This window comes from Nocardia sp. NPDC004278 (genome assembly GCF_053602975.1).
The window spans coordinates 94895-151267 of the sequence record NZ_JBSGEQ010000009.1 but is presented as its reverse complement, the minus strand read 5'-3'; the positions used below and the strand labels follow the sequence as shown (position 1 = coordinate 151267).

The window sequence follows — 56373 nt, the reverse complement described above, 5'->3', positions numbered from 1 at the left end:
TCCTGCGCGAGCAACTGCCCGGCCCGCCGCGCCAGGGCGGGATCCCAGGTGGCGGCCAGCGCCGTCGGGCTCGGCAGGGCGATCGAGGGATCCTCCGGACTCCAGTGCACGCCGCGCACACCGATCGGACCGTCGGACATCACCAGCGAGCCGAGTCCGATTTCGGGAATCGCGGGCAGGGTCCACATGTCCTGTCCGGCGAGCAGGCGGGAACGGGCATCGAGATCCAGTGCGGCCAATGCCTTTTCGACCGCTGCCTCGCGGTCGGCCTGATGATTCGCCATGGTTGCGACTCCCTTGTCGGTCGGACGCGCGGGCCTCCGCCTCGAAGTATGGTCGAAACACCTAGCAGCTAGTAGGTAATGTTATCGATACGTTATCAATCGGCGGCATCGGAGATCGGTCGGATCAATCGCAGAAACTCGCGCAACAGCGCGGGCATATCGACCTGATCCGGCGACAGCAACCACTGCTGCTGTAAACCGTCCAGGACCGCTATCAGCAGCGTCGCGGCATCCCGATGTGAGACGCCGCGCGGTGGCTCGCCGCCCAGGTCGCGTTCCAGCATGGCGGTCAGCATCGCCCGAATCTGCGTATACCGATCGACGAAGTAGTCGCGCGCGGGATGGCCCTGTGTGACGCTCTCGGCCGCCAATACCGTGAACGACTGCACGATGCCGGGCCGCTCGGCATTGCGCTCCACTAGATCGGCGAGGAAATCGAGGGTCGTGGCATTGCCCTGGGCGGTAGCGAGCAAGACGTCGAGGTCGTTCCGGTCGCGCAGTGCGAGCACATTCGCCAGCAGGGTCTGTTTATTGGGGAAATAGTGCAGCACGCCCTGCTGGCTGAGTCCGACCCGTTCCGCGACGATCGCGATGGTCGCACCCTGGTAGCCGCGTTCGGCGAAGACCTCGAGGGCCGCCTCCAGGATGGCCCGGCGCCGATCCTCGTGCCCGGCCCGGCCCGGCGGGCGTCCCTCGGGCCGCTTCATGCGGCGTGCTCTTCTGCTGCGTTCATTGTTCGGAGCGTAACGAACCGCCATTGACAGCGGTGGATTCGGCGAGTCTACTATCTATCAACGCTAGATCTAGCATCGATAGATATCAGAGCAGTGATAGAAATGAGTGCGTCATGTTCTTGGTGGTAGGCGGAACCGGCGTTGTCGGGCGGCAAGTGGTCGAGCGAGCGGTCGAGTCGGGCGCGCGAGTGCGAGTGCTGACACGCGAAGCGGGGCATGCGCCGCCGGGAGCCGAGGTCGCGGTGGGCGACCTGCACGATGCCGACTCGGTGGCGACGGCGCTGGCGGGGGTCACCCGCGTGGTGTGCACCGTGCACGGCGGAGAGGGCAAGGGGCGCAACGGTCCGCGCGGTATGGAGGGGTCGGCACTGCCGGGACTGATCGACGCCGCGGAGACGGCGGGTGTCACGAATTTCGTGTATGTGTCCGCGACGAGTGCCGAAGTCGACAGTCCGGTAGATCTTTTCCGGGGCAAGGCGCGGGTGGAGGCTCGGCTGAGTCGCGGTCGGATGCCGTACACGATTCTGCGGCCGACCCATCTGATGGAGACCTGGGTGCCGATGCTGGCCGATTCGCTGGTGAAATCGTCGCGCGCACTCATCTTCGGCTCCGGGGACAATCCGGTTCCCTTCGTCTCCGGTGTCGATATCGCCTCAGCCGCAGCGCAATTCGCGGCGCAGTCCGGGAGCGGGCGAACCGTGGAACTGGGCGGGCCCGACGACTGGACGCTGCGCGAGTTGAACGCGGCAATCGCGGGAGGGCTCGGCATCGCGATTGCCAAGGAAAACGTGCTGTCGGCTCGCATGCTGCGCATGTCCGCCGCCGCGGTACGGCCGTTCAATGAGGTGCAGGCTCGTCGAATGCGGTTGGGGGCATTACTGGATTCTCGACCGCAGACGGTCGACGCGGCGGGGGTATGGTCGGAGCTCGGCATCGCGCCCACCCCGCTGTCCGACTGGCTCGACCGCCACTTGCCCACCCGTCACAACGTGTCGCGATGACACCCCCTGGTGTGCCCATCGCAACGTCGTCGACAGTCTGCGCGCCATCGAACGGCAGCAGGAGATGATGTCGTCGCCAGTGTATTTTGGGGAGGGACGCACTTCTCCCGGCACCCTGGGGATTCCGTTAGTAATCACACAGAAACCGACAAAGTTCGGATGTGGGTTTCGTCCTTATGCGCGCCGGGCGATCACCGGATCGGCCGGAAGGCCGAGCGCGGCGCGATCGACGGTCTCGCCCGGTCGCTCGTCCGGGCGAGACCAGCCGCTGCCAAGCCCCGTCGCTGGGGTGTTGTCGTCCAACCAGGTCACGACATCGCGATAGGCGTCCAGCAGGTACGCCAGATCGTGCCGCAGAACCAGTTGGGATCGGCCGAACCGCTGGCAATCCCACTGTTGCCGATCGCCTGGGGCTCGACCGGGGCCTGAGCCGGCTCGAGCTGGAGCGAGGTTTGAGCCGGCTCGAGCCGGAGCGGGGCCTGAGCCTGTGCGGGAGCCACGGACATCAGCACCGCACCGGCCAGCAGGGCACCCGCAACGATGTGGCGATTGACTCGAATCATCTCAAACCCATTCTTCTTTAATAAAGTTTCGGTCACGGATATGACCTCGGTGACTGAATCGAGCGCCGGGCTCCGCCCGTTACAAACTCCAAAAGCCCTGCATCGCAATAGAAGCGGATCGTCCGGACCGGCACACCGGTCCGTCTGGATCGCCTCGAGCGTCGGTGACAGCAGCTTGCGGCCCTGCTCGCACGCCAGATGAGTCTTGGTGGTCCAGCCACCCCCGGCGCGTCGCATCTCATGGTTCGAGGTATACCCGTTCACACGGTAAACGGGGGTTGAGACTCCGCGAGAAAAGTCACGCTAAGCCGCCCGGGCGCTCTCGGCATTGCGCGAGCAGGGCTATCCGGTGTCCGACGACGACGCGATGCGGCTGCCGCCGTTCGTGCGCGCTCATATCGGCATTGACGGGCACTACAGCTTCCGTTTGCCCCACCTCGGCGGAGCTCATCGGCCGTTGCGCGATCCCGACGCACCCGAAGAGGAAGGCTGACCGAGGATTTCGGGTCGGCGGATTGTGTCGGTGGCGGCAGTTGCGTGCCTGCCCGCTTCCGAGGGGCCTTGCGAGGCCGCGGCTTCCGCGGCGGCGCGGGTGAGGGCCGCGACGGACGGCGATGTGCTGTGGGCGGGCCAGGCCAGTAGAAGGACACTCGGTGGGATGTCGGTGACCGCAATGGTGGTCAGGTCCTCACGCAGCGGCGTGGTCAGCGACCGGGGCAGCACGGCGACCGTGCGCCGCAGGGCGATCAGGTGCATCAGTTCGCTGATGCTGCCCGCCGCGTTGGCATCCGTGGGGTGCTTGTGCAGGTTTTCGCCCGCGAGGTCGGCCATCCGCAGGCACGCCCGGTGTGCGAGTGGGTGGGACACGGGCAGCACCGCGACCGGTGCATCGCTCAGCAACATCTCGGTGTCCAGTCCACGCACGTCATCGGGCGGCGCATACAACAACGCGGCGTCGGCCTTCCCCTCGCGCAGCATGCGGGCGCGGTCGCCGCCGAAGACCACCTCGATCGGCAACACGCCATCCTCGCGTTCGTAGGCCGCGAGGATATCCGGGAGCAGCCCCGCGTCGCCGCCGGGTTTCATGGCCAGGATCAAGCGCGGATCTCGGGTGCCGGCCCGCTGCGTCCGCGCGGTCGCGGCGGATACCGCCTGCAACACCGTGCGTGCGTCGCGGGCGAGCACCTGGCCGGCCTCGGTCAGCGCGACCGCGCGACTGGTCCGTTCGAACAGGATGACGCCCAGGCGGCGCTCCAGGCGCTGGATGGCCTTGGACAGCGCGGGCTGCGCAATGCCGAGGTGGGCGGCGGCACGCCCGAAGTGCAACTCGTCGGCCACCGCCACGAAGTACGCCAGTTCCCGCGTCTCCAACCGATCCATTCCCTCATGTTATCGATCACGGCCCGGACGGTCTTGGACGTGCCACACCGAGTGGTGATCGGATGGGCTCGTCCCCCGCTTGGGGATTGAGAACGAACACGAATGAACACGAATATAGGGAGGACCACCATGCCCACGATCGCTCTGGTCGCGGCCGGGACGCGCCTCGGTCTGTCGCTCGGTAGGGTTTTCGGCGGTCACGGCTTCGACGTCGCCTTGATCGCCCGCTCCGAGGAACGACTCGGCGGACTCGTCGACAGACTGGCGGCCGAGGGTGTCGAAGCAGCCGGGTTTCCCGCCGACGTCACAGATCACTCCACATTGGCCACCGCGCTGGACAATGTTGCGGCGCGGTTCGGCGGAATTGACGTGTTGCAGTACTCGGCACCATACGTGCAGGTCGCCGACGGTGACAGCTGGATGACCGGGGTGCTGGACGTGACCGTGGAAAATCTGCGGCCGCAGATCGAAGGCTCCTGCTACGGCGCGATCACCGCGACCCGCGCAGTGCTGCCCGCGATGGTGGCGGCCGGTGCCGGCACATTGCTGTACACCACAGGTGCCAGTGCGGTCACGCCGACGCCGTGGGCCGGCAGCGCGGGCGCTGCGGGCGCCGCCCTACGCAACTGGGCCGTCAACCTCAATAACGCCCTGGCCGACAAAGGCATTTACGTCGGCTATGTCGCACTCGGTGCGTGGATCGTGGGCACACCGGGCATTCCCGAAAACGTGTCACCGATGGAACCAGACGACATCGCTCAACTCCTTTGGGACATGCACACCACCCGCAGCCCCGCCGAACGTCTCATCACTCCCTGACAACGGCAAGCGCCGTCGCATATAGGGGGTTGTCCGGGGCCGATGCCCCGTCGTGGCTGAGACAACCCGTTTCGGCGCGTTCACGGTCATCACGTTGTTCCGCTGACGCGAAATGACTTGTGGCACTCTGCAATAGGGGGCGTGGCCCCCGCTATCGATGTCCGCGGGCGGCGGGAGCGGTCTGGGCGCACCATCGGGCCAGCGCCTCCGGTCGACGGGCGAGCGTACTTGGCCAGGCTGCGCACCGAGGTATGCCCGGACATCTTCATCAGCATCGGCGTGGACGCGCCGTCCTCGGCCGCATGGGTCAATGCGCTGTGCCACAGCTGATGCAGCGTGAACGGGCCGCCGTCGAGACCAGCGGTGTGGGCGTCGAACAATTCGGCCGCACGACGGTAGGACAGCCTGGCCCGTCCGGTGGTCGGGTCGACATGTTGAGAGAAATAGCAAGGAGTTTTAACAGTGAGCGCTGAAGTCGACCTGACGGGGGCGAAGTGGTTCAAGTCCCGCCACAGTTCGGGGGCACAGGCGAATGCGTGGAGGTCGCGCACCTCGACGGGGGCATAGTCAGGGCCCAGGACTCCAAGAACCCAACCGGCCCGGCGCTGGGCTTCACCCCCTCGGAGTGGGATGCGTTCACCGCTGGCGTGAACGATGGCAAGTTCGGTCGGCCCTAGACCGCAGACTGACCTGCGGGGCGCACTCGAGCTGCTACGCCCCGAGGAACAGGAAACCTCTCAGCCGACGAAGCTGAGGGGCGCGGTAACCGCGCCTGGCCTCGTTGCGTCACCGCAGCGCGGCCACCACCTGTCGTGCCATGTTCTGCTCACCGAAGGTGTTGGGGTGCAAGGGGACAAAAGACGGGGTCGACAGCGAGGGGACCAGCCCGTTGATCCACTGCTGGTCGGGTGCGGCGCACATATCGTGCCCAATGCTGGAGGTGGCGGTATCGACGAAGATCGCGCCGTGCGCGGCGGAGACGTCGCGCAGCAGTGCGTTGAGGTTGACCAGCACGCCCTGCAGGTAGTCGGCATCGCGCGGCCAGGCGGGCTGCTGCTCCGGGCATGCGCCAGCGCGCGAGGCGGTCGGGTATCCGACGATCACGATGGTGGCTTTCGGTGCGTGCGAGTGGATTTCGTCGATCGCGGTGCCGTACACCGGCGCCAGGGCTGAGGTACGTTCTGCGAAGATGTCGACGCCGCCCGCGGTGAAGGCATCCGCACATGACGTGCCATTCGGCTCCGGCAGCGGATTGCCGCACCGCAGCGCCTGCTTGGCGAGGCCGATGTCATTGCCGCCCATGGTCATGGTGACCAAGGTGGTGTCGGGGGTGAGCGCATCGAACTGCGGCGCCGCGGTTCCGGAGACAACGCCGCGTTGTGAACTCGTGAGGTCGTCCAGGGTGGCCCCGCCGCAGGTGACGTCCTTGAAGGTCTCGACACCGAGCTGCTTCGCGACCAGTGCCGGATAGTTGACCGCGGAGCGCGAACACGTGGTGAGTTCGGCCTGCGGAAACACCCCGGCGCCCGCGGCGAAGGAATCTCCCAATGCGACATAGTGGATGCCCGCCGTCGGTTCGGCAATGGCTTGCCCGGTGATTGCGGCGCTCGTCGAGAGCGCCATCGCCGATGCGATGACCGCTGGTCTCGCCTTTCTCATCAGGTGCTTCCAGCTGCCAAAAACTTGCATTGTGTCTCCTTGTGAACCCATGACCGGACGAATTCAGGCGCATAACTCGCTATGGTGCTCGAACCTGTCGATACATCCGACCTATGCGGGCAGAGTCTAGCCACTATCCGGTAATTGCGAATAACTTTCACGTTCGCATCGTCGGGTTTTCTCGTATCGCCGACCCGGTTGCGTCGCAGCCTCGAGGAATGTTGGGGGATAGGGCATTTCGGCACGCCGGAGGTGAACGTGCACAGTTCCGGATTCATGCGATCGGGTGGGGCACTGTTGCGTTCCTCACTAATTGTCCGCTACCTGCGGAAAGCTCGATGACGCCGATCGATCGGCTTGACAGCGCCCGCTCGAACTGGCTACCGTCGCCATTGTTCGCGCTGAGTCATCGCCCGCCTCGGCATTCATGGTTGGACGGCCGTCCATGTGGCCGCACCATATGTTCGACTGCGGGGAGGCTGTCGTTATTGCCGCACATTCGTCGCATTCGCGGAGAAACTCGGCGCGCCTTTGTTCGCGTCCCGTCAATAAACTCTCGCGCCTTTTTCCCGACCGCCAAGATTCCATCCGTTCATATCGACGTTAGGCGCCAGGTTGTCCGTCTCGATCTCACCCGCCAAGTCAGTGGACGATCTCCCCGGCCCCACCCGGTGGCCGTTGCTGGGAAATCTCCCGCAGATGCGACCCTCGCTGCTGCACCGTCAGTTCGACCAGTGGTGCGATGAGTTCGGCCCGCTCTACCAGCTCCAGATGCCGGGGCGGCGCATTGTCGTCGTCAGCGATCCCGACCTGAATCGCGAGATCTTCCGGGACCGCCCCGGTGGGTTCCGGCGGCAGTCGGCGATCGAATCGGTCATGGACGAGATGGGATCCAACGGACTGTTCTCCCTGGAGGGTGAGGCGTGGCGACTGCGCCGCAAGCTGGCGATGCCTGCCTTCAATGCCGCCCACCTACGCAGCTTCCATCCGACCCTGGAGACGATCACCGGACGCCTGCAGCGACGCTGGGAACGGTGCTCGCCCACGGACATTCGTGGCGACCTGACCCGGTACACGGTGGATGTCACCGCCAAACTGACCTTCGACTACGACATCAACACCATCGAACAGTCCGGCGATATCATCCAGCGGCATCTGGAGCTGATCTTCCCGCTCATCAATCGGCGGATCAACAGCCCCATCCCGTACTGGCGCTACCTCAAGCTCCCCGACGACCGGGCGCTGCAGCGTGCACTCGCCGCACTGCGCACCGACCTGACCGGCGTCATCAGCCGGGCGCGCGCGAATCTGCCGGATAAGCCGACGAATTTCATCGAGGCATTCCTGCTGGCGCAGGACGGCAGCACCGCCTTCACCGATGACCAGCTGTTCGCCGAGGCGCTCACCATCCTCATCGCCGGTCAGGACACCACCAGCAATGCGATGGCCTGGCTGCTCTACCACTTGGCGGGCAATCCCGCTGTGCAGGAACGCATTCGGGAGGAAGTTGCCGAGATCCCCGCCGCGCTGGACCGGCAGCCATATCTGGAAGCCGTTGTCGCCGAATCGATGCGGCTGCGCCCGACCACACCCATTGTCGGGTTGGAGGCCATCGCGGACACCATCATCGACGGCGTGCGCATTCCGGCGGGCACCTGGGTGATCGTCAATGTGCAGCATGCGAGTGTGCAGGAGCAGAACTTCGCGGAGCCGCTGCGCTTCGATCCGGACCGCTGGCTGAACACCGGCCACGGCACGCATCGGCCCGAGGTCTCCACGCCATTCGGCTCGGGTCCGCGCTTCTGCCCGGGGCGTGGGTTGGCGATGTTGGAGATCAAGAGCGTCACCGCCATGGTCTGCCGCAACTTCGATGTGCGCCTGCCCGCAGGTGCGCAGCCGCCGAAGGATCGCTTCCACTTCGCCGTCATCCCCATTGATCTCGATCTCGACCTGACCCGGCGCGCCGCCGCCGTGTCCTGACCGCTGAGGAACTAGATGTCGTTGCATCGACTGACCGCGACCGACGGTGTCTGGCTGTCGCTCGAATCACCCGATATGCCGATGCATATCGCCTTCCTGCTGGAGTTCAGCGCGCCCGAGGGCGGTGCGGCGCAATTCCTGCGGCAGTGGCGGGCCGGACTGGACGCACCGGCGAGCCTGCCGCAACCGTGGAACTTCGTACCGTTGAAGTTTCCGCCGCCCGGCGTCGCGGCGCTGGTGCGCGAGGTCGACGATATCGACCTCACCGAGCACATTCGGGAATGGACGCTGCCAGAACCGGGCAGCCAGGATCAGTTGACCGAGCTCGTTTCGACGATCCATCGCAAGCAGCTCGATATGAGCCGTCCGCCATGGGAATTGCACGTCATCGAGGGGCTGGCACAGGATCGCTTCGCACTGCTGCTCAAGGTGCATCACAGCCTGCTCGACGGCGCATCGGCCATGCGGCTGTTCACCGATACGTTCACCGAGGACGAGGCCGCACGCGATGTGCCGGACCTCTTCACCGTCCGCCCCGCCGCCGAGTCGGCGGAAACTGCTGTGCCCAAGGCGAATCCGTTCAGCGCGCTGCTCGATGCAGTGACCGGCCTGCTGGCCTTGGTGCGTGGCATCGGATCCGCCGCCCGTGACGCCCTCCGCCGGGCACGCGGCAATAAGACCATGGCGCAGAAGGCCTATCAGCAGCCCGACACCATTCTGAACGGCACCATCACCGGTGCGCGCGACCTGTCCAGACGGCGCTATGACCTCGCGCTGTTCAAGCGACTGGCGAAGGCGGGTGACTGCACGATCAACGACATCGTGCTCTACCTGGTGAGCACGGCGCTGCGTGACTACCTGTCCAACCACGCCACCCTGCCCGAAATCTCCTTGACCGCAGGCGTGCCCACCGATCTGCGCGAGGAGGACGATGTGCGCGTCGGCACCCGCGCGGGCATGATGTTCACCGCGCTCGGCACCGATATCGCCGATCCGCGCGATCGGCTCAGCGCCGTCAAGTACTACATCCGTGCCGCGAAACAGCATATGGGCGCAATGGCACCGAATGAGGTCATCGGCTACGGGCTCGCGGTCACCCTGCCGTGGATCCTCGGTCTCAGCTTCGGCTTCACCAATACCGCCGCCTCGCATCCGATGGGCATCTCCAATGTGCCGGGACCGCGAAACCCGCTGTACTGGAACGGCGCTCGGCTGGAGACGATCTACCCGATTTCGCTGCTGATGCACGGCAACCCGCTGAACTTCACCTGCATCGGCTATTCGGGTGGGTTGCATTTCGGCGTGCTCGGTGCCCAGGACAAGCTGCCGCCGATGGCATATCTCACCGCGGCCATGGATACCGCACTCGATGAACTCACCGATCTGCTCCTGCCGGACAGTGTCCGCGCCGTGGGGTGAGATCCATGCCGAACTACGATGTGGCGATTATCGGCTCGGGATTCAGCGGGCTGGGCGTCGCGGTGAACCTGCGCCGGCTCGGCAATGACAATTTCGTCATCCTCGAACGCGCCGCGGCCGTCGGCGGTACCTGGCGCGATAGCGTCTATCCGGGATGTGCGGTCGACGTGCCCTCGGTGCTGTACTCGTATTCCTATGCGCCGAATACGGATTGGACTCGTGTCTACGCGACCCAGCCCGAATTGCGTGCCTATACCGAGAATATTGTCGACACCTTCGATCTGCGGCGGCATGTGCAGCTGAACAGCGATGTCGCCGAGGCCGATTTCGACGAGGCTGCCGAACAGTGGGTGCTGCGGTTGACCGACGGCAGGCTGATCCGGGCCCGTGCCGTCGTCATGGGCTATTTCTCGCTACATGCCGAGGCGATTCCGGATATTCCGGGCCGGGCCGACTTCGCCGGGCCGCAGATGCATTCGAGTAAATGGGACCCGTCGTTCGAGCCGGAGGGCAAGCGGATCGCGGTGGTCGGCGCCGGAGCGAGTGCGGTGCAGATCGTGCCCGCGCTCGCCAAGAGTGCCGCCGAGCTCATATCGTTCCAGCGCACCCCGGCATGGGTGATTCCGCGCCTGGACCGGCCCATTCCGCCGACGGTACGCAAGGTATTGCGATACGTGCCGCCGATCCGACTGGCGGCGCGCGGATTCGTCTTCCTGTTCCTGGAGGCGATGCACTTCGCCGAATTCCATCCGCGGCTGGTGTCGGTCTATGAATGGCTGGTCCGACGAGTGCTGGTCCGGCAGGTGCCGGATCCCGAAGTGCGGCGCAAACTCACGCCCGACTACGCGTTCGGCTGTAAGCGGCCGATGGTCTCCGATGAGTACTACCGGTCGTTCGCACGCCCGAATGTGCGGCTGAGCACCGAGAAGATCACCGAGATCACCGCGAACGGCATCCGTACCGCCGATGGTGAACTGCACGAGGTCGACGCGATCGTATGGGCCACCGGATTCCACGTCCAGGATTCGATCGCGCACTTCCCGGATTTCCGGACCGCGCAGACCTCGACCCGCAAGAAGTTCCAGCGCGACGGATTCCGCGCCTATCGCGGCATCGCGTTCGCGGGTCTGCCGAATCTGTTCGCGGTCACCGGACCGAATACCGCGCTGCCGCACACCTCCCAGTTCCTCGCCATCGAACCGACCACGAAACTGGTCGCACGAACCATCGAATACATGCGGGCCAGGGGAATTCGCCGCTACAGCCCGTCCGAACAGGCCGAACGCGCATGGGTCACCCGCGCACGGAAGCGGCTCAGCACCCGGGTGTGGTCGACCGGCGGCTGCACCAGCTACTTCATCGATGAGCACCGCACCAACACGCTGACCTGGCCAGGTGGGACCTGGAGCATCCGGCTCGATCGCCGCCACATTCGCCCGCGGGACTATGACCTGACACGCGTGGCGGCCGCTATCCGTCCAGGACGACCAGGCATCGAATAGAGATCCGCGCCCAGGAGCGGAGTGCTGGCTGAGCAGTTCCGCACCATCGACCCGGACGCTCAGCAACTAAAACGGTGACGGCCCCAGTCGATTATGTATCGGACCGAGGCCGTTGATCGTGGCAAACCGTTACGCGGTGGGCCGAGTGAAGTCACCGTCTTGCATGCCTGCCGTGAAGGCATCCCACTCGCCAGGGGTGAACACCAGTGCTGGGCCGCTGGGGTTCTTCGAGTCTCGGACGCCGACGTGCCCGGCTTGCAGCCAGGCTACCTCGACGCATTCTTGCTGGCCGCCACTGTATTTCGATTTGAACCACTGTGCGCCGACTAGGCCGATGGTCACTGTTCGTATCTCCTTGCTATTTTCCTGATTCGATCCCGAGATGGCTGCTCTTCCAGCGATGCTTGTTGAAGAGTTTCATGGAGTGCGCGAAAGCGCTTCACATCTCCGGCGTCATCGAATGTCATTGTGCCAATGGCAGCTTCGGTATGAACTACAGAAGGTTCGTTGTCGGGAAAATCGAGCAAGATGTGCGGCGGCATCACGCTTCCCGTCGGGAGACCAGCTGTGAACGGAAGTACTCTGATCGTCACGTTGTCGCGAGTACTCAGATCGGCAATGTGCCGCAGCTGGGTACCCATGATCTGGCTGGATCCGACGAGTGTGTAGAGAACGTTCTCCTGCAACAAGAACTCCGCTCGAACCGACATGTGCGGCCGGGTGAGTATCCTTGTGCGCTGAATTCGCAGATCCACCCGGTTATTGATCTCATCCAGCGGGTCGTCCGGCCGGTGCAACCGTTCCAAAGTCCGGGCATAGTCCGCTGTTTGGAGCAGGCCGGGTATGACGATCGGCTGATAGAACCAGAACTCCGATGCGAACGATTCCAGCTCGAGATACGTGTTGAATCGTGGCAAGATCAGATGTCGGTAGTCCTGGTACCACACCTTGGTACTGGCCTCGCTCGCAAGCGCTTTCAAGTACTCGATCCGCGCTTCCGGTAGGCAGTAGTACCGGCTGAGGTAGTCGACTTCCATATCCCGGACCCTCGCGTACTGCCCCAACTCGATTCGACTCAGGGTAGCGCGGCTGATCCTGGTCGCTGCCGCTACCTGGTCGAGCGTCAAACCTCGCGCCTGGCGCGCGTCTCGTAGTGCTCGCCCCAGCTGACGACGCGGAAGTGTCGTGCCGCTGAGGTCTGCCTTGCTCGGCATTCTTTGGCCCCCTGCTTTCTCAACCGATACCCCTAAAGCTTCTCAGTCGGAGAGTCAGGCTAGATGAATCTCAAGAATCATGCTGGGCATTTGCGCCTCTTGTCCGAACACCTCCCACAGCGGCTCCACGCCGCGACCGAGGCGCGCGACCATATGGCCACGGCCGAGCAACGCGAAAGCCCCTGAACAGTCGAAACCCGGCTTCGGACAGGCGGCTTCGGACTGCGAGGTGCCACCCACGACCGAAGGCATCACAACCATGACGAACGAGCAAGTGACAGAGATAGTTACCGGACGCGTCGGCACTCGACCGAAGGCGGTCGGCTTGGTGCGCGGTGCGGTGTCGGGACTGAACGCACCCCGGCATGCTGACGCGATCCAACGCCATGCTCGCTCCCTCGGCTATCAGCACATCTATACCGTGCGTCCCCCGCAGGATGACCCCGATCCGGTCGCCTACGCGCTCGGCATCGCGGCAGGGCTGGATGCGCTGGCGATCGTGGTCTTCGATTTGGCTCAGGTCGACAATCAACCGGCGCGCGTTTGCGAGGACTTCGACCTCGAAACTGTGTGCCCCGCAACGACATGGGCGCGGACCGTACGTCCGGTCGTCGTCGAAGCAGGGGCGGCATGATGCGCGAGGAGGAGACGATCGTGACGCCGCCTGGGGTATGCCGGTACACCGACATCGAGTTGGCACACGAGCAGATGCGCGCCCACCGCGCCTGTCGCCTCGGACGGTGCGCATGGAAGGCGGCCGCGTATCACACGCTGGTCGAAGCGGGCCGACTCGCGCCGCAGACTCTGACTCCACGTGAGCGGGCCGCCGCGCGGGGAATCCGGTTCCCACCCTTGGGCAGCGAGCCACGCGCATACTGCGGGCCGACGTATCGAACCCTGCGCGAGGTGCTGGACCGGCTCTCGGACCTGGCGCTACCGGTCCCCGGTGCGGGCGCGAACGTCGGCGGCCACGGTTAGCGCCGGAGTCCGGATGAGCGAGCGTCGCACGGAGGTAGACGGCTGGCAGGCAACCTGGCGTCTCGATCGCCATCGCATTCGAATAATGCTGGTACGCAACGCATCGGATCCGCTACCGCTGATATCGGTCACCACTGCGGATATCGCACCTGACCTGGCGCAGGTGCGTGAGCAGTTCCCGAAACTGTCGCGGTTATGGGACGCGCTACGACACGAATACTGGGCGGAATGCCTGGCCCCCAAGACCATTCCCGGGGCCGCGCAACCTAATACCGCATCCACATAGGTCGCCGCCGCCCCCGGTGCGCACCTGTCGACACCTTCCCCTATCGAGCGGAGTCATAGGGCGGCTCCAAACCCGGACCCAGCCACCGTTCGACTCACCTCGACGGCCCCTGGCCGACGGCGGACGCGCGGCCGTCTCGGCCAGCCAGACGACCTGGGCGAAAGGAGCTCTGGTGATAACGGATCCGGTCTCGGCTCGGGTACGACTGCTCAGGAAGAGGGCCGCGCGAGCGGGCTACTGGCTGGTTCGCGATGCCGGGGCGCCCTATGCCTGGACCTTGCTGGACGGTGAGGACGGCGCATACGTCTACTCGGCGGCGACCCTCGACCTGATCGAGCGATGGCTTTCCGAGTAAGGAAGACCCGTCATCAGTTCATCGGAGGTTCCCGGAGTGTGGGCAGCTGAAGTCGGCGGTGCGTCCGTAGTGTGTGATCCTGGCCTGATCCATGGGAACTCGCGGCATCCATGGGGAACTCGCGGCGGCGATGACCGCACGTCCTGTCGGCCGTGGGCCGTCACCGACGCCGCTATCGCACGAATCTCTTCGTCCCGCTGTGTCAGCGATCGGAGATCGCCTTGTGCTATCGCCTCGACCGCCGGTCCACTTGCCGCGCAGTCGATTCGCGGAGAATGTCTGACAACTTATTCGCGGTCCAATGCCCTTGATTCGCTGTACAGAGCGTTATCGTGTGTCGTGGTTGCATACCAACCGTGATGCACGTTACTGTACCAACTCGTTGATGGGAACGAGGTAGTTCCTTATTGCCGGGAGGGTTTGGCAGGCATGATCCGACGTCGACGTCCGATTAGGGCAGTGGCCGCTGCGATAGCCACGATCACCGTGTTTGCCGGAGCCGTCGTCGCGGCCGCGCCGACCCAGGCGCTCGGGCTCGATGCCCAGTTCACCGCGACTCATGCCGGGCCGCAACAGTATCCGAACGTCTATATCGACTGGGACGTCCCGATCACCATGAGTGACGGCACGGTATTGAAGGCGAATGTCTACCACCCGGCGGACGCGTCCGGCCATCCGATCGCCGACCCGACGCCGACCATCGTCAACCTGACGCCCTACACCAAATTGGTGGCGAATATCGCCGACTCCGTCCTGGCCATCCCCGGCCTGGCCGAACCGCTGATGCAGGCGCTGCACGGCTTCGACCTCTCGGCCTATGGCCTGAGCGGAATCAGTGATCTGGCACAGGCTTTGGCGGGCGGCACGGCCCGAACCTTCGCCGTGGACCGCAAACTGGTGCAGAGCGGCTACACCCAGGTGGTCGTCGATGTCCGCGGCACCGGTTTCTCGCAGGGCACCTGGCAGGTATTCGGCGAGCGTGAGCAGCAGGACGGCGTCGAGGTGGTCGACTGGGCGGCGGCGCAGCCGTGGTCCAACGGCAAGATCGGCATGAGCGGCATCTCCTATTCGGCGATCAACCAGCTGCAGACCGCCGAGCGCAGACCCGCTGCGCTGCAGGCGATCTTCCCGATCGTGCCGGGCAGCGATCTGATCCGCGATGTGGCCGCGCCCGGTGGTGCACTCGGCATCGGATTCATTCCGGAGTGGCTGCTCGCCGTCGACGGATCGAAGCTGATTCCGGATGTGGTATCGATGCTGGCCGGGAAGTTCGACTGGACCTGGCTGGCCGACCGGGTCCGTGACCCGTTCACCTTCTTCAATATGATCATCATGGCCCTCGGCACGCAGAGCATGGATGATATTCCGGCCGAGATGTATTCGGTGCTCGACGACCGGAGCCCATTGCGCACGGCCTGGATCGGACATCCCGAGCGGATCGATGTGCCGACCTTCGTCTACGGCGGCTGGCAGGATATTTTCGCCTACTCCGCGCCGCGGGTCTACAACGCGATCAATATCGCGGACAGCCAGAAGAAGCTGGTGATGGACAACAACTATCACATCACCACCGGCTCGGGCATGGGTGACGCCGGCGGACCGGCGGCCCTCGATGTGTTGCAGCGCGCATGGTTCGACAAGTGGCTCAAAGGCATCGATAACGGCATCGATGACTACGACCAGGTGACCCTGTGGCAGCAGGGCGGCGGCTGGACGCACACCTCGAGCTTCCCGCGTCCCGATATGGATTACCGCCGTATGTATTTGAACGCCGCGACCTCGGGTACCGCGCCGGGCAGTGCCTACGACGGCAGCCTCACCACCGGGCCGGGTGGACCCGCGCGGGTGTCGATCGCACCCGGCCTGAGCACGCTCTGCTCGCGCGACGGTGCCCAGGGCACGGCGGGCATCCTGCCGCTGCCGGATATCTGCACCAAGGATTCGCGGATCGCCGAGACCAATGGCCTGACCTTCACCAGCGCGCCGGTGAATGTGGCGACACCCATCTCCGGCCCGATCGCGGTGCATCTGAATACGGTCTTGGACGCCACCGACGGCTACTGGACGGTGACGCTGAACGATGTTGCGCCGGACGGACGTTCGACACAGTGGACGCACGGCCAGCGCACCGCGTCGCTGCGCGCGGTCGACGAGAGCAAGGCCAGCCGCTCGGCGAACGGCGACTATACCGATCCCTTTCCGTATCTGACGCTGGATACCCGCGAGCCGATCGTGCCCGGCCAGCCGACGGTCATCGATATCGGCATTTTCGCCACCGACGGCGTACTGCAACCGGGACACCGGCTGCGTGTCGACGTCTTCGCCGGGAATTTCCCGAGCAGTCTTCCGTTGCGCCCCTTGCTGAATGAGAGCGGACTGCGCCCGCAGCACATCGAATTGGATCCGAATCAGCCTAGCTGGGTCAACATTCCGGTCGAGGGCGATCCGGGCTGGTGATTCAGACCGGGCCGGAGCCGAGCAATACCAGCGCGGCGCGCGTGAGTGTGGGCGCCAACGCAGGTAGCTCCTGCGGCCCGGATTCGATCAGGGTGGCCCGGACCCGGTCGTCGATGCCGCCCAGCAGCACATCGATCAGTCCTGGATCGGGTTCGGCGCGAACTTCGCCCGCGCGCACACCGATTCGCGCCGCCGCGACCATGCGGTAGCCGAACATGCGGTGCGTGCGGGCCCGGCGGGCGATGAGTCCCGGTCCGGCGGCGAGGGTTTCGATATGCAGCGCCCGCGCTGCCGCCGGTTCGGCGGCCAGGAACTCCAGATATGTCCGCAGCGTCGTGCGCACCAATTCGACAAAGGTATCCGCGCCCGATTCGGTGACCACGCGGTCCAGCTCCCGGGTGATCACGTCCACCGCGAAATCGAATGCGGCGGTGAAGCATTCCTCTTTGCTCTCGAACAGCCCGTAGAACGTCCGCCGCGCCACCCGCGCCCGGCCGACGATATCGGTAATCGTGGTCGGGCCGTAACCCAACTCTGCGACCGCCTCCAATGCGGCGATATAGAGCCGCTCACGCTGTGACGTCGTGACCTCGTCCCGGGTCAATCGATGCGGCCCCCGGGGCAGGCGTTCCGGAGAAGCGCTGGTCAAGACGGTCATAATATCGACGATTCTGCCACACCCAGCACTTTCGCCCAGAAATTCCGGCGCGGTGCTCAGCTCAGCGCAGGGCGCTGCCCTGGAGCCACTCATCCCACGACACGCCCCAGTCGCCGTTCTGCCAGACCTCCAGCGGTGCGCCGCCGGTATTGCGGACCTCGACGACATCGCCAGGAATCGCAAAGTTGAAGAACCACTGGGCATTCGTCAGGCTGAGGTTGAGGCAGCCATGTGAGAGGTTCTGGCTGCCCTGCGCCCAAACGGTGGAATCGAGCTGGTGCAAATAGATTCCGTCGGTGCTGATGCGGGTGGCCCAGCCGATGGCCTCCTTGTAGCCGAGCCGGGAATTGACCGGCAGGCCATAGGTGGAGGAGTCCATGATCACCGGATTGCCCTTGTCCATCACGGTATAGACGCCCGGCTGGGTCCAGAAGCTGAGCGTCTTGCCCGCGATCACCTCACTGCCGCCCCTACCCATCGAGGTGGGCATGGTGCGGATCAGATTCCCGTTCTCGAAGACCTGAACCTGTTTGGTGTTGTCGTCGGCGATGGAGACGTGCGACGGGCCGATGGTGAAGGTGGTCTTGCTGTCCTCCTGGCCGTACAGACCGCCGCCGAGGTCCGCGCCGTAAATATTGGCCGCGACGGTCACCTTGGTGCCCGGCGCGTAGTACTGCTGCGGCCGCCAGTGCGCGTTGCGCTTGTCGAGCCAGTACCAGGAACCCTCGACCGGCGGGTTGGTGGTTACCGAGAGCCGCTTCTCGGCGACGGCCTTATTGGGGACGTCCTCGTCGAAATGCGCGACGACGACCGTGCCGACACCGAAGGTGCCGCCGTCGGCCAGCGGCGTGCCGCCGGTGGTGGTCAGATACACCTTGGTCTGATTGTTCGGCGCGAGCGTGCTGAAGGTCGAGGTGGTCGGGCCGACACGGCCGGTGATGGTGAGGCTTTCGGCGGAGATCGTGTAGGTGTGTCCGTAGCCGAGCGTTTCGGTGGGCTTCCAGGCCGTCTTGTCCGGGGTGTAGATGCCCTCGACCGACCGGCCCGCCTCATTGGTCAGGGTCACCGAGGTGAGCATGCCGTCGTTCGCGGTCACCACGACCGGTGCGAGCGGATCGACACCGTTGCCCCCGCTCGGGGTGATGACGATCGGGGGCGGTGGCGGCCCGGCCTGGGTGGTCGGTGCTTCCGGTTCGGCCGAACATCCGGCCACCACCAGCGCCGTCACCAACGCAAAACCCGCAGTTGCTCTCCACCGGAAACGGCGACTCGACATGACTCTCCTGTGTTTCGCCGTGCGTTCCCTGCAACACACCTACGACGTACTGGCTCCTGCCGTAGTTTACCGGCCGTTTCGCCCTGATTTCTCCGCTGCAGATGTGACCTGCGCCGACCTGCGGATCAGTTGACGCAGGGCACAGAGCTGCCGATCGTGGTCGCGACCGGCTTACCGGAATCGGGTGCTGGCTGGGCGGAAGTGGTGGCGGTAGTGGTCGGCCTCGCGCTCGAGGTCGGCGTGAGTTCGGCGGGCATGGTGAAGTCGCTGCCGATGACGACGGTGATATGCCCCGCTTCGACATTCGGCGATGCCGTGGCGGTGAGGCCGAGGGTATCGGCCAGTTGCGCGGCGTCGGTCTCCGCGCCGAAACCATAGGTGATCGTGGTGGTCGCTCCGTCGGTCCGCGTCCCAGTGCCCACGGTGCCCTGCGGATAGCCGCGCTTGGTGAGCGCGCTGGAGAGCTGGGCGGCCCGACCGGGATAACCGCTCGCATTCTGGACATCGACGGTGCTGGTCGGGGTGTGGACCGATGTCGTCGGCGCGGCCTCGATGCCGAAGGCGGCGCGCACTTCCTTCTTGATGGCCGCCGGATCGACGATATTGACGTCCTGACCGTCGATATTGTCGTAGCGCAGCACCGGCAGGGTCCGGAATTCGACCGAGATCGAGCCCGCCGAGCCGAGGTCGCGCGCGAAATCCAGCAGATCCCAGCCGTCGGACAGCACGATATCGCGGTGTGCCACATCCCTCAGGCCGGAGAGCTTCCCGAAATTGGTCAGCGTGCCGGTTTCCTTCAACGATTTGGCGACCGAGGTCAGGAAGGCCTGCTGGCGGTGGGTTCGGTCGAGGTCGCCGTTCTCCAGCCCGTGCCGCTGGCGCACGAATGACAGCGCGTTCGCGGCGTCGAGATGCTGTGGGCCCGCGGGGAATACCGCTCCGGAGTAGTAGGTGTCGTCGACCGCGTGATTGAGGCAGACGTCGACGCCGCCGAGCTTGTCCGCCACATCGTAGAAGCCGACGAGTGAGATCTCGGCGAAGCGGTCGATGGGGACGCCGACCAGGTTGCGCACGGTCTGCACGATCGATGCGCGGCCCGCCTCGCGGCCCGCACGCTCGAGGGCGACCTTGTCCTTTTGGCCCGAGTTCTCCAATTTGGTCTCGGTCGCCGCCTTTTTCAGCCCGTAGGCCTCCTTGATCTTGGCGTGGTCATAGCCGGGGATGCCGGAGACCGCGACATAGTCGTCGCGCGGAATGGAGAAGGCGACGATCTTGTGCATATCGGCGGGAATATGCAGCAGAATAAGCGAATTCGCGTTGTATCCGCCGTTCTCGCCGTCGCCCGCGTGCAGCTGGTCCAGGATCTCCTTCGGCAGATCCTTGCCATCGAGGTCCTTACGGGTGTCCAAGCCGATCAGCAGGATATTGAGGTCGCCGCCGAGTGAGCGCGGAGCGTCCTTGCCGATCGCATTGGTGTGGGTGAAGCCATTGTCGAATTCGGTCATGGCCGACCAGGCGAATCCGGTACCGGAGAGCACGGCGAGGGCGGCAGTCGACACCAGGACGCGCATTGCGATCTTCGCCGCGCGGCGAACGCGGTGTCGGTTCGGGGTTGCGTGCCGGTGCCGGGCATGGCGCGCCCTCGGTTTGATCTTGGCCAGTTCGACGGTGTCGTCATCCATGGCGGCCGACTCGGTCCCGGATCATTTTCGCCGCCTCAACTCTCGTCTCGACTCATTCGACACAGCGCACGTCCGGGGGTATCCCGCTACCGACTAATCGTCACCCTCAATCTTCCCAGTGATACCGGCTGCATCCGGCGCAGGCAAGAATCGGACATTGTGACCTGCGCAGATTCATGTCTAGGGTCATAATCATGACTGGTCGCTTACTTCTTGTCCCAGGTGCCGGTCCCGGTGTCGGCCTATCCGTCGGCCGCCTTTGCGCGCGTGCCGGATAAACGGTCGCACTGGCCTGCCGCTCGGCCGAGGAGGCCGGGCCGTTGGCGCGGGATTTGGCTCCCGAGGGCCATCGCGCCGTCACGGTACAGATCAATGGCGTACTCGGCGCGGGTGCGTTCACTAGGGATCGGGTGGCCGCGGCGCTGCCCGCAGCCGCCATCCGCGCCCCCGACGACTGGACGCCGCACGTCGCCTACGACGGCTGATGTGACGCGCCGACCTGCGACTCACCCGCTCGGGATGCTGCTTCGAACCGAACGGTCTCTATTACGGTATCCCCGTTCGCACCGAGGATCATCGGCCGGGCGGGCCGTGGCGAGGGAGGACGACGTATGCGGCGGTTCGCGGTAACGGCGGGGTTGGTCAGTACGCTGGTGATCTCGGTGCTGCCGAGTCTCGCGGTGTCCTCCGCGCAACCGGTTGCCGCGCCCACCGCACTGCTACAGGCCGAGCTCGATGTGCTGATCCGCTCGTCCGCCGTTCCGGGTGCGCAGCTGGTCTTCACCGCCGATGGCGAGCAGAACCAGATCAACAGCGGCGTGGGCGATCTCGCGACGGGCGCGGCATTCCCGGATGCCGCGCAGGTGCGGATCGCCAGCAATACCAAGACATTCGTGGCGACAGTGGTGCTGCAATTGGTGGGGGAGGGGCGGGTCGAGCTCGACGCTCCGATCGAGCGGTACCTGCCAGGTGTCGTGCACGGTCCCGGCGGCGATGGGAACCTGATCACCGTTCGAAATCTGCTGCAGCACACCAGCGGCATTCCGGACTATCTGTCCCGCTTGGATCTGAACTCCCCCGAGGCGTTGCAGCAGTACCAGACCGCGGACCAGCTGATCCGGCTCGCCATGGACGCGCCCGCGCTGTTCCCTCCCGGCTCCGGCGTCAGCTACTCCAATACCGACTATCTGGTGGCCGGGAAGTTGATCGAGCAGGTCACCGGGCGGCCGGTGGGTGCCGAGGTGACCGGGCGCATTCTGGTGCCGCTGGAATTGCACGACACCTACTGGCCCGAGTTCCCACAGGAGACCGTGATCCGCGGCCCGCACCCGCGCAGCTATCAGGTCTTCAACGGCGCCCGGGTCGACATCACCGATATCGACCCGGGTTGGGGCCTGGCCGATGGCGCGATGGTCTCCACGGGCGCCGACCTGAACCGCTTCTTCGAGACACTGATCACCGGAGGACTGCTCGCCCCGGCGGAGCTTGCCGAGATGATGCACACGGTACCGAGCCGGAATCCGTTGTTCGGCGATGATGTCGGCCTGGGTCTGTTCCACCGCACCAATCGGTGTGGCGCCGATGTCTGGGGTCACGGCGGTGCCATGGACGGCTTCTTCGTCTTCGGCGGCTACACCCCTGCCCGCTCGATCACCGTCAGCCTCAACCAACTCCCACCATTTTTCGGTTTGGCGCACCAGCTGGTCATGGATCGGTTGGTAGACGACGCCATCTGCGGGTAGCCATCGCCGGTTGCCCGGATCGGTCGACGTATCCGCGCCGCGTATCCCGCCGAATCACCTTGTCGCGCAATACGGGTCGTTCCACGTTGCGTGCGGCGGGCCGGACGCTGGCCTTGCGTTCGGCCAGCGACCGGGTCCAGCCGAACCGACGTCGGTTTACCTCGGCTGTTCCGCAGTGGTCGGCGTGGGCCGAGTGGTCGGGGTCGGCGCGGGTTGGGTGGTCGTCGGCTTATCCGCGTATCTGCTGGTGCCGTCCGGGGCGAGCATCGTGTTGACGAAATCCACGCCAGCGGCCAGTAGCGTTGGTCCACCCACGACAATCGTTCCGATGATCCCGCCGATCGCCGCACCGGTGCTGAGTCCGCCGAGGCAGCCCGCGGCGATGGTGACGACGCAGCCGATGACCGCGCCGATGGCGGTGCCGACGAAGCTGCCGATCGCCGTGGCCAGACCGAACTGACTGGCGAATTCATTGCGGGCGCGCTGGTTCTCGACCATCGATGCCACCGGTTTGACGGCCAGCGGTTGGCTGATGTCGAGTCCAGCGGGCTGCCGCGGCGCCAGTTCGAGCACCGTGCCGTCCTTCTTCACCACCGGCTCGACCGGGATTTCGGTATCGGCGATCCGGAACTGCAGTGGCAGCGTCACCACGACGTGGCCGTTGGTATCCGCAAGATCGACCACATTGACAACGTCGGCGATATCGACGGCCTTACCGTCCCGATCGACCAGCGTGCCGTTCTTATCGGCCAGCCGACTTTCGCCGCCCGTCGCGAGTTCACTGCCTGTGGTCTTGGACAGGGTGAAGGTGCCGCCGCGCACACTGGCGACGACGGTCTTCTCGACCAGTTTGACCGAGTAGGTGATGTCCTGGCGCGCGGGCGCGGTGTCCGGCTCGGCGTACGAGACTCCGGCGCCCATGGTCACGGCACCGATGACAAGGATCGCCGCCGCAGTGCTATCGCAAAGCTTCATTCGGTATTCCATTCCGTCATCAGGGTTTTCGCCTCCGCACCGCCCGCACGCAGGCTCGACTCTCCCCGCTCGAGATATTCCGCGCGATGTACTCATATGCGCGGCAAGGAGGTCGAGGGGAGCCTAGCCGAGCCTGCGGCGTGCGGCGAGCAGATTGGAAACGAACCTGAGGTCGGGCTACGGCACCGCTACTTCCTCCGGCGTGTCGACCTGCGGCGCGGGGCGGGTGCGCAGCAGAGCCAGCCCCAGCAGCGCGGCGGCAATGCTGAAACCCGCACTGATCCACGCACCGGTCGACATGGCCGCGGTGAACGCCTCCTTGGCCGGTTCGGTGTAGCCGAGTTGGAAAGCGGCGCCGATGGATCCACGCGCGGCATCGGGTGCGTCCTCGGGCATATGCGAGGTGAACACACCGGCCAGCACACTGCCGAGAATCGCGATACTGATCGCCATGCCGACCTGCTGCAGCGTGTCGTTCATGGCCGAACCCACGCCCGCGTGCTCGAGCGGAATGGCGCTCATGATCGCGGCATAGGCGGCCGGACCCGCCAGGCCACCGCCGACCCCCATGACCAGCATGCTGGCCAGGACCGCGAGGTACCCGGAACCGAGGGCCAGGATGCCGAAGGCCACACCCATGACCAGCAGACCCCAGACGATGAGCGTCTTATTGCTGACCTTCTTGCCCAGTGTCGCGCCGAGGCCGTTGCACACCGCCGCCGCCACCGCGTACGGCAGCAGCGCCAGACCCGCCTTCATCGGCCCGTAGCCGAGCACGAACTGCAGGTACTGGGTGAGCATCAGCATGAGCGCGCCCATTCCGAACACCATCAGCAGCAGCGTGCAGCAGGTGCCGGTGAAATCGCGATTGCGGAAGACCGCCAGCGGCAGCATGGGATGTGCGGATCTGCTCTCCCAAACCACGAAGGCCAGTCCGGTGACGACGGCGAGGCCGATCATCGGAATATTCCACTCGCGCTCGATGATCACGTAGACCGTCGAGCACAGCGCGATGATGGACAGCAGCACGCCGACCAGGTCGACCGGCCGCTGCTCACCGGTGGTTTCCGGCATCAGCACCAGTGCGGCGACGATCGCGAGCACCGCGACCGGGATATTGAGCAGGAATACCGAGCCCCACCAATAGTGCTGCAGCAGAAACCCGCCCAGCGTCGGTCCGAGCACGATGCCGACCATCGAGACGGTGGACCAGCCCGCCATCGCCTTGCGCCGCTCGTCCTCGGCGAAGGTGGTCATCAGGATGGACAGTGTCGATGGCATCAGCAGCGAACCACCGACACCCATCAGGGCGCGGGCCGCGACCACCTGCCACGGCTCGGTGGCCAGCACGGCCGCCAGCGAGGCCGCGCCGAACAGGGCCAGACCGAGCACCAGCATGCGGCGCCGCCCGAACCGGTCCGACAGGCTGCCCGCGGTGAGCAGCAGTCCGGCGAAGACGAGCACATAGGCGTCGAGGATCCACTGGATATCCGATGGTGTCGCATCGAGTTCGCGGATCAGGGACGGGATGGCGATATTGAGCACGGTGCCGTCGATCATCAGCACCAGCAAGGACAGACAGAGGACCCCCAGAACCCACCAGCGGCGAGGATCTCGTACAACGTTCGATTCCACTCGAACACCGTACGATGAAATCGCACAATGTGCGAGAGAATTATGCTGAGCCCGTGACAAAGCAGGAGTTCTCCTCGGTATGGACCCGCGCTCCGCGCCAGCCGAAGGCGGCGGGACTGCGCCGCGACCAGATCGTCGCCGCCGCCATCGAACTCTTGGACGCTGAGGGTCTGGGCGCTCTCAGCATGCGCAAGCTCGGTGCCAGGCTCGACGCGGGCGCGACCAGTCTCTACTGGCATGTTGCGAACAAGGATGAACTACTCGAACTCGCCATGGACGAGATCTGGGGTATGGTGCGCCCCCCGGATCCTGAGCACACCTCATGGCGGGAGGTGGTGACCACCTTCGCCTACAGCCTCCGGCGGACCATGCTCGACCATCCGTGGGTGGCCACCTTGATCGGCTCCTTGCCGAGCGTCGGACCGAATGCCTTCGAACTCAGCGATCGGCTGCGCCGCACCTTTGTGGGGGCCGGTTTCACCGGCGTGGACATCTACCTCGCGAGCGGCACCGTGACCAGTTATGTACTCGGCCAGGTCGTTCCGGAGATCGCCTCCGCGAAGGCATTCGGCGAGGAGGGTTTCGACCCCGAAGCGGTGCTCGATCTCATAGATACGGTGGCCGCCGACTATCCGGAGATGCTCGCGGACTATCGCGCCACCATGCCCGCCGATCAGCAGACCGGGCGCGCGCTGGCCTTCGACTTCGGGCTGATCTGTGTCATGGATGGACTGGAATCGCGACTGCGCAAGCCGCACAAGTGATCTCGCTTTTTGATCGAGCCGAGCGTGCTGATCTGGTTCCGATGGGATCGGTAGTCGGCCATGCCTTGGTTCTGGGCGGCGCGTAGCTAGCCGGGGGTTGGAGCGCTGGCCTCCTGTGGAATGACGGTGTTCGTCAACAGGTCTGACAGGGTGTTCGGCAGGGGACTGTTGCCAGCGAGGTTGGGTTCCATGCGGCCGCGCCCGGTGGTGTGGTCGTAGAGTTCGAATTCCTGCACGATGATCACGAGGATGTTCGGCTGCGCGGCATCGACCCGTGCCCGGCCCAGTGCGCTCGTCTCTCGCGTCGCGGCACCGGCCGCCGCCGTGCCGTCGGTGCGGAACTGCCGTCGATTCACCGTGCCCACGCATCGCTCCCGCACGCTAATGAGCTGTCGCGGCTCGGCTCCTTCATGCCCGCTTCTTCGGCGCCGGTGCTGGCGGGAATAGATCGCAGACGGTCTCCGTTGCATTGGTTGCCACATCCACCAAATAGATGGCAGACTTGTCGGAACGGAGGCGTTATGCGGTTCGGAATCGTCGCGTTCGGTGCGCGATGTTGTTCGACCGGCGACGTCGACGGGGCGTGCGGGTCTACCGTTGAACGCAGCGTAGGCGTGGTATCGGCTCCCCGGTGCGCTGCATCGTCCGGTGTCGTGCACTGACCTGCGACGCGCCGATCAGCAAGAACCACAATCGAATAGCCATCTGAAATCCATGTAATTGAATTCTCAACTAGCTGAGGAGAGACTCCATGTCGACCACCACCGCCAAGGCACTGACAGCGGGCACCTGGGTTATCGATACCGCCCATTCCAACCTGGGCTTCACCGTGCGTCACCTGATGGTGAGCAAGGTCCGCGGCCGCTTCGCCGACTTCTCCGGCAAGCTCGTCATCAATGAGGACGGCACCGCCTCCGCGGAGGCCGAGATCCGGGTCGACTCGGTGACCACCGATAACGAGCAGCGCGACGCCCACCTGCGCACCGCCGACTTCTTCCACGCCGCCGACTTCCCGGTAGCCACCTTCAAGTCGACCGGATTCCGCGTCAACGGCAACGATTTCGTCGTCGACGGCGACTTCACCATCCGCGGCACCACCCGCCCGGTCTCCCTCGACGTCGAATTCCTCGGCGTGAACCCCGGCATGGGCCAGGGCCCCGTCGCCGGCTTCGAGGCCAAAACCGTCATCAACCGCCGCGACTTCGGCATCACCATCGATATGCCCCTCCCCGACGGCGGCGCCGTGATCGGCGACAAAATCACCCTCACCCTCGAAATCGAAGTCGCCCTCCAATCCTGACCCTCTCTCCTCCCCACTTGGTCGAGTGATCACCATGCGCTGGTGCAGGTAAACGTCGAGTGCCACCTGCACCAGCGCATTCTCGAGGGATCCGGATGCTCGGGGTGGGCTTACGCTGGGTGGGGTGTCCGCTTTGAATTTCTCTGCTGCATCGGTTGCGGTGGGTGTTGAGGGGCTTTATGGGCTGCTTGTGGGGCGGCGGGTGGCGGTGTTGACGGGGGCGGGGGTTTCGACTGACAGTGGGATTCCGGATTATCGGGGGCCTTCTTCGCCGGCGCGGACTCCGATGACTTATCAGCAGTTCGTGGGGGATGCGGGGTTTCGGCGGCGGTATTGGGCGCGTAACCATATCGGGTGGCGGGCTATGGATGGGGCGCGGCCGAATGCGGCGCATCGGGCGTTGGCGCGGCTGGAGCGATCGGGGGTTGTCAGCGGTTTGATTACGCAGAATGTTGATCTGCTGCATACGAAGGCGGGGCATCGTCGCGTCATCGATCTGCACGGAATTTATGCGCGGGTGCGGTGTCTCGGTTGTGCGGCACTGATATCGCGGATGTCGTTGGCCGAGCGGTTGGAGGCGGCGAATCCCGGTTTTGCGGCATCGGCGACGGCTACCGGGGTGGAGGTCGCGCCCGATGCGGACGCGGTGGTGGCCGATACCGAGAATTTCCGGATGGTGGATTGTGCGCGCTGCGGCGGCATGCTCAAGCCGGACATCGTGTACTTCGGGGAGAACGTGCCCAAGGAGCGCGTCGGCGCGTCCTTCGAAGTGGTCGACGCGGCGGACGCCCTCTTGGTGGCGGGCTCGTCCCTGACGGTGATGTCCGGTCTGCGCTTCGTGCGCCGCGCGGCAAAACAAGGCAAGCCCATCGCCATCGTCAACCGCGGCTCGACCCGAGGCGATGACCTCGCCACCCTCACTGTCGATGCCGGATGTGCAGATGCGCTGACGATGCTGGCCGACACCCTGGAGACAACGGCCCTGTCCCACGCCTGAGGGCAACCGTGCTCGACTCGAGGTGATGACCTCGCCACCGTCACCGATGCTGGATGTGTAGATGCGCTGACGATGCTGGCCGACGCCCTGGAGACAACGGCCCTGTCCCACGCCTGAGGGCAATCGCGTTCGACTCGAGGTGATGACCTCGCCACCGTCACTGTGGATGCTGGATGTGCAGATGCGCTGACGATGCTGGCCGACACCCTGGAAGCGACCGCCCTGTCCCACGTCTGAGGGCAACCGCGGAGGTCGAGGGGCTGCTACCGCGCTCGATACCGGCGGCGTTGGCCGAGCCTCGACCGAACCGCGGCGGTCCGGCGGTGGGCCGAGGTGCGGGCGGATTCCGGTCGGATCAGCCGAAGTGGCAGACGTAGTGCAGGGTCGAGAGAACTTCGATCTCGAATGAGCTGTTGCCGGGGACATTGAAGGATTCGCCGCCGCGGTAGGTGGTGGCTTCGGTTTCTCCGGCCAGGGTGACCTTGCACTCGCCGTCGATCAGTTCCATGATCTCCGGCGCGACGGTGTTGAACGTCAGGGTCGACGGCTGGATCACGCCGACCGACTTCGAGGTGCCATCGGCGAGCCCGATGCTGTAGCTCACGCATTTGCCGTCGAAGTACACATTGGCCTTCTTGGCCACGCTGACGTTCTCGAACTGCGCCATGATCTCTTTCCCGAGGTGGTGGAGGTGGAGCCGTCAGCGTACGTGACCCGGGTCGACCGCCCGGGCGGCCGGGGCACCGAGTGCGTTAGCGTCGCTGGCATGCGGCTTCACGTGGGATGTGCGATGTGGACGCACGCGGCATGGCAGGAACAGCAACCCGCGCCGGGGGATCGGTTGCGGCACTACGCCTCCTGGTGCACAGCGGTGGAGGGCAATACGACGTTCTACGCGACGCCCACGCGCAATACGGTGCAGTCATGGGCGAAGCAGACCGGCTCCGACTTCCGATTCGTCATCAAACTGCCCAAGCCGATCACGCATGAGCGCAGGCTGCACGGTGCGGATGCCGAACTGCGGACCTTTCTGGACGCGATGGAGCCGCTCGGCCCCCGCATACATGCGCTGTGGGTGCAGTTGCCCGGCTCATTCGGCCCGACCGACCTCGGGACGCTGGCCGGATTCCTGCGCACACTGCCCGATCCGTATCGCTCGGCCGTCGAGGTCCGGCATCCCGCATTCTTCGAAAATGAGAGCGCCGCAAAGCAATTGGAGCAGGTGCTGGCGCGCGTCGGCGCCGAATGGGTGCCCTTCGATACGACAACGCTTTTCGACGGGCCCGCCGAAAGTGCCGCGGAGGCCGAGGCGCGGGCGAAGAAGCCGCGGGTGCCGCGCCGCACCCGAGCGCTCACCGAATTCCCGATCGTGCGCTTTCACGGCCGCGATTCGACCGAGCGGACGGTCGCGGGCTGGCAGCCGTGGCTAGATATCGTCACGGCATGGCTGCGCGAGGGCCGCTCGCCAACGGTCTTCATCCACACCCCGGACAATGCTGCATCCCTGCATCTCGCCCGTCGCTTCCACGACGAGGTCGGCATGCGTCTGCCCGAACTCGAGCCGCTGCCCGAACCCATCCCGACCGAGCCGATGACATTGTTCTGAATATCTCGAATAAATAACAATGCCGAATGCTTGCTCGGTTAGAATGGGGGTGTGTTGCCGCACTAGTGCCGAGCACGCCGATGGAGGAACCGATGAGTCAGGCCACCGTGCAGACCACTCCGTTCACCCTGCGCGGCGCGGCTGGCCCGCTGGCCGCCTGGGAATCCATCCCGCCGCGGGATGTCGAAACGCGCGGCACGGTGCTATTGGTTCCCGGCTTCACCGGCTCCAAAGAAGATTTCGAGGCCATGCTGCCGATTCTGGCCGCGGCCGGATTCCGGTGCGTCGCTTACGATCAGCGCGGTCAATGGCAGTCGGACGGTCCCGATGAGGTATCCGGGTACACCATGGCCGACTTTGCCGGTGACCTGATCCTGGTCGTCGACCAGATCTCGGACGACACGCCGATCCACCTGGTAGGCCATTCATTCGGCGGCTATGTCGCCCGCGCCGCGCTGGTCGCCCGGCCGAACCGCTTCCGCAGCCTCACGCTGCTGGCATCCGGTCCCTACTTGACCTCCGACATCAACTTCACCCCGCCGCAACTGGTCGCTCAACTCATCGAAAGCGGTGGCCAGCAAGCACTTTGGGAGCAGATGAACCGGAGTCTTGCCAATCTGATCCCACCCGCCAAACTCGAATTCCTGCACAACCGGATGTTCGCGACCAAGAAGGCGAACATGATCGGCATCATGCGCGTCATGGATGGCCCGACCGACTACACCGCGGCCCTGCGCGCCGCCGACCTCCCGATCCTCATCGCCTACGGCAACTCCGGTGACGTGTGGCCGCCGAGCGTGCACGAGCGCTACGCGGAGGAATTGGACGCTCGCACAGCGGTTTACGAGGGCGTCGGCCACCTCCCCAACGAGGACCGTCCGGCCCGCGTCTGTGCCGATCTGGTCGCCTTCTGGAACGATTCCCGCTGACGTTCGAACACGACCACACCCGAATGGTCCGTTGGCCCGCGCCGCCATGGGCCTGATCCTGCCGGTGATCTGCAAAGCCCCGGCCAGCGGCAAGCGCATGCACGAGACCTACGAATACCGCGTCACCTAGCAGCTACCTGTCTGAGAAGGCGCCTGCTAGCGTGCAGGCATGCAGGATAGCGTGACGGTTCGGATGGCAGCACCCGCCGAGAAGATCTGGGAGCTGGTCAGCGATATCACCAACACCGGGAAGTTCTCACCGGAAACCTTCGAGACCGAATGGCTCGGCGGGGCAACGGCTCCCGCGGTCGGCGTCAAGTTCCGCGGGCACGTCAACCGCAATAACTGGGGCATGAAGTATTGGACCGTCTGCCGGATCGTCGCATGCGAGCCCGGCCGCGAATTCGCATTCACCGTGCTCGGGCCGGGTGGGACGTCGGTCAATACCTGGCGCTACCGTTTCGAGCCCGTCGAGGGCGGCACCGATGTGACCGAATCGTTCCAGCTCAACACTGAGAACCGCGCGCTGCGGGTCTACTGGCTGATCGCCGGACGCGCCCGCGGCAAAACCAACCGCAATGGCATGCGCGAAACCCTCGAGCGCATCAAGGCATACGTCGAGGGCTGACCGAGGTCAGGTGGCGGCCAGCTCCACCTGATCTCGAGCCCAGCGCTCTGTCCAAACAGATTGCTGCCCCACCCACCCCGACCCCACCAATAACCAAATCCCAGAACAGCTTCCGCACCACCCGCAACGACCGCACCGGACCCTGCTGAACCATGCAACACCTCGACTCCCGTCAGTTGTTGCATCGACCCCTTGAACCCAAGCGCCGGGGCGACCACCATTCGACTACGTTCGACAGACCCTGTGCCGAGGGGTAGATACGCGGCGGGGCGGGGTCAGTGGCCGCGGGCGATCCAGTCGGCGAGCGCGGGTTTTTCGGTGCCGATGGTGGTGCCGTCGCCGTGGCCGGTGTGGACCGTCGTGCCCTCGGGGAGGGTTAACAGGCGGTTCCGGATGGAGTCGATGATGGTGCCGAAGTCCGAGAACGAGCGGCCGGTCGCACCCGGGCCGCCGTTGAACAGGGTGTCACCCGTGAAGAGGGCGGTGGCCTCGGGCAGATGCAGTGACACCGAGCCGGGCGAGTGGCCCGGGGTGTGCAGGACTTCGATATCGGTGCCCGCCACGGTGATTCGCTGGGTGTCGGCCAAGGACCCGTAGTCGACGGCGGGGTGGGTCATGCGCCACAGCGGATCGTCGGCGGGGTGCAGCAGGATCGGTGCGTCGAGCCGTTCGGCAAGTTTTGGTGCGGCGGTGATGTGATCGTTGTGACCGTGGGTGCAGACGATCGCGCGCACATTGCGCCCGCCCACCGCATCGATGATCGCGTCGGCGTCGTGCGCCGCGTCCACGATGACCACCTCGGTGTCATCGCCGATCAGCCAGACATTGTTGTCCACCGCCCAGGTGCCGCCGTCGAGGGAGAAGGTGCCGGAGGTGACGACCCGGTCGATGCGCAGGCTCACCAGACCACCACCGAACGCAGCACCTCACCCGCATGCATTGCGGAGAAGGCCTTTTCGACCTGGTCAAGGGCGATGCGCTCGGTGACGAAGCGCTCCAATGGCAGGCGGCCCTGCAGGTACAGATCGACCAGCATCGGGAAGTCGCGCTCGGGCAGGCTGTCGCCGTACCAGGAGGATTTCAGCGCGCCGCCGCGGGAGAACAGGTCGATCAGCGGCATATCGATGGTCATATCCGGGGTCGGGACGCCGACCAGCACCACGGTGCCCGCCAGGTCGCGGCCGTAGAAGGCCTGCTTCCAGGTTTCCGGGCGGCCGACCGCGTCGATGACGACGTCCGCGCCGAAACCGTCGGTGAATTCCTGGATCTGCTCGACGACATCGGCACTGGTCGCATCGATGGTGTGGGTCGCGCCGAATTCGGTTGCCCACTCGAGCTTTTGCGGGTCGCGATCGATGGCGATAATGGTCCGCGCACCGGCCAGGCGGGCACCCGCGATGGCGGCATCGCCGACACCGCCGCAGCCGATGACCGCGACCGTATCGCCGCGCGAGACATTTCCGGTGTTCATCGCGGCGCCGATACCGGCCATCACGCCGCAGCCGAGCAGTCCGGCGACGGCCGGGTCGGCATTCGGATCGACCTTGGTGCACTGACCTTCATGCACCAGCGTCTTATCGGCGAACGCGCCGATGCCGAGGGCGGGGCTGAGTTCGGTACCGTCGGTGAGGGTCATCTTCTTGCTGGCATTGTGGGTGGCGAAGCAGTACCACGGGCGGCCGCGCCGACACGCGCGACATTCACCGCAGACCGCGCGCCAGTTCAGGACGACGAAATCACCCGCGACGACATGGGTTACCGCGGCACCGACCGTCTCCACGATGCCAGCGGCCTCGTGCCCGAGCAGGAAGGGAAAATCATCGTTGATCCCGCCCTCGCGGTAGTGCAGATCGGTGTGGCACACCCCGCAGGACTGGATGCGCACGACCACATCGTGCGGCCCGGGATCCGGAATCACGATATCGACGGTCTCGACCGGTGCGCCCTTGCTACGGGCGATCACGCCACGCACGGTTTCGGACACGAATCCTCCTAGGAGATAGAGATGGCGCTGGAGATATCGATGGCGTCGGGGGTGAGCCGCTCGATGTGCTTGCGGTATCGGGTGAACAGGCGTGGGTTATCGATGGCGAATACGGCCACCGGTGCACCGTCGCGCTCGTAGAGGACGGTGAACGACTCGGTGGACGCGTCGCCGTCCAGGAAGCGGACCGCGTCGGTCGCTTGGCTATGGCCCGCGAACTGCAGCATTCGTCCATATTGCCGCGACCAGAAATACGGCGTCGAGGTAGGTCGTTGTGCTGCGCCGACAATATCGGCCGCGGCGATGCGGGCCTGTACGGTCGCATTGGTCCAGTGTTCGCTGCGGTGGTGGCCGCCCAGTTCCGCGTTGTAGGCGCGGGCGCAATCGCCGATCGCGTAGATGCCGGGGATCGACGTGCGGCATCGGGAGTCGGTGACGAAGCCGTTGTCGATCTCGAGGCCGCAGTCGCGCGCCCACTCGGTATTGGGTACCGCGCCGATGCCGATGACCACGGCGTCGGCGGCGAGTTCGGTGCCATCGGTCAATTGAACCGCGCGGACGCGCTCGTCACCCAGGAATCGGTCGACCGCGACGCCGGTCAGCAGCCGTACACCATTGGCGGTGTGCATGGCGGCGCAAATCGGTGCGATCTGCGGTCCGAAGACGGCGGTGAGCGGTTCGGTGGACAGCTCGACAATGATCACCTCGATGCCGAAACTCACTGCGGTAGAGGCTATTTCGGAGCCGATTAGACCGGCGCCCACGATGACCACCGTGCGTGCAGTGCGCAGCGACGTGCGGATGGCTCTGGCGTCCTCCAGCGTCCGTAGCGTGTGGACACCGCGCAGCGTCGGTGCGCCCGGCAGGGTACGGGCCCGCGCGCCCGTCGCGAGGACCAGGGAGTTTGCGCTGACTTGTCCGCCGTCGTCCAGGATGACGCCGGGCCCGTGCGCTGTCGAGGTGATCCCGACCGCCCGCCGCCCGAGCATCCAGTTCGCCTCGGCCACCTCGCCGAGCGCGATATCGACATCGTCGTGCAAGAAATCCTTGGACAGCGGCGGTCGGTCGTAGGGCAGGTGCGGTTCGTCGCCGACGACCGTGATGTCGCCCTCGTGACCGTATTCGCGCAGCTCACGGACCAGCGAGAAGCCGGCGAGCGATGCACCGACGACCACCACCGAGTCGGTACGCGATACCGCATTCATGAGGGCACCACCAGGACGTCGCCATCGACGACCCGGACCGCGTGGGTGCGCACCGCGATCTTGGCCGGCGGTCCGGATACCGCGCCGGTGCGCAGGTCGAAGCAGGATTCGTGCAGCGGGCATTCGACCGTGCAGTTCTCGACCCAGCCATCGGCCAGCGACGCGTCCTGGTGTGTGCAGGTGTCGTCGATCGCGAACAGGCCGTCCTCGGTGTGGAAAACCGCGATCGGCGCGCCACCGTCCGGCTGCACCGTGGCGACCTCGCCCACCGGCAGGTCGGTCAGGTGCGCGACGAACAGTTCCGCTGTGACGGTTTCCGGTTGCTCGGCAAGGGAACTCATCAGCCCTCCATAGTTGCTCATTACGCAACACATCTCAGATAACGCAACAGTGTCCTCGGGTTTGCCGTCGCCGTCAACCCGGGAGGCGACTTGTGAACAATTGGTTTCCAGCTGTTGACAGGCCGCCGGATCGGGTTGACCATTTGTTGCGTAATGCGATTGCGTTGCGCAGCAAGCAACATCGGAGGCACGTCTTGGCTCACCCGAAAGTTGTCGTCATCGGAGCCGGAATCGTCGGAACCTCATTGGCCGATGAAATAACCTCACGCGGCTGGACCGATGTCACCGTTCTCGATCGAGGTCCACTGTTCGCCACGGGCGGATCGACTTCGCACGCACCGGGTTTGGTGTTCCAGACGAATTCGTCCAAAACAATGACGGAATTCGCCCGGTATACGACGGAGAAATTCCTGGCGCTCGACCATCCGGAGGGTTGGGCCTTCAATCCGGTCGGCGGATTGGAGGTGGCGACCACGCCGCAGCGCTGGCGAGATCTGCACCGTAAGGCCGGGTGGGCGCAGTCCTGGGGCATCGAGGGACGGCTACTCGAACCCGCCGAATGCGCGGCATTGCATCCGCTAGTCGATGTCGACCGCATTCTCGGCGGATTCCACACTCCGACGGATGGTTTGGCCAAGGCGCTGCGCGCGGCGGCCGCGCAGGCAAGACTCGCGACCGCGCGCGGCGCTCGTTTTCGCGCCCATCAGGAAGTGCTCGGCATTGTGCAGCGCGGCGGCCGAGTGGCGGGGGTGGAAACCGCCGACGGCATCATCGAGGCGGATATCGTCGTCTGCGCGGCGGGTTTCTGGGGCGCCGAATTGGCGAAACGGGTCGGGCTCGTGCTGCCGCTGGTGCCGATGGCGCATCAATACGCCAAGACGGGCCGAATCGCCGCCCTCGACGGACGCAATACCGCGTTGCATGAGGCCAGCCTGCCGATATTGCGGCATCAAGATCAAGATCTCTACTTTCGCGAACATCGCGACCGGATCGGTATCGGCTACTACGGGCACATTCCCATGCCGGTGGACCTGTCGACACTCGCCACCGCGAGTACGGAAATGCCGTCCATGCTGGCGTTCACCGAGGAGGATTTCGCGCCCGCCTGGCGTGCGTCCATGGAACTCCTACCGGCGCTGGGTGATTCGAAGGTAGAGGAGGGATTCAACGGGATTTTCTCGTTCACCCCCGACGGCTTTTCGATCATGGGCGAGCATCGAGATCTGGAGGGATTCTGGGTCGCCGAGGCGGTGTGGGTCACCCATTCGGCCGGTGTAGCCAAGGCGACCGCCGAGTGGATCATCGACGGCGCACCGCAAACGGACGTGCACGAATGCGATCTGTACCGCTTCGAGGATGTGGCCCGCAGCGACCGCTTCATTCTGGAGACGAGTTCGCAGGCATTCGTCGAGGTCTACGACATCATCCATCCGCACCAGTACCGAACGGCCCTGCGCGGACTGCGGACCAGCCCGTTCTACTCCCAGCAACAGCAGTTGGGCGCGTACTTCTTCGAGGGCGGTGGCTGGGAGCGGCCGGCCTGGTACGAGGCCAATGCCGAACTGGCGCAACGCCTTCGTGACCAGGGAGTGCCGTTTCCCGAGCGCGATGAGTGGTCGGGCAACTTCTGGTCACCGATCTCCATCGCAGAGGCGCGCTGGACCAGGGAGCGCGTCGCCATGTACGACATGACGCCGCTGACCCGGTATGAGATCGCCGGCTCCGGCGCATTGGAACTGCTGCAGCGGCTGACCACCAATAACCTGGACAAGAGCGTCGGCTCGGTCACCTACACGCTGATGCTGGATGAGAACGGCGGTGTCCGTAGCGATCTCACCGTCGCCAGGTTGGCGCCCGAGCGATTCCAGGTCGGCGCCAACGGGCCATTGGACTTCGACTGGTTCAGCAGGCACCTGCCCGACGACGGGTCGGTGACGTTGCGTGACATCACCGGCGGCACCTGCTGTATCGGCGTCTGGGGTCCGGCCGCGCGAGATCTGGTGCAGCCCTTGTGTTCCGATGATCTCTCGCATCAGGGTTTCAAGTACTTCCGGGCGCTGCAAACCTATCTCGGTGCGATTCCGGTAACGATGATGCGCGTCTCCTACGTCGGCGAACTCGGCTGGGAGATCTACACGACCGCCGAATACGGCAGTGCCCTCTGGGATCTGCTGTGGACGGTGGGGCACGAACACGAGGTCATCGCGGCGGGGCGCATCGCGTTCAACAGCCTGCGCATCGAAAAGGGTTACCGCGGTTGGGGAACCGATGTGACCGCCGAACATCTGCCCGCCGCGGCCGGTCTCGATTTCGCGGTCCGCATGGCCAAGGACGACTTCGTCGGCAAAAAGGCGCTGGAGCAGGCGCGGCCACCCGCGAAAATCCTGCGCAGCATCGTATTCGACAGTCCGACGGCGGTTGTCCTCGGCAAGGAGCCGGTGTACGTCGACGGTGCGTGCGCGGGCTATGTCACCAGCGCGGGCTATTCCGCCACCATCGGCCACAGCATCGCCTACGCCTGGTTGCCGGCGGCCACCGTCCCCGGTGACGCGGTCGAGGTCGAATACCTCGGCACCCGCTACACCGCCATCGTGCATACCGAACCGGTGGTGGACCCCGATATGTCCCGGATCAGGAGGTAGCGAAATGACCACGGCTACAGACGGTTACGACGTCATCGTGATCGGGCTCGGCGGGATGGGCAGCGCCGCCGCCTACCACCTGGCCGCCCGCGGGCAGAAGGTACTCGGACTGGAGAGGTTCACGCCCGCCCACAACAAGGGTTCCAGTCACGGCGGCTCGCGGATCATCCGACAGTCCTACTTCGAGGATCCGGCGTATGTGCCACTGCTGCTGCGCTCCTACGAGCTGTGGGAGCGGCTGGCGGCCGACAGCGGCCGAGAAGTCGTCCGGCTCACCGGCGGTCTGTTCCTCGGGCCGCCGGACTGCCTGACGGTCGCGGGCAGCCTGCGCGCGAGCCGCGAGTGGTCGCTGCCGCACGAGGTGCTCGACGCGGCCGAGATCCGCCGGCGGTACCCGAACTTCACACCCGATCCCGGCGATATCGCGGTGTACGAGGACAAGGCCGGATTCGCCCGCCCGGAGCTGACCGTCCAAGCGCATATCGATCTCGCGCTGCGCTCGGGGGCGACGCTGTCCTTCGGCGAAGAGGTGCTCGACTGGGCGGAGACCGGTGACGGCGTGACGGTCACGACGGCACGGGCCACCTATCGCGCCGACCAACTCGTCATCTGCCCCGGCGCATGGGCGCCACAGCTGCTGGCGGAGTTCGGCATCCCGATCACCATCGAGCGCCAGGTCCTGTACTGGCTCGATCCCATCGGCGGCACAACGGCTTTCGAGGACCAGCCGATCTACATCGCCGAAAACCGTTCCGGCATGCAGATCTACGGTTTCCCGGCGATCGACGGCCCGACCGGCGGAGTGAAGACCGCGTTCTTCCGCAAGGGCATCGAGTGCACCCCGGAGACCATCGACCGCGTCGTACATCCGCACGAGATCCAGGAGATGCGCGAGCGCGTCGCCGGACTGCTTCCGGCACTGGACGGTCCGCTGGTCCACTCGGCGACCTGCATGTATTCCAATACGCCCGATCAACACTTCGTCATCGCCCGCCACCCCGACTCCACCCGGGTGACCATCGCGTGCGGCTTCTCCGGCCACGGCTTCAAGTTCGTCCCGGTGGTCGGCGAAATTCTGGCCGATCTGGCCATCGACGCGAAGACCGCGCATCCCATCACACTCTTCGACCCGCAAAGGCTGGTGACCAGTGGAAACAGCATCGCATAGCGATTCCATGGGGGGTGGCGGCCGGGCGACGGGTGAGCCGACCGCGGACCTCCCGCCGGTGGCTACCCCGGCGCTGATCCCGACCCTCGGCGGCAAGTGGTATGTCGAGGAGGCCATCTTCGCCGCCGAACAGGAACGCATTTTCGAGCAGATGTGGTTCTGCGCGCTTCGCTCCGCCGACCTGGCCGATCCGGGGCAGTTCAGGAAGGTGCAGGTCGGTCGCGAGAGCGTGCTGGTGGTACGCGGTCGGGACGGGCAGCTGCGCGCCTTCCTGAATATCTGCCGCCATCGCGGCGCGATGCTGTGCACCGAGGACGAGGGCCAGGTGCGGCGCAACCTGCGTTGCCCGTATCACGCGTGGACCTACGGCCTGGACGGGAAGCTCGTCGCCGCACCCAATATGGCCGCCCTCAAGGACGAGACCGGCGCGGATATCGACCGGGTCGCCTACGGTCTGGTGCCGGTGGCGCTGCGGGAATGGCTCGGCTACGCCTGGGTCTGCCTCGCCGACGAGCCGCCGTCGTTCGAGGACGATGTCATGGGCGCGGTCACCGAACGGCTGGGCAGCTCGACCGCGATCGACTCCTACGGCATTGAGCAGCTGCAGATCGGCCGCCGCGTGGTCTACGACGTCGCGGCGAACTGGAAGCTCATCGTGGAGAACTTCATGGAGTGCTACCACTGTGCGACCATCCACCCCGAGCTCACCGAGGTACTGCCTGAGTTCGCGGACGGCCTGGCCGCCCAGGTGTTCGTCGGGCACGGCGCCGAATTCGGCCCGGAAATCGCCGGGTTCACCGTCGACGGTTCGGCGGGATTCGAGCGGCTGCCGGGCGTGCGCGCTGAACAGGATCGACGTTATTACGCGATCACGATCAAGCCGACGGTCTTCGTGAATTTGGTCCCGGACCACATCATTTTCCACCGGATGTATCCGATATCGGCGGATCGCACCATTGTCGAATGCGACTGGCTCTACACCGCCGATGTGGTTGCGGAAGGCCGCGACGTATCGCGTTCGGTCGAATTGTTCCACCGGGTGAACGAACAAGATTTCGCGGCATGTGAGCGAACCCAACCCACAATGTCCTCGCGCGCTTACCGTAGCGGCGGAGTACTTGTACCCGCCGAGCACCACATTTCCGAATTCCACACATGGGTGCACGGCTGTATCGGCGACGTGAGGTGACCTGAGATGAACGGCAACCCGGACCTGCTCATCGGCGGCGCATGGGCGCACGCCGCGGACGGCGGCCTGCGCGAGATCGTCAACCCGGCCGACGGCACGGTGGTGGCCACCGTGGACGAGGCCACACCGGACGATGCGCGCAGCGCGGTGGCCGCCGCCCGCGCGGCCTTCGACGACGGGGCCTGGGCTGCCACGCCGGTCGCCGAGCGCGCCGCACTCCTGGCGCGGATCGCGGACCTGCTGGCGCGGGACAAGGAGGAGTTGGCGCACCTCGAGACGGTCGATACCGGCAAGACGCTGGTGGAGAGCCGCATCGATATCGACGATGTGATCTCGGTGTTCCGCTACTACGCGAGTCTGGTCGTCGGGCAGGCCGATCGACTGATCGACGTGGGTGATCCAGCGGTGCTCAGCCGGGTGGTCCGGGAGCCGATCGGCGTCTGCGTGCTGATCGCGCCGTGGAACTATCCGCTGCTGCAGATGTCGTGGAAGGTCGCGCCCGCGCTCGCCGCGGGCTGCACGATGGTCGCCAAGCCCAGCGAGGTGACTCCGCTCAGCACCATTGCCTTCGTGCGCTTGGCGCAGGAGGCCGGTGTCCCCGCTGGCGTGCTGAATCTGGTGCAGGGCAGCGGTGCGATGCTCGGCGCGGCACTGACCGATACGCCGGATGTCGACTTCATCTCCTTCACCGGGGGCCTCGCGACCGGTAAGACGATCGCCCGGGTTGCCGCGGAGCATGTCACCAAGGTCGCGGTGGAACTCGGTGGCAAGAACCCGCACATCGTCTTCGCCGACGCCGACTGGGCGAGTTCGGTCGACCAGGTGCTGACCGGTGTATTTCTGCATTCGGGTCAAGTCTGTTCGGCGGGAACACGACTCATCGTCGAGGAGTCCATCGCCGATGACTTCGTCGCCGAATTGGCGCGCCGCGCCGAGCTGATCCGCGTCGGCCCCGGCCTCGACCCGGCCAGCGAGACCGGGCCGCTGGTCTCCGAGGCACACCGCGCGAAGGTGGAAGCGTATGTGGAGCTGGGCATTTCGGAGGGTGCGAAGCTGGTGACCGGCGGCGTCCGGCCGAGTGATCCGGCGCTGGCCGCTGGCAGCTTCTTCCTACCGACGATCTTCGACAACTGCGATCGGTCCATGCGGATCGTGCGGGAGGAGACCTTCGGCCCCATCCTCACAGTGGAGCGATTCAGCACCGAGGCCGAGGCGATTCGGCTCGGCAATGACACCGAATACGGTCTCGCCGCTGGTGTGCGCACCGCCGATCCGGCGCGCGGCGAGCGCATGGTGCGCGCACTGCGCCACGGCACGGTGTGGCTCAACGACTTCGGCTATTACGCCGCGGCCGCGGAATGGGGCGGGTTCAAGAAGTCCGGTAACGGACGTGAACTCGGCCCGACCGGACTGGCCGAATATCAAGAAATCAAACACATTTGGCACAACACGGCACCGAAGCCCGCGGAGTGGTTCAAGAGCGTCTGATCGAAATTTCAAATCTCGGCCGGACAGCCCGGACGGCCGCACCGCGAAAGGCACGGTAGCAATGGTAGTCAAGGAACACAATGTGTCCGATGACAACGGCATGGAGGATTTCGGCTATAGGGAATCCCTGGACCGAAGTATCGGCAAGTTCGCCAGCTTCGCGGCCGGTGTCAGCTATATCTCGATTCTCACCGGTACGTTCCAACTCTTCTATTTCGGCTTCGGGACCGCGGGTCCGGCCTATCTCTGGTCGTGGCCTTTGGTTTTCGTCGGTCAGCTGGCGGTCGCCCTGTGTTTCATGGAGCTCGCCGCGAAGTATCCGGTCGCCGGGTCGGTGTACAACTGGTCCAAGGCGCTCGGCAGCCGGATCGTCGGCTGGTCCTCGGGGTGGCTGATGTTGACCGCTTCGATCGTGACGCTGTCGGCGGTAGTGCTCGCACTACAACTGAATCTGCCACGACTGTGGAGCGGATTCCAGTTCATCGGTGACGGGACCGGTCAATACGACTACGCGACCAATGCGGTCGTGCTCGGCACCGTGATGATCGTATTCACCACGGCCGTCAACGCTTTCGGTGTGCGTCTGATGGCGATGATCAACAGTGCCGGCGTGTTCATCGAACTGATCGCCGCGGTACTGATCGCGATCATCCTGGCGGCCAACTGGACTCGCGGCCCGCAGGTGTTCTTCTCGACCCACGGCTACGGTGCGGCCGAATCCGGTGGTTACCTCAGCGCGTTCCTGGTGGCCACGCTCGCCTCCGGCTATGTGATGTACGGCTTCGATACGGCGAGTTCACTGGGTGAGGAGACGGTGGAGCCACGGCGCACCGCGCCCAAGGCGATCCTGCGTGCCGTGCTCGCGTCGTTCGTCATCGGCGGGGCCATCCTGGTTTTCGCGGTGATGGCGGCGCCCGATCTCGATGATCCGCAGATCGGAAGCTCCAGCGGTGGTCTGCAATACATTGTCGAACAGGTGATGTGGGGTCCGCTCGGCACGATCTTCCTGTGTTGCATCGTGATCGCGGTGACGGTCTGTTCGCTGGCGGTGCACACCGCCGCCATCCGGCTGGCCTTCGCCATGGCCCGCGATAACGCGCTGCCGTTCGGCGACAAGCTCGCCCGGGTGCATCCGAAGACCCAGACCCCGGTGGTTCCGGCGGTGCTGATCGGTGTGCTCGCGGCGCTCATCCTGGTGATCAATATCGGTCAGCCGAAGATCTTCACGGTGCTGACCTCGATTGCGATCATCATGATCTACCTGGCCTACCTCATGGTGACGGGTCCGATGCTGAAGAAGCGGTTCCAGGGGCAGTGGCCGCCGAAGGATCTGCAGGCCGGCGGCTACTTCTCGATGGGTCGGTGGGGGATCGTCGTGAATATCGTTGCCGTGGTGTGGGGTATCGCGATGGCGTTGAACCTGGCCTGGCCGCGCGAGGCCGTCTACGGCAATCCCTGGTACAACACCTGGGGCGCATTCGTCTACATCGGTGCGATCCTCGGGGCCGGGCTGCTGTGGTATCTGGTCAAGGGCCGCAAGAGTATCGGGACATTGGCCTCGCATGCGGCGCAGGTGCGTTCCGATGTCTGACACGGTCTTCGACTACGTGATCGCGGGCGGCGGGACTGCTGGCTGCGTACTCGCCGCGCGGCTCAGCGAAAACCCGGATGTGACTGTGTGTTTGGTGGAGGCCGGTCCCACCGACGTCGGCGATCGCAATATCCTCGAACTCGCGCAGTGGATGCACCTGCTCGATTCCGGTTACGACTGGGACTATCCGGTCGAGCCGCAGGAACGCGGCAACAGCTATCTGCGCCATGCCAGGGCGAAGGTGCTCGGAGGGTGTTCCTCGCACAATTCGTGCATCGCGTTCTGGCCGCCCGCCGAGGGGCTGGACGAGTGGGCGGCGATGGGCGCCAAAGGCTGGGGTGCGGCCGAGGTGCTGCCCTATGTCGCGCGGTTGGAGAACAATCACGCGCCGGGGGAGCAGCACGGTCGCAGCGGGCCGGTGCGGCTGCGGGATATCCCGCCGAATGATCCGTGTGGGGTCGCCGTCCTCGAAGCCGCGGCGCTGGCCGGACTGCCGACCGTCGAATTCAACCGTGGCACAACGGTGCGCAACGGGGCCGGATGGTTCCAGATCAATGCGAGCGAGGACGGGACACGGATGTCGTCGTCGCACGCCTATCTGCATCCGATTCTCGGTTCGCGGCCCAATCTTGTAGTGCGCACGGGATGTTGGGTCAGTGAGATCCTGTTCGACGAGGCACGCAACGCAACTGGTGTGCGCTATCAGCGGCCCGATCTCACCGGCTACGACACCGCCTCCGCACGGCGCGAGGTCATCGTGACCGCCGGAGCGATCGATACGCCGAAATTATTGCTGCTGTCCGGCATCGGGCCCGCCGACCACCTGCGGGAAATCGGGGTGCCGGTGCGGGTCGACGCGCCGGGTGTCGGCTCGAATCTGGACGACCACGTCGAAGGTCTGGTGTTCTGGGAAGCCGCGCAACCCATGATCGCCACCTCCACCCAGTGGTGGGAGATCGGGGTATTCGCCACCTCGGACGAATCGCTTCGCGTGCCCGACATCATGATGCATTACGGCAGCGTGCCGTTCGATATGAACACGCTGCGGCACGGCTACCCGACCACCGATAACGGCTTCTGTCTGACACCCAATGTCACCCAGGGGCGTTCGCGCGGCACGGTCCGATTGCGCACCCGCGACTTCCGCGATCGGCCGAAGGTCGACCCGCGGTACTTCACCGATCCGGACGGCCACGACGAACGCACCATGCTCGCCGGCGTCCGGCTGGCACGCGAGATCGCCGAGCAGGCGCCGTTGCGGAAGTGGATCGCGCGAGAACTCGCACCCGGCCCGGAGGCGGTCACCGACGACGAGCTGCTGGACTACATTCGCGCCACCCACAACACCGTCTACCACCCGGCGGCAACGGCGCGGATGGGTGCGCCCGACGATCCGATGGCGGTGCTCGATCCGGAGCTCCGGGTCAAGGGCGTCTCCCGACTGCGGGTAGTCGACGCTTCGGCGATGCCGAAATTGCCCGCCGTCAACCCCAACATTACTGTCATGGCCATGGCAGAGAAGTGCGCGGACCTGATCAGGGAAACCTGAGTCCGGGGTGCCGGAGGGCGAGCTAGCGGCGTTTCTGGGTGACCACGCGCCGTTCCAATCGATGACGCCGCCCGAGCTGGACAAGCTCGCGGCGGCTTCGTCGTTGCACGAGTTCGCCGTCGGCGAGGTGATCGCCGACTACTCGACGCAGGTGCCCGATGACGTCTGGATGCTGTGGACGGGTGCCGTCACGCTGCAGGGCACCGGCACCGACCCCACGAGTCGGCGGCGCTCGGGTTCCGTCGTTCAGGCGGGGGACGCTGGCGGGGGCGACGACGGTGGCGCGACGATCGACACCGTCGAGTCCGGCGGCATCTTCGGCTACGTGCCGCTGCTGACCGGTGGCAGTGCCGAATTCGTCGCGCGGGCAACCGAACCCAGTGTGCTGATCCGGCTGCCCGGCGTACTGGTCCGGGAGCAGTTCGCCCAACCGGACGGACTCGCCTTCCTCGCCTCGTCGGCGTGGAAGACGGTATCGGGCAATCGGACCCCGGTGGCATCCGTGCTGGGTAACCGCCCGGTCGGTGAACTGGTTTCCGGCACAGTGGTTTTCGTGACACCGGACACCGGTGTTCGGGAGGCCGTTGTCCGGATGACCGAGCAGCGCGTCTCCGCCGTGCTGATCCGGTTGCAGGACGGCGAACTCGGCATCTTCACCGATCGCGATCTGCGCACGAGGGTGGTGGCGGCCGGACTTCCGGTCGACGTGCCGATCTCCCGGGTGATGAGCGCACCGGCCCGTCGAGTCACCGCCGATCTGACCGCCGAGACCGTGCTCATGGAGATGCTCGAATGCGGGCTACGGCATATGCCGGTGCTCTCGCGACGGGGCGAGGTGCTCGGCGTGCTCGAGGACGCGGACCTGCTCGCGGCATCGGCGCGCCAGAGTTTCGTGTTGCGTCGCTCGATCGGGGCGGCCACGGATGCGGCCCAGTTGCAGCGGGCCGCGCGCGAGATCACGGCGACGGTGGTCGACCTGTTCCGCAATGGCACCAAGGCCTCGGCGACCAGCGGGATCCTCTCGGTCGTCATCGACTCGGTGGTCCGCAAGGCGCTCGAGCTGGCATTGGCGGAGTTCGCGGATGCACCGGGTGACGGATTCGCCTGGTTGATCCTCGGCAGCGTCGCGCGCCGGGAGGCCATGCCGTCATCGGATGTCGACAGCGCGCTCTCGTGGTCCGACGAATTATCCTCGGCCAGTGGGCAATTGCGCGCTGTCGCGGCGCGCGTGCACGCGATTCTCGATGCCTGCGGGCTACCCGCGGACAGTAATGGGGCCATCGCCGCGAAGCCGAAGTTCGCCAGGTCGCGCACCGAATGGGCGCGGGCCGCCGAGGGCTGGCTCGACGATCCGCTGCAGGATCGGGGGCTGATCCTGTCGTCGCTGCTCATCGACGGGCGGGTGGTGTGGGGCGACGCCGCGCTGCATACCGTGCCAGCGGCGTTCGGGCGGATGCGGGCCGAACACCCGAATGCGCTGCGGCTGCAACTGCTGGACGCGTTATCGGGACGGGTGCGGACACGGTCGCTGCGCGATGTGCTGTCCCGGCGCGGCGGCACCTTCGATCTGAAGAACCATGCGCTGGCGCCGATCGTCAACCTGGCGCGCTGGGGTGGGCTGGCGGCGGGCGTGACCTCGGCGTCCACCCCGGTGCGATTGGCGGCGGCGGCGAGTGCCGGTGCGCTCACCGATCGGGATGTCACCATGCTGACCGAGGTCTTCGTCATGTTGCAGCGCCTGCGGATGGTGCATCAGGTCGAGCAGTTGTCGGCTGGGCACAGTCCCGGCGATATTGTCATGATGTCGGAACTCTCGCCGTTGAATCGGAGCCTGCTCAACGACGCCCTGCGCGAAATCGCGGCGGTGCAACGACGGGTCGGCAGCATGGGAGCCACAACCACCTAGAATGGCGATTGTCATGGCGAAACAAGGTGTCGAGGACAACGGGCGGACGGCCGCGGTGCAGTCCGTCGACCGAGCGCTGCTGGTCATGGAGATCATTGCCAAGCTCGGGCAGGCGGGCGTCACGGAGATCGCCGCCGAACTCGGCGTCCACAAATCTACCGTTTCGCGGTTGATCGCCGTGCTGGAATCGCGGGGATACGTCGAGCAACTGTCCGAGCGCGGCAAGTATCGGCTCGGTTTCTCGATCGTTCGGCTCGCCGGATCCACCAGTGCCCAGGTCGATCTCGTCGGACAGAGTCAGAGCGCCTGCAACGCGCTGGCGATCGAGGCCGGTGAGACGACCAATCTCGCTGTGCTGGACGGTAGTCGGATCATCAATATCGCCGAGGCACACGGGCCGGGTTCGATCGCGTTGCGATCCTGGGTCGGTCAGAGTTGTCCGGCGCACGCCACCTCCAGCGGCAAGGTACTGCTCGCGGATCTGGAGCCGGGGGAGATGCGCAAGCGCGTCGGCGCCAAACTCGAGGCATTCACCGCCAATACGCTGACCAGGGTCGCCGACCTCGCCGCACAACTCGTCGCGGTGCGCGAGAACGGCTGGGCCGATGTACGCGAGGAACTGGAGATCGGGTTGAACGCCGTCGCCGCGCCGGTCTACGACAGCACCGGTGCCGTCGTTGCGGCACTGAGCGTTTCCGGTCCGGCCTACCGCCTGAGTCCGGACCGCTTCGCCGACGTCGCCCAACTGACCATCGCCAGCGCCGCCGATATCAGCCGCCGCCTCGGTTACCTGCGCTGACCTCCCCCGCCGGGTGGGATCGAAATCTGTCTGATCTCGGTTGCCTTCCCGTGTTGACATGGGGGTGGGATGGCCCAATACTGAGTTGCGTATAGAGCTTCGTGTTGCGTTCTACGCAACTTGCTTCTTGCGAAACCGAATATCCGCCGTTCGACGTGCAGCGGGAGATCTCCACACCGTATGTGGAAGCCGAAGGAGCAACACCTCCCGGGAATCTCTCAGGCCCCAGTACCGCTGCGCTCAGGCAACTCTGGAAAGCAGTGCACGCGCACTCGCCGACGGGGCAAACGCACCGACCGGGTGCGTGAATCTCTCAGGCCATTGGACAGAGCGGGAGGAGCTACCTACGCGCACGCGTCGACGAAAGGCTCCTCATGGCCGACTCCGCTATCCGAACCGAACTCGATGCCACACTGCGCGAATTCGACCCGCTCGTCGCCGAATTGGTGGACCGGGAGGTCGACCGTCAGCAGCGCGGGCTGGAGATGATCGCATCGGAGAACTACGCGCCGCTCGCGGTGATGCAGGCGCAGGGATCGGTGCTGACCAATAAGTACGCCGAAGGATATCCGGGGCGTCGCTACTACGGCGGGTGCGAGCATATCGACCAGATCGAGTCGCTGGCGATCGAGCGACTGCGCGGGCTCTTCGGCGCCGAATACGTGAACGTGCAACCGCATTCGGGGGCGCAGGCGAATGCGGCGGCAATGCACGCGGTGCTGCGGCCCGGTGACGGCATCCTCGGGCTGGCGCTGGATCACGGCGGTCATCTGACGCACGGGATGAAGATCAACTTCTCCGGGCGGCTCTATGACGTCGCGGCCTATCACGTTCGGGCCGAGGACCATCTCATCGATATGGACGAGGTGCGCAGGCTCGCCCACGAGCACCGGCCGAAGCTGATCGTGGCGGGGTGGTCCGCGTACCCGCGCCATCTCGATTTCGCCGAATTCCGCCGCATCGCAGATGAAGTCGGCGCGTATTTGATGGTGGATATGGCGCACTTCGCCGGTCTGGTCGCGGCCGGGCTGCATCCCTCGCCGGTGCCGCACGCGCATATCGTCACCTCGACAACCCACAAGACGCTCGGCGGACCCCGTGGCGGATTCATTCTCGCGGTCGAGGAATTGGCCAAGAAGCTGGGTTCGGCGGTCTTTCCCGGACAGCAGGGCGGGCCGCTCGAGCATGTGATCGCGGCCAAGGCCGTCGCGTTCAAAATGGCAAGCGAACCGGTGTTTCGGGAACGTCAGGAGCGCACTCTCGCCGGTGCGCGCCTGCTCGCCGAACGGTTGCTCGCCACGGACTGCCGGGCGGCGGGCATCAATGTCGTCAGCGGCGGCACCGATGTGCACCTGGTGCTCGTCGATCTGCGTGATTCCGAACTCGACGGTCAGCAGGGGGAGGATCTGCTGCACGACATCGGCATCACGGTGAACCGCAATGCCGTTCCGTTCGATCCACGCCCGCCGATGGTCAGCTCGGGACTGCGGATCGGTACGCCAGCGCTGGCCACCCGCGGGTTCGATATCGAGGCGTTCACCGAGGTCGCCGATATCATCGCGGTGGCGCTGCTGCGGGGGCAGTCCATCGCCGAATCAACCGAGCGCGTCGATGCGCTGGTACGCCGGTTTCCGCTGTACCCGGGTCTGCGCGGTACGGCATGACGGTCAGCATTTTCGATCTGTTCCGGGTCGGCATCGGGCCGTCGAGTTCGCATACGGTGGGACCGATGCGGGCGGCGGCGCGGTTCATCGATCGGCTGAAATCCGATGGGGTGCTGCACAATACGGCTGCCGTACGGGTGCAGTTGTATGGATCGCTCGGCGCGACCGGGCGCGGGCACGGCAGTATCGAGGCGGTCGTCACCGGATTGTCGGGGGAACGACCCGAGGTGGTCGAGCCGAAGGTGGTGGCGCGCACCACATCCGACGTGCGCGCCACCGGCATGCTGCACCTGGGCGGCGTGCACCCGATCGGCTTCCTCATCGAGGAGGACATCGAACTGCTCGGGCGGACCAAACTCGCCTTCCACAGCAATGGCATGCTGTTCCGCGCTCTCGACGATGTCGGATGCGTGCTCGCTGAACGCCAGTTCTATTCCGTCGGAGGTGGTTTCGTCCTCGACGAGGACGAGATCGCTGGACCGGCCGAGGTCGTGGCCGTGCCGCAGCCATTCTGTTCGGGGCGCGACCTGCTCGCTCTCGCGGCGTGCCAGCCGATCAGCGCCATTGTGCTGGCGAACGAAATGTCTTGGCGCAGTGCGGATCACATCCGTGCCGAGCTGCTCGATATCTGGGCCGTCATGCAGGATTGCGTCCGACGTGGCATGACCACGCGCGGTGTCCTGCCCGGCGCGCTCAGTGTGCGGCGGCGGGCAGCGGCACTGCACGATCGCCTGATGTTCGAAGCCGATGAAACAGATCCGCTGCGTGCGATGGAATGGGTCACCTTGTTCGCGATGGCTGTCAACGAGGAGAACGCGGCGGGCGGACGCGTCGTCACCGCACCGACCAATGGCGCGGCCGGCATCATTCCCGCTGTGCTGCACTATATTCAGCGGTTCGTCACCGACAGCGCGGACGCCGTGATCGAATTCCTGCTGACCGCAGGGGCGATCGGCCAGCTGATCAAGGAGAACGCCTCCATCTCCGGCGCCGAAGTCGGCTGCCAAGGCGAGGTCGGTGCGGCTTGTGCCATGGCCGCCGCCGGACTCGCCGCCGTACTCGGCGGCACCCCGGCCCAGATCGAGAACGCCGCCGAAATCGGCATCGAGCACAACCTCGGCCTTACCTGCGACCCGATCGGCGGCCTCGTCCAGATCCCCTGCATCGAACGCAACGGCGTCGCCGCTGTCAAGGCCATCACCGCCGCCCGAATGGCCGTTCGCGGCGACGGCATCCACCACGTCTCCCTCGACCAGGCCATCCGAACCATGCGCGCAACCGGTGCCGACATGCTCGACAAGTACAAGGAGACCTCCCAGGGCGGCCTCGCGGTCGCCGTCGTCGAATGCTGAGGCCGCAGCGATCGTCGGGCAGAACTGTGGGCGGCGTCGATCAGTGGTCGCGGGGCGCATAATCGTCCAGAAGGCTGAGATCCACTCATATCCGAGCCCGGGAGAATGGCCGTGGACTACTACGATCTCGGAACTTATGCGCGGCCGGTGACGACGGCGTCGGCTGCCGCGCAGCGGTGGTTCGATCGCGGGCTGATCTGGACGTATGCCTTCAACCATGAGGAGGCGGTGCAGTGCTTCGAGCGGGCTGCACAGCTGGATCCGGGGTGCGCTATGGCCGCCTGGGGGGTGGCATATGCGCTGGGGCCGAATTACAACAAGCCGTGGGAGTTCTTCGACGCTACGGAGTTGGCCGATACGGTCGCGCGGACCCATGACGCCGCCCGCAAGGCCGCCGAACTCGGGGGCTCGCAGGTCGAGCGTGCGCTGATCGATGCATTGGCCGCGCGGTATCCGGCGAAGGTGCCCGATGGGGATGGGTCGGTCTGGAATGCCGAGTATGCCGCGGCCATGCGCGGCGTCTACCAGCGGTTTCCGGATGATCTCGAGGTCGCGACGCTGTTCGCCGACGCGCTGATGAATCAGACGCCGTGGGCGCTGTGGGATCAGCGCAGTGGTGCGCCCGCCGACGGGGCGGCCACGCTCGAGGCCAAGGCCGTGCTGGAGCGGGCGTTGCGGACCGCCGAGGGGCGCGGGCATCCGGGCGTGCTGCATCTATACATCCATTTGATGGAGATGTCGCCGACGCCGGAAGCCGCGCTGATGGTGGCGGATCGGCTGCGTGGTCTGGTGCCCGATGCGGGTCATCTCGAGCACATGCCGTCGCATCTGGATGTGCTCTGTGGTGACTACCGTGCGGTGGTAGCCGCCAATTCGGCCGCGATCGCCGCGGACGAGAAGTATGTCCGGCTGGCGGGGGAGATCAACTTCTACACTCTCTACCGCGCGCACAATTATCACTTCAAAATCTATGGCGCGATGTTCCTCGGGCAGTCTCGGGTGGCGCTGGAAACCGTTGCGCAGCTGGAGAATTCCATTCCGGAGGAGCTGCTGCGGGTGCAGTCGCCGCCGATGGCGGATTGGCTGGAGGGCTTCCTGTCGATGCGGGTCCACACGTTCATCCGGTTCGGGAAATGGGCCGAGATCATCGATCTGGCGCTGCCGAAAGATCAAGAGCTGTACTGCGTCACCGTCGCGATGCTGCATTACGCCAAGGGCGTCGCCTACGCCGCGACCAACCGCGTCGCCGAGGCCGATGAGCAGCAGCGCCACTTCCTCGCCGCGGTCGACCGGGTTCCCGAATCCCGGACCCTTTTCAACAACACCTGCCGCGATATCCTCGCCATTGCCGCGGCCATGCTCGACGGTGAACTCCAGTACCGAAAGGGCAATTACGACAGCGCTTTCGAAGCCCTGCGCCGCGGCATCGACCTCGACGACAATCTGCCCTACGACGAACCGTGGGGCTGGATGCAGCCGACTCGGCACGCCTACGCTGCGCTACTGCTCGAACAGGGCCGCATTGCCGAGGCCGAGGCCGTCTACCGAGCCGATCTCGGGCTCGATGACACCCTGCCGCGCGCCTGCCAACATCCGGGCAATGTCTGGAGTCTGCACGGCTATCACGAATGCCTGGTGCGCCTCGGCAAGGCCGGGGAGGCCCGAATCATCGCCCAGCAGTTGAAATTGGCCACGGCCGTGGCGGATGTGCCGATCGATGCCTCGTGCTTCTGCCGATTGTCCGCGATCGGTCACGTGGATACGCGCTGCTGCGGTGCGCACGAGTGAGTCAGGAGATATCGCCGAGCCCATTGCTGAGCACCGGCCACGAATCCTTCAGCGCGCGTTCCCAATAGCCCCAGGAATGGGTGCCGGTGGGTTCGAGATCAAAGGTGGCGGGAATGCCGAGCTGATTCAGCCGGTCTCGCAGATTGCGGGTGCACCAGGCCGTGGCTCCCTCGATGGCGCCGCCCATGGTCACCTGGAGCGGGAGCCCACCTTCCGCTGGGGTCTGGGTATGCGGATCGGTGGGATTGTCATAGGGGCCCGGCATTCCACTCCCGGCCGACAGGTACAAATTCAACCCGCGCAGCCCCTCGGCATTCACATACGGATCATGGGCCGCCCACATCGGATCCTGGGGCGGCCCATACATATTCACGGGATCTCCGTGCCCTTTGCGCACCGACATTTCGACGAACGCCTGCCCGACCGGATCACTGATCTGCGCACACCCGCTGAACGCACCGACGGAGCTGTACCGCCCCGGACTCGAAATCGCCAGCGACAGCACCGATGTGCCGGACGTGGAGATCCCCGCAATGGCATTGCGCCCATTGGTCCCCAGCGCCGCATCGATCAACGGCGGCAACTCGCGAGTCAAATACGTCTGCCACTTATTGACTCCCAACACCGGGTCCACCGCACGCCAATCGGCGTAGTAGCTGTATGCCCCGCCGATCGGCTGCACCACATTGATGTTCTTATCGCCGAAAAACCGCATGACATCGGTCTTCGTGGCCCACGTCGAACCATCGGTGCCGCCATCCACCCCGGCCAGCAGATACACCGTCGGCCGCGCCGCACCGGTATCCGCGGGCCGCTGCACCTGCACCGAAAGCTCCCGGCCCATCGCCCCCGAATACACCGTCAATGTCAGATTGCGAGCATCACGAATATCGACCGCGGCAATCCTCGACCCATCCTCGGTCGTCACCGACGCCAACACCGAACCGTTGGCAATGATCGGGTCCGGTGCCGCGTTCGAACGAACTCCGGCCGCGATGGACCCACTCCCGAGCACAGCCGCGGCGGCGATAACCGAGGCCAATCGAAGACCACCAACACCCATCGGCTCCCAACCTCTCCCGAATCGGCCGCACTGAACATCGCGCCCGTTCCCGTATACAGCACCGAGCACGTTTGTGCACACCGGTGGCGGTGGAAGCCACGCCGCTCGTAACTACCGGCCAGCCCGCAGACCGGAGAAGTCGCGGAGTACGACGTGATTGCGGTCGGCGCAGCTGCCGAGTGCGTGATCGGGGTGCAGGCCGAGGTATTGGCGGCGGGTGCGGGTGCTCCAGCGTCGGGCGGATTCGGTGCGGGTCTTGTAGAAGTTGACCGTGTACCCGCCCTCGTAGAGGCGCAGCAGACTATAGCCGCCCGGATATTCCTTGGTGGCCGCGACTTCCAGGAATTCGACATCGACACCGGAGTCGGGACGGTTGCGGCGATTGCGGTGGGTGTGCCCGCAGTGGTGCAGGAATACGCCCGGGGTGTTGCGATAGAGGGTGTGCAGGGCGGCGGCATTCGTGCGGTCGAGGACGAATCCGGGGCCGCCCGGATTGCTCACCGCCGCATGGGAAGTCACCGGATGGTGGCCGAAGACCAGGGTGGGCCGGTCGGAGTCGGCCACGAGCACCTCACGCAGATGCGCCAATTGCGGTGCCACGATGGTGCCGCCGGATCCGCGCAGCCGGGTGGTGTCGAGGCCGATCATGCGCAGTTCGCCGACACGATGCTCGACCAGGCGCTGGCGGGCGTGGAATACCTTGCCCCAGTGGTCGATTCGGTGCGCATCCGGCTTATCGTGGTTACCTCGGCAGACGAAGTAATCGCGGCCGAGGACACCCCACCCGTCGAGCCGCTTGCGCACGCCGAGGCACTGTTCGAGGGTACCGGTATCGGTGAGATCACCCGCGACGATCAGCTGATCGGCCGCGCGGTCGGGTCGGCGCAGATCATCGAGCAAAGCCGTCAGCATGAAGTCCGGATAATGCTCGGTATCGTGGCTCAGACCGGTGGGCAGTCCGGCCACGACCAGGCCGCTGCTGTGTTCCCCGTAGTGCACATCGTTGGCGAGTGCGATGGTGTGCAGCAGCCGTCCCGGCGGCGGGGTAGCGGTGGTGAATGTGCCAGTGGATTCGGGTGTTCCGGCGCGGCGGGTCACCAGGGTGCGGGCGGGGACGGCGCGGCGCCCGTCCGAATAGGCCTCGAACCGGTAGGTGCGGCCGGGCTCGAGTCCGTCGAGTTCCGCGTAGTGGTAGGCGGTCGGCCGGGAGTCCAGGAAGTGCGGCCGCGCCGACAACCGGCCGTCGACCGGTGCGATCCTGACCTCGGTATCGGCGGGTACCGGGCGGGTCCGCCCGTAGCGGTCGCGGGCGCGCGTGGTCCAGGTCAGGATCGCCGAGCGATCGGTCACCGTGACCACCTCGAGGTCGGTGGCCACCATCGAATCCCGACGCACCCGAACGGAATCGGCGACTCTCGGGTGCGCGTAGCGCGGAGTTCGCACGGTGACCGCCGCGGCGCCCGCTGCCACATTCGCCAGCCACAGGGTCCGAAGTCGCGGATCGAGCATAGTGATCTCCGTTCGCCTCTGTCCCCGACGGTACGGTTGCCGGTTGAACGCTCGGGTCCGCGCACATGACAGGTCGGCTTCCGTTATCGAACATTCGAGCGGTATCGCCGGGCGTGGGGATTTGACTCCGAACCGGATCCGGGTCGAGAGTGCGCGGATGGGTGGAACGACCGAGGTGTCCCGCGCGACGTTGCGCAAGGTCACGATTCGTTTGGTGCCGTATCTCGGGCTGTTGTATTTCATCAACTACCTGGATCGGGTCAATATCGGATTCGCCGGACCCAGCGGGATGAAATCGGATCTGGGACTGACCGAAACGGCGTTCGGATTCGCCTCCGGCATCTTCTTCATCGGCTATCTCGTATTGGAAGTGCCGAGCAATCTGGCACTGCACCGCTTCGGGGCGCGACGCTGGATCGCCAGGATCATGGTGAGCTGGGGTGCGGTCGCCACCGCCATGGCGTTCGTGCCCAATGAGACCTGGCTCTACATCCTGCGATTCACGCTGGGTGTGGTCGAGGCCGGATTTTTCCCCGGCATCCTGCTGTATCTCACCTATTGGTTTCCGCAGACCCAGCGCGCGAGAATCGTCGCCCTGTTCATGACGGCGGTGCCGATTTCGACCGCATTGGGTTCGACGGTATCGAGTCTGATCATCCAGTACGGCGACGGTGTCTTCGGACTCAGCGGCTGGCGTTTCATGTTCCTGGTCGAGGGACTGCCCGCGATCGCGCTCGCGGTCGTCACCTGGTTCTTCCTCACCGACCGACCCGCACAGGCGAAGTGGCTGACACCGGCGGAAAGGGACTGGCTGACCGCCGAACTCGACGCCGAGCAGGCGGCACGCGTCGAACACTGGACGGTGCGCAAGGCCCTCACCCATCCGCGCGTGCTCGGCCTTGCCCTCATCTATGGCGGCATCGTGTACGGCCTGTACGCGCTCGGGTTCTTCCTGCCCACCATCATCACCGGATTCCAACAGCAGTACGGCACCCACTATTCGGTGGTGCAACGCGGGCTCATCAACGCGGTCCCCTATGTGATCGGCGCCGTTGTCATGGTCGTGTGGAGCAGGCACGGTGACCGGACGGGCGAGCGGGCCTGGCATGTGGCGCTGCCCGCGCTGGTCGGCGGGCTCGCGATTCCGGCGGCGCTGTATCTGGGCAATCCCTTCGCCGCAATGGTCGCGGTCACCGTATGCGCGGTCGGTGTCCTCGCCGCGCTGCCCACCTTCTGGGCGCTGCCGAGCACATTCCTCTCCGGTGCCGCCGCGGCTGGCGGTATCGCCCTGATCAATTCGATCGGCAATGTCAGCGGGTTCGTCGCACCGTACGTGACCGGCGCATTAAAAGATCTGACCGGCACCCAGCGCGCCGGACTGTGGGTCGTCGGCCTCGCCATGATCGGCTCCGCCATCGGCGTCCTCGCCCTGCGATCCCGAATCCGCACCGCGCCAACGGATTCGGGAGTTCGGCGCTGAGTCAGGCCGCTCGCTCGGCCGCACTCCGCTCGACGCAGAACTCATTGCCTTGCGGATCCAGCAGCGTGACCCACCCGAGCCCATCGGCGCTGCGATGGTCCTCGTAGAGTGTCGCGCCCAGGTCGAGGATCCGGCGCACCTCTTCGTCACGGCTGCGTTCGGTGGGCATCCAGTCGAAGTGGATCCGGTTCTTCACCGTCTTGTCCTCGGGTACTCGGATGAACAAGAGGCCGGGAACTCCGGACGGTGATTCGACCAGGGCCTCATCGGTGCCCGGCCCGTCCTCCTCGGCTATCGGCCATCCGGTGACGGCACTCCAGAACGTCGCAAGCGCATACGGATCGGCGCAATCCACGGTCACATGGCGAAGGATCATCCAACCGAGCGTAGCCATCCAGCCCCGCCCTGTGCTCGGGTCGGCGAGCCACCGCTGTGCTGCGGATCACCGGCCTTGCCCTCTGGTTGATTTAGAATGATCCTTCTAATATGGGCTCATGAGCAATCGAGATGTAGTCGACAAGTTCTACAAAGCAACACAATCCGGTGATGCCGCCGCGATTCTGGCGGCGCTGCATCCGCGCTTCGAAGGCTGGGTGGCCCCGGGAATGCCCAGCGTCGAGATCACCCAGGCACATGGCCCGGAAGCGGCACTCGCGGGCATCTGGGGGCCGGTATTCCGTGACTTCGCGATCGCCCCGTTCGCCGAAGAGTGGTTCGACGGCCAGTACGACACCGTCATCGTCACCGGCCACTATCGCGGCACGGCCCGCGCCACCGGCAAGCATGTCACCGCCGAATTCGCCCACATCTGGCATATTGCCGACGGCAAGCT

Annotated in this window: 56 protein-coding genes and 2 riboswitches (2 of these 58 only partly in view); of the genes, 33 read left to right on the top strand and 23 right to left on the bottom strand. The window is 65.3% G+C overall.

The features are described 5' to 3' along the window. Positions 1-284, bottom strand: the start of a protein-coding gene (locus tag ACWEO2_RS16560) for a beta-glucosidase (RefSeq protein ID WP_452406069.1). It extends 2170 nt beyond the left edge of the window; the window shows 284 of its 2454 coding nt (coding positions 1-284); the start codon lies at positions 282-284; its stop codon lies beyond the left edge, outside the window. A 95-nt stretch (positions 285-379) separates the two neighbouring features. Continuing rightward, positions 380-991, bottom strand: coding sequence for a TetR/AcrR family transcriptional regulator (locus tag ACWEO2_RS16555; RefSeq protein WP_452406068.1), 612 nt, complete (start codon positions 989-991; stop codon positions 380-382). A 140-nt stretch (positions 992-1131) separates the two neighbouring features. Here ACWEO2_RS16555 and ACWEO2_RS16550 point away from each other — a divergent pair, with 140 nt between their 5' ends. Further along, positions 1132-2019 carry an SDR family oxidoreductase gene (locus ACWEO2_RS16550; protein ID WP_452406067.1) on the top strand — a complete coding sequence of 296 codons (888 nt, stop codon included), beginning with the start codon at positions 1132-1134 and terminating at the stop codon, positions 2017-2019. Between the two features lie 174 nt (positions 2020-2193). Here the strand turns inward: ACWEO2_RS16550 and ACWEO2_RS16545 are convergent, their stop codons facing one another. The 3 genes from ACWEO2_RS16545 to ACWEO2_RS16535 form a co-directional block, all read right to left on the bottom strand. Continuing rightward, complete coding sequence (locus ACWEO2_RS16545; RefSeq protein WP_452406066.1) at positions 2194-2331, bottom strand: hypothetical protein; 138 nt, start codon at positions 2329-2331, stop codon at positions 2194-2196. Beyond that, complete coding sequence (locus ACWEO2_RS16540) at positions 2328-2618, bottom strand: hypothetical protein (protein WP_452406065.1); 291 nt, start codon at positions 2616-2618, stop codon at positions 2328-2330. The genes ACWEO2_RS16545 and ACWEO2_RS16540 overlap by 4 nt, the downstream gene beginning before the upstream one ends. Positions 2619-3029: 411 nt before the next feature. Continuing rightward, the gene (locus ACWEO2_RS16535; protein ID WP_452406064.1) at positions 3030-3962 is read right to left on the bottom strand and encodes a LysR family transcriptional regulator; all 933 of its coding nucleotides are present in this window, start codon (positions 3960-3962) and stop codon (positions 3030-3032) included. Between the two features lie 129 nt (positions 3963-4091). On the opposite strand from ACWEO2_RS16535, the gene ACWEO2_RS16530 reads away from it, so the two are divergent. After that, entirely contained in the window at positions 4092-4781 is a 690-nt protein-coding gene (locus ACWEO2_RS16530; RefSeq protein ID WP_452406063.1) for an SDR family NAD(P)-dependent oxidoreductase, read from the top strand. Between the two features lie 89 nt (positions 4782-4870). Here ACWEO2_RS16530 and ACWEO2_RS16525 read toward each other — a convergent pair whose 3' ends face one another. After that, positions 4871-5332, bottom strand: coding sequence for a tyrosine-type recombinase/integrase (locus ACWEO2_RS16525; RefSeq protein ID WP_452406062.1), 462 nt, complete (start codon positions 5330-5332; stop codon positions 4871-4873). On the opposite strand from ACWEO2_RS16525, the gene ACWEO2_RS16520 reads away from it, so the two are divergent. Further along, positions 5276-5458 (top strand): DUF397 domain-containing protein, encoded by a 183-nt coding sequence (locus ACWEO2_RS16520; protein ID WP_452406061.1) that lies wholly within the window; start codon positions 5276-5278, stop codon positions 5456-5458. The two genes, ACWEO2_RS16525 and ACWEO2_RS16520, sit on opposite strands and share 57 nt — an antisense overlap. Before the next feature lie 109 nt (positions 5459-5567). Here the strand turns inward: ACWEO2_RS16520 and ACWEO2_RS16515 are convergent, their stop codons facing one another. Further along, the gene (locus ACWEO2_RS16515) at positions 5568-6470 is read right to left on the bottom strand and encodes an SGNH/GDSL hydrolase family protein (protein ID WP_452406060.1); all 903 of its coding nucleotides are present in this window, start codon (positions 6468-6470) and stop codon (positions 5568-5570) included. A gap of 615 nt (positions 6471-7085) precedes the next feature. On the opposite strand from ACWEO2_RS16515, the gene ACWEO2_RS16510 reads away from it, so the two are divergent. From ACWEO2_RS16510 to ACWEO2_RS16500, 3 genes are read left to right on the top strand one after another with little or no spacing between them, the layout of a single operon-like run. Then, a complete protein-coding gene (locus ACWEO2_RS16510; protein ID WP_452406190.1) occupies positions 7086-8420 on the top strand; it encodes a cytochrome P450 in 1335 nt (444 codons plus the stop codon). A gap of 15 nt (positions 8421-8435) precedes the next feature. Beyond that, positions 8436-9839: a wax ester/triacylglycerol synthase family O-acyltransferase gene (locus ACWEO2_RS16505; protein WP_452406059.1), complete on the top strand. Its 1404-nt coding sequence runs from the start codon at positions 8436-8438 to the stop codon at positions 9837-9839. A gap of 5 nt (positions 9840-9844) precedes the next feature. Then, positions 9845-11341: a flavin-containing monooxygenase gene (locus tag ACWEO2_RS16500; protein WP_452406058.1), complete on the top strand. Its 1497-nt coding sequence runs from the start codon at positions 9845-9847 to the stop codon at positions 11339-11341. 129 nt (positions 11342-11470) lie between these two features. Here the strand turns inward: ACWEO2_RS16500 and ACWEO2_RS16495 are convergent, their stop codons facing one another. Together ACWEO2_RS16495 and ACWEO2_RS16490 are read right to left on the bottom strand one after the other, a co-directional pair. Beyond that, a complete protein-coding gene (locus ACWEO2_RS16495; protein WP_452406057.1) occupies positions 11471-11683 on the bottom strand; it encodes a DUF397 domain-containing protein in 213 nt (70 codons plus the stop codon). Further along, positions 11680-12555 carry a helix-turn-helix domain-containing protein gene (locus tag ACWEO2_RS16490; RefSeq protein ID WP_452406056.1) on the bottom strand — a complete coding sequence of 292 codons (876 nt, stop codon included), beginning with the start codon at positions 12553-12555 and terminating at the stop codon, positions 11680-11682. Before ACWEO2_RS16490 ends, ACWEO2_RS16495 begins: the two co-directional genes overlap by 4 nt. A 63-nt stretch (positions 12556-12618) precedes the next feature. Here ACWEO2_RS16490 and ACWEO2_RS16485 point away from each other — a divergent pair, with 63 nt between their 5' ends. The 6 genes from ACWEO2_RS16485 (at position 12619) to ACWEO2_RS16460 (ending at position 16631) form a co-directional block, all read left to right on the top strand. Beyond that, positions 12619-12741, top strand: coding sequence for a hypothetical protein (locus ACWEO2_RS16485; protein WP_452406055.1), 123 nt, complete (start codon positions 12619-12621; stop codon positions 12739-12741). A 73-nt stretch (positions 12742-12814) separates the two neighbouring features. Next, positions 12815-13189, top strand: coding sequence for a hypothetical protein (locus tag ACWEO2_RS16480; RefSeq protein WP_452406054.1), 375 nt, complete (start codon positions 12815-12817; stop codon positions 13187-13189). Next, a complete protein-coding gene (locus ACWEO2_RS16475; RefSeq protein WP_452406053.1) occupies positions 13186-13533 on the top strand; it encodes a hypothetical protein in 348 nt (115 codons plus the stop codon). Before ACWEO2_RS16480 ends, ACWEO2_RS16475 begins: the two co-directional genes overlap by 4 nt. A gap of 85 nt (positions 13534-13618) precedes the next feature. Beyond that, positions 13619-13819, top strand: a complete 201-nt coding sequence (locus ACWEO2_RS16470) for a hypothetical protein (protein ID WP_452406052.1) — start codon at positions 13619-13621, stop codon at positions 13817-13819. 172 nt (positions 13820-13991) lie between these two features. After that, a complete protein-coding gene (locus tag ACWEO2_RS16465) occupies positions 13992-14174 on the top strand; it encodes a hypothetical protein (RefSeq protein ID WP_452406051.1) in 183 nt (60 codons plus the stop codon). Between the two features lie 429 nt (positions 14175-14603). Continuing rightward, on the top strand, positions 14604-16631 hold the full coding sequence (locus tag ACWEO2_RS16460) for a CocE/NonD family hydrolase (RefSeq protein WP_452406050.1): 2028 nt from the start codon (positions 14604-14606) through the stop codon (positions 16629-16631). Between the two features lies 1 nt (position 16632). Here the strand turns inward: ACWEO2_RS16460 and ACWEO2_RS16455 are convergent, their stop codons facing one another. From ACWEO2_RS16455 to ACWEO2_RS16445, 3 genes are all read right to left on the bottom strand, one after another. Next, a complete protein-coding gene (locus tag ACWEO2_RS16455) occupies positions 16633-17289 on the bottom strand; it encodes a TetR/AcrR family transcriptional regulator (protein WP_354958767.1) in 657 nt (218 codons plus the stop codon). Between the two features lie 61 nt (positions 17290-17350). Further along, entirely contained in the window at positions 17351-18565 is a 1215-nt protein-coding gene (locus ACWEO2_RS16450) for a L,D-transpeptidase (protein ID WP_452406049.1), read from the bottom strand. Between the two features lie 125 nt (positions 18566-18690). Continuing rightward, complete coding sequence (locus ACWEO2_RS16445) at positions 18691-20247, bottom strand: LCP family protein (protein ID WP_452406048.1); 1557 nt, start codon at positions 20245-20247, stop codon at positions 18691-18693. A gap of 320 nt (positions 20248-20567) precedes the next feature. Here ACWEO2_RS16445 and ACWEO2_RS16440 point away from each other — a divergent pair, with 320 nt between their 5' ends. After that, positions 20568-20732 carry a hypothetical protein gene (locus ACWEO2_RS16440; RefSeq protein WP_452406047.1) on the top strand — a complete coding sequence of 55 codons (165 nt, stop codon included), beginning with the start codon at positions 20568-20570 and terminating at the stop codon, positions 20730-20732. A 126-nt stretch (positions 20733-20858) separates the two neighbouring features. After that, positions 20859-21989 carry a serine hydrolase domain-containing protein gene (locus tag ACWEO2_RS16435; RefSeq protein WP_452406046.1) on the top strand — a complete coding sequence of 377 codons (1131 nt, stop codon included), beginning with the start codon at positions 20859-20861 and terminating at the stop codon, positions 21987-21989. Between the two features lie 156 nt (positions 21990-22145). Here ACWEO2_RS16435 and ACWEO2_RS16430 read toward each other — a convergent pair whose 3' ends face one another. Continuing rightward, on the bottom strand, positions 22146-22964 hold the full coding sequence (locus tag ACWEO2_RS16430; protein WP_452406045.1) for a hypothetical protein: 819 nt from the start codon (positions 22962-22964) through the stop codon (positions 22146-22148). A gap of 177 nt (positions 22965-23141) precedes the next feature. Further along, entirely contained in the window at positions 23142-24599 is a 1458-nt protein-coding gene (locus ACWEO2_RS16425) for an MFS transporter (RefSeq protein ID WP_452406044.1), read from the bottom strand. Positions 24600-24652: 53 nt separating this feature from the next. On the opposite strand from ACWEO2_RS16425, the gene ACWEO2_RS16420 reads away from it, so the two are divergent. Next, positions 24653-25363, top strand: coding sequence for a TetR/AcrR family transcriptional regulator (locus ACWEO2_RS16420; RefSeq protein ID WP_452406043.1), 711 nt, complete (start codon positions 24653-24655; stop codon positions 25361-25363). Between the two features lie 86 nt (positions 25364-25449). On the opposite strand, the gene ACWEO2_RS16415 is transcribed toward ACWEO2_RS16420, so the two are convergent. Further along, positions 25450-25728 carry a hypothetical protein gene (locus ACWEO2_RS16415; protein ID WP_452406042.1) on the bottom strand — a complete coding sequence of 93 codons (279 nt, stop codon included), beginning with the start codon at positions 25726-25728 and terminating at the stop codon, positions 25450-25452. Positions 25729-26114: 386 nt separating this feature from the next. On the opposite strand from ACWEO2_RS16415, the gene ACWEO2_RS16410 reads away from it, so the two are divergent. Both ACWEO2_RS16410 and ACWEO2_RS16405 read left to right on the top strand, forming a co-directional pair. Continuing rightward, positions 26115-26663, top strand: coding sequence for a YceI family protein (locus ACWEO2_RS16410; RefSeq protein ID WP_452406041.1), 549 nt, complete (start codon positions 26115-26117; stop codon positions 26661-26663). A gap of 133 nt (positions 26664-26796) precedes the next feature. Beyond that, positions 26797-27660 carry an NAD-dependent protein deacetylase gene (locus ACWEO2_RS16405; protein ID WP_452406189.1) on the top strand — a complete coding sequence of 288 codons (864 nt, stop codon included), beginning with the start codon at positions 26797-26799 and terminating at the stop codon, positions 27658-27660. 355 nt (positions 27661-28015) lie between these two features. On the opposite strand, the gene ppnP is transcribed toward ACWEO2_RS16405, so the two are convergent. Then, the gene (gene ppnP, locus ACWEO2_RS16400; protein ID WP_354958668.1) at positions 28016-28327 is read right to left on the bottom strand and encodes a pyrimidine/purine nucleoside phosphorylase; all 312 of its coding nucleotides are present in this window, start codon (positions 28325-28327) and stop codon (positions 28016-28018) included. Positions 28328-28426: 99 nt separating this feature from the next. Here ppnP and ACWEO2_RS16395 point away from each other — a divergent pair, with 99 nt between their 5' ends. The 3 genes from ACWEO2_RS16395 (at position 28427) to ACWEO2_RS16385 (ending at position 30823) form a co-directional block, all read left to right on the top strand. Then, positions 28427-29266 carry a DUF72 domain-containing protein gene (locus ACWEO2_RS16395; protein ID WP_452406040.1) on the top strand — a complete coding sequence of 280 codons (840 nt, stop codon included), beginning with the start codon at positions 28427-28429 and terminating at the stop codon, positions 29264-29266. A 92-nt stretch (positions 29267-29358) separates the two neighbouring features. Further along, positions 29359-30195 carry an alpha/beta fold hydrolase gene (locus ACWEO2_RS16390; protein WP_452406039.1) on the top strand — a complete coding sequence of 279 codons (837 nt, stop codon included), beginning with the start codon at positions 29359-29361 and terminating at the stop codon, positions 30193-30195. Between the two features lie 169 nt (positions 30196-30364). After that, the gene (locus tag ACWEO2_RS16385) at positions 30365-30823 is read left to right on the top strand and encodes an SRPBCC family protein (RefSeq protein WP_452406038.1); all 459 of its coding nucleotides are present in this window, start codon (positions 30365-30367) and stop codon (positions 30821-30823) included. A 275-nt stretch (positions 30824-31098) separates the two neighbouring features. Here the strand turns inward: ACWEO2_RS16385 and ACWEO2_RS16380 are convergent, their stop codons facing one another. From ACWEO2_RS16380 to ACWEO2_RS16365, 4 genes are read right to left on the bottom strand one after another with little or no spacing between them, the layout of a single operon-like run. After that, entirely contained in the window at positions 31099-31725 is a 627-nt protein-coding gene (locus ACWEO2_RS16380; RefSeq protein WP_452406037.1) for an MBL fold metallo-hydrolase, read from the bottom strand. Then, the gene (locus ACWEO2_RS16375) at positions 31722-32807 is read right to left on the bottom strand and encodes an S-(hydroxymethyl)mycothiol dehydrogenase (protein WP_452406036.1); all 1086 of its coding nucleotides are present in this window, start codon (positions 32805-32807) and stop codon (positions 31722-31724) included. Before ACWEO2_RS16375 ends, ACWEO2_RS16380 begins: the two co-directional genes overlap by 4 nt. Positions 32808-32815: 8 nt before the next feature. Continuing rightward, positions 32816-34012, bottom strand: a complete 1197-nt coding sequence (locus tag ACWEO2_RS16370; protein ID WP_452406035.1) for an NAD(P)/FAD-dependent oxidoreductase — start codon at positions 34010-34012, stop codon at positions 32816-32818. Next, on the bottom strand, positions 34009-34353 hold the full coding sequence (locus tag ACWEO2_RS16365; protein ID WP_452406034.1) for a bifunctional 3-phenylpropionate/cinnamic acid dioxygenase ferredoxin subunit: 345 nt from the start codon (positions 34351-34353) through the stop codon (positions 34009-34011). The genes ACWEO2_RS16370 and ACWEO2_RS16365 overlap by 4 nt, the downstream gene beginning before the upstream one ends. 194 nt (positions 34354-34547) lie before the next feature. On the opposite strand from ACWEO2_RS16365, the gene ACWEO2_RS16360 reads away from it, so the two are divergent. The 11 genes from ACWEO2_RS16360 to ACWEO2_RS16310 all read left to right on the top strand — a co-directional run bounded on the left by ACWEO2_RS16360 (position 34548) and on the right by ACWEO2_RS16310 (position 51489). Continuing rightward, on the top strand, positions 34548-36995 hold the full coding sequence (locus ACWEO2_RS16360; protein WP_452406033.1) for a GcvT family protein: 2448 nt from the start codon (positions 34548-34550) through the stop codon (positions 36993-36995). A gap of 4 nt (positions 36996-36999) precedes the next feature. Further along, entirely contained in the window at positions 37000-38163 is a 1164-nt protein-coding gene (gene solA, locus ACWEO2_RS16355) for an N-methyl-L-tryptophan oxidase (RefSeq protein ID WP_452406032.1), read from the top strand. 7 nt (positions 38164-38170) lie between these two features. Further along, positions 38171-39352 (top strand): aromatic ring-hydroxylating oxygenase subunit alpha, encoded by a 1182-nt coding sequence (locus ACWEO2_RS16350; RefSeq protein ID WP_452406188.1) that lies wholly within the window; start codon positions 38171-38173, stop codon positions 39350-39352. Positions 39353-39358: 6 nt separating this feature from the next. Continuing rightward, the gene (locus ACWEO2_RS16345) at positions 39359-40840 is read left to right on the top strand and encodes an aldehyde dehydrogenase family protein (protein WP_452406031.1); all 1482 of its coding nucleotides are present in this window, start codon (positions 39359-39361) and stop codon (positions 40838-40840) included. Positions 40841-40901: 61 nt separating this feature from the next. Continuing rightward, positions 40902-42431 (top strand): APC family permease, encoded by a 1530-nt coding sequence (locus ACWEO2_RS16340; protein WP_354958680.1) that lies wholly within the window; start codon positions 40902-40904, stop codon positions 42429-42431. Then, positions 42424-43980, top strand: a complete 1557-nt coding sequence (locus ACWEO2_RS16335; RefSeq protein ID WP_452406030.1) for a GMC family oxidoreductase — start codon at positions 42424-42426, stop codon at positions 43978-43980. Before ACWEO2_RS16340 ends, ACWEO2_RS16335 begins: the two co-directional genes overlap by 8 nt. 61 nt (positions 43981-44041) lie before the next feature. After that, positions 44042-45886, top strand: coding sequence for a putative nucleotidyltransferase substrate binding domain-containing protein (locus tag ACWEO2_RS16330; protein ID WP_452406029.1), 1845 nt, complete (start codon positions 44042-44044; stop codon positions 45884-45886). A gap of 13 nt (positions 45887-45899) precedes the next feature. Continuing rightward, positions 45900-46685, top strand: coding sequence for an IclR family transcriptional regulator (locus ACWEO2_RS16325; RefSeq protein ID WP_452406028.1), 786 nt, complete (start codon positions 45900-45902; stop codon positions 46683-46685). Between the two features lie 151 nt (positions 46686-46836). Next, positions 46837-46929: riboswitch (glycine riboswitch) on the top strand. Continuing rightward, positions 46930-47024: riboswitch (glycine riboswitch) on the top strand. 35 nt (positions 47025-47059) lie between these two features. Then, positions 47060-48349 (top strand): serine hydroxymethyltransferase, encoded by a 1290-nt coding sequence (locus tag ACWEO2_RS16320; protein ID WP_452406027.1) that lies wholly within the window; start codon positions 47060-47062, stop codon positions 48347-48349. Next, a complete protein-coding gene (locus ACWEO2_RS16315) occupies positions 48346-49701 on the top strand; it encodes an L-serine ammonia-lyase (protein ID WP_452406026.1) in 1356 nt (451 codons plus the stop codon). The genes ACWEO2_RS16320 and ACWEO2_RS16315 overlap by 4 nt, the downstream gene beginning before the upstream one ends. A 105-nt stretch (positions 49702-49806) precedes the next feature. After that, positions 49807-51489 (top strand): tetratricopeptide repeat protein, encoded by a 1683-nt coding sequence (locus ACWEO2_RS16310; protein WP_452406025.1) that lies wholly within the window; start codon positions 49807-49809, stop codon positions 51487-51489. A 1-nt stretch (position 51490) separates the two neighbouring features. Here ACWEO2_RS16310 and ACWEO2_RS16305 read toward each other — a convergent pair whose 3' ends face one another. Then, a complete protein-coding gene (locus ACWEO2_RS16305) occupies positions 51491-52552 on the bottom strand; it encodes an alpha/beta hydrolase (RefSeq protein WP_452406024.1) in 1062 nt (353 codons plus the stop codon). A 111-nt stretch (positions 52553-52663) separates the two neighbouring features. Next, positions 52664-54061: a metallophosphoesterase gene (locus ACWEO2_RS16300; RefSeq protein ID WP_452406023.1), complete on the bottom strand. Its 1398-nt coding sequence runs from the start codon at positions 54059-54061 to the stop codon at positions 52664-52666. Between the two features lie 157 nt (positions 54062-54218). Between ACWEO2_RS16300 and ACWEO2_RS16295 the strand changes: the two genes are divergently transcribed. Continuing rightward, positions 54219-55541 carry an MFS transporter gene (locus tag ACWEO2_RS16295; RefSeq protein ID WP_452406022.1) on the top strand — a complete coding sequence of 441 codons (1323 nt, stop codon included), beginning with the start codon at positions 54219-54221 and terminating at the stop codon, positions 55539-55541. 1 nt (position 55542) lies between these two features. Here ACWEO2_RS16295 and ACWEO2_RS16290 read toward each other — a convergent pair whose 3' ends face one another. Beyond that, positions 55543-55917 carry a VOC family protein gene (locus tag ACWEO2_RS16290; protein WP_452406021.1) on the bottom strand — a complete coding sequence of 125 codons (375 nt, stop codon included), beginning with the start codon at positions 55915-55917 and terminating at the stop codon, positions 55543-55545. A 118-nt stretch (positions 55918-56035) separates the two neighbouring features. On the opposite strand from ACWEO2_RS16290, the gene ACWEO2_RS16285 reads away from it, so the two are divergent. After that, positions 56036-56373, top strand: partial view of a nuclear transport factor 2 family protein gene (locus ACWEO2_RS16285; protein WP_452406020.1) — the 5' portion only. 64 nt of this gene lie beyond the right edge of the window; 338 of the gene's 402 nt are visible here — the first part of the coding sequence; its start codon is at positions 56036-56038; the stop codon falls past the right edge of the window.

Bases quoted from the DNA above. Each gene is read 5' to 3' on its own strand.
- ACWEO2_RS16555 (WP_452406068.1), bottom strand. From the start codon at position 991: ATGAAGCGGCCCGAGGGACGCCCGCCGGGCCGGGCCGGGCACGAGGAT.
- ACWEO2_RS16550 (WP_452406067.1), top strand. From the start codon at position 1,132: ATGTTCTTGGTGGTAGGCGGAACCGGCGTTGTCGGGCGGCAAGTGGTC.
- ACWEO2_RS16535 (WP_452406064.1), bottom strand. From the start codon at position 3,962: ATGGATCGGTTGGAGACGCGGGAACTGGCGTACTTCGTGGCGGTGGCC.
- ACWEO2_RS16530 (WP_452406063.1), top strand. From the start codon at position 4,092: ATGCCCACGATCGCTCTGGTCGCGGCCGGGACGCGCCTCGGTCTGTCG.
- ACWEO2_RS16515 (WP_452406060.1), bottom strand. From the start codon at position 6,470: ATGCAAGTTTTTGGCAGCTGGAAGCACCTGATGAGAAAGGCGAGACCA.
- ACWEO2_RS16505 (WP_452406059.1), top strand. From the start codon at position 8,436: ATGTCGTTGCATCGACTGACCGCGACCGACGGTGTCTGGCTGTCGCTC.
- ACWEO2_RS16500 (WP_452406058.1), top strand. From the start codon at position 9,845: ATGCCGAACTACGATGTGGCGATTATCGGCTCGGGATTCAGCGGGCTG.
- ACWEO2_RS16490 (WP_452406056.1), bottom strand. From the start codon at position 12,555: ATGCCGAGCAAGGCAGACCTCAGCGGCACGACACTTCCGCGTCGTCAG.
- ACWEO2_RS16485 (WP_452406055.1), top strand. From the start codon at position 12,619: ATGAATCTCAAGAATCATGCTGGGCATTTGCGCCTCTTGTCCGAACAC.
- ACWEO2_RS16480 (WP_452406054.1), top strand. From the start codon at position 12,815: ATGACGAACGAGCAAGTGACAGAGATAGTTACCGGACGCGTCGGCACT.
- ACWEO2_RS16475 (WP_452406053.1), top strand. From the start codon at position 13,186: ATGATGCGCGAGGAGGAGACGATCGTGACGCCGCCTGGGGTATGCCGG.
- ACWEO2_RS16470 (WP_452406052.1), top strand. From the start codon at position 13,619: ATGCTGGTACGCAACGCATCGGATCCGCTACCGCTGATATCGGTCACC.
- ACWEO2_RS16460 (WP_452406050.1), top strand. From the start codon at position 14,604: ATGATCCGACGTCGACGTCCGATTAGGGCAGTGGCCGCTGCGATAGCC.
- ACWEO2_RS16455 (WP_354958767.1), bottom strand. From the start codon at position 17,289: ATGACCGTCTTGACCAGCGCTTCTCCGGAACGCCTGCCCCGGGGGCCG.
- ACWEO2_RS16450 (WP_452406049.1), bottom strand. From the start codon at position 18,565: ATGTCGAGTCGCCGTTTCCGGTGGAGAGCAACTGCGGGTTTTGCGTTG.
- ACWEO2_RS16445 (WP_452406048.1), bottom strand. From the start codon at position 20,247: ATGGATGACGACACCGTCGAACTGGCCAAGATCAAACCGAGGGCGCGC.
- ACWEO2_RS16435 (WP_452406046.1), top strand. From the start codon at position 20,859: ATGCGGCGGTTCGCGGTAACGGCGGGGTTGGTCAGTACGCTGGTGATC.
- ACWEO2_RS16430 (WP_452406045.1), bottom strand. From the start codon at position 22,964: ATGAAGCTTTGCGATAGCACTGCGGCGGCGATCCTTGTCATCGGTGCC.
- ACWEO2_RS16410 (WP_452406041.1), top strand. From the start codon at position 26,115: ATGTCGACCACCACCGCCAAGGCACTGACAGCGGGCACCTGGGTTATC.
- ppnP (WP_354958668.1), bottom strand. From the start codon at position 28,327: ATGGCGCAGTTCGAGAACGTCAGCGTGGCCAAGAAGGCCAATGTGTAC.
- ACWEO2_RS16395 (WP_452406040.1), top strand. From the start codon at position 28,427: ATGCGGCTTCACGTGGGATGTGCGATGTGGACGCACGCGGCATGGCAG.
- ACWEO2_RS16390 (WP_452406039.1), top strand. From the start codon at position 29,359: ATGAGTCAGGCCACCGTGCAGACCACTCCGTTCACCCTGCGCGGCGCG.
- ACWEO2_RS16385 (WP_452406038.1), top strand. From the start codon at position 30,365: ATGCAGGATAGCGTGACGGTTCGGATGGCAGCACCCGCCGAGAAGATC.
- ACWEO2_RS16370 (WP_452406035.1), bottom strand. From the start codon at position 34,012: ATGAATGCGGTATCGCGTACCGACTCGGTGGTGGTCGTCGGTGCATCG.
- ACWEO2_RS16365 (WP_452406034.1), bottom strand. From the start codon at position 34,353: ATGAGTTCCCTTGCCGAGCAACCGGAAACCGTCACAGCGGAACTGTTC.
- solA (WP_452406032.1), top strand. From the start codon at position 37,000: ATGACCACGGCTACAGACGGTTACGACGTCATCGTGATCGGGCTCGGC.
- ACWEO2_RS16350 (WP_452406188.1), top strand. From the start codon at position 38,171: ATGGGGGGTGGCGGCCGGGCGACGGGTGAGCCGACCGCGGACCTCCCG.
- ACWEO2_RS16345 (WP_452406031.1), top strand. From the start codon at position 39,359: ATGAACGGCAACCCGGACCTGCTCATCGGCGGCGCATGGGCGCACGCC.
- ACWEO2_RS16340 (WP_354958680.1), top strand. From the start codon at position 40,902: ATGGTAGTCAAGGAACACAATGTGTCCGATGACAACGGCATGGAGGAT.
- ACWEO2_RS16335 (WP_452406030.1), top strand. From the start codon at position 42,424: ATGTCTGACACGGTCTTCGACTACGTGATCGCGGGCGGCGGGACTGCT.
- ACWEO2_RS16330 (WP_452406029.1), top strand. From the start codon at position 44,042: ATGACGCCGCCCGAGCTGGACAAGCTCGCGGCGGCTTCGTCGTTGCAC.
- ACWEO2_RS16325 (WP_452406028.1), top strand. From the start codon at position 45,900: ATGGCGAAACAAGGTGTCGAGGACAACGGGCGGACGGCCGCGGTGCAG.
- ACWEO2_RS16320 (WP_452406027.1), top strand. From the start codon at position 47,060: ATGGCCGACTCCGCTATCCGAACCGAACTCGATGCCACACTGCGCGAA.
- ACWEO2_RS16315 (WP_452406026.1), top strand. From the start codon at position 48,346: ATGACGGTCAGCATTTTCGATCTGTTCCGGGTCGGCATCGGGCCGTCG.
- ACWEO2_RS16310 (WP_452406025.1), top strand. From the start codon at position 49,807: ATGGCCGTGGACTACTACGATCTCGGAACTTATGCGCGGCCGGTGACG.
- ACWEO2_RS16305 (WP_452406024.1), bottom strand. From the start codon at position 52,552: ATGGGTGTTGGTGGTCTTCGATTGGCCTCGGTTATCGCCGCCGCGGCT.
- ACWEO2_RS16300 (WP_452406023.1), bottom strand. From the start codon at position 54,061: ATGCTCGATCCGCGACTTCGGACCCTGTGGCTGGCGAATGTGGCAGCG.
- ACWEO2_RS16295 (WP_452406022.1), top strand. From the start codon at position 54,219: ATGGGTGGAACGACCGAGGTGTCCCGCGCGACGTTGCGCAAGGTCACG.
- ACWEO2_RS16290 (WP_452406021.1), bottom strand. From the start codon at position 55,917: ATGATCCTTCGCCATGTGACCGTGGATTGCGCCGATCCGTATGCGCTT.